The 41878-nt window shown below is 65.1% G+C and carries 40 protein-coding genes; 20 read left to right on the top strand and 20 right to left on the bottom strand.

Features of this window, described 5'->3' with window-relative positions; translation table 11 throughout:
* Positions 1 to 224 (top strand): hypothetical protein (locus AB3X98_RS27945; RefSeq protein ID WP_368610346.1); only part of this gene is annotated, 224 nt, incomplete at its 5' end.
* 80 nt (positions 225 to 304) lie between these two features.
* Here AB3X98_RS27945 and AB3X98_RS27940 read toward each other — a convergent pair.
* Positions 305 to 1564, bottom strand: coding sequence for an SGNH/GDSL hydrolase family protein (locus AB3X98_RS27940; RefSeq protein WP_368606117.1), 1260 nt, complete (start codon positions 1562 to 1564; stop codon positions 305 to 307).
* Between the two features lie 266 nt (positions 1565 to 1830).
* Here AB3X98_RS27940 and paaA point away from each other — a divergent pair, with 266 nt between their 5' ends.
* The 8 genes from paaA to AB3X98_RS27900 all read left to right on the top strand — a co-directional run bounded on the left by paaA (position 1831) and on the right by AB3X98_RS27900 (position 8154).
* Positions 1831 to 2829 (top strand): 1,2-phenylacetyl-CoA epoxidase subunit PaaA, encoded by a 999-nt coding sequence (gene paaA, locus AB3X98_RS27935; protein WP_368606118.1) that lies wholly within the window; start codon positions 1831 to 1833, stop codon positions 2827 to 2829.
* A 40-nt stretch (positions 2830 to 2869) separates the two neighbouring features.
* A complete protein-coding gene (paaB, locus tag AB3X98_RS27930; RefSeq protein WP_028203445.1) occupies positions 2870 to 3154 on the top strand; it encodes a 1,2-phenylacetyl-CoA epoxidase subunit PaaB in 285 nt (94 codons plus the stop codon).
* Positions 3155 to 3163: 9 nt separating this feature from the next.
* Positions 3164 to 3970 carry a 1,2-phenylacetyl-CoA epoxidase subunit PaaC gene (paaC, locus tag AB3X98_RS27925; RefSeq protein ID WP_368606119.1) on the top strand — a complete coding sequence of 269 codons (807 nt, stop codon included), beginning with the start codon at positions 3164 to 3166 and terminating at the stop codon, positions 3968 to 3970.
* A gap of 29 nt (positions 3971 to 3999) precedes the next feature.
* Positions 4000 to 4533, top strand: coding sequence for a 1,2-phenylacetyl-CoA epoxidase subunit PaaD (paaD, locus tag AB3X98_RS27920; protein ID WP_028203443.1), 534 nt, complete (start codon positions 4000 to 4002; stop codon positions 4531 to 4533).
* Between the two features lies 1 nt (position 4534).
* On the top strand, positions 4535 to 5623 hold the full coding sequence (gene paaE, locus AB3X98_RS27915) for a 1,2-phenylacetyl-CoA epoxidase subunit PaaE (protein ID WP_069264219.1): 1089 nt from the start codon (positions 4535 to 4537) through the stop codon (positions 5621 to 5623).
* A gap of 165 nt (positions 5624 to 5788) precedes the next feature.
* A complete protein-coding gene (locus AB3X98_RS27910; protein WP_368606120.1) occupies positions 5789 to 6613 on the top strand; it encodes a DUF1835 domain-containing protein in 825 nt (274 codons plus the stop codon).
* A 6-nt stretch (positions 6614 to 6619) separates the two neighbouring features.
* Positions 6620 to 7222 carry a TetR/AcrR family transcriptional regulator gene (locus AB3X98_RS27905; RefSeq protein ID WP_069264222.1) on the top strand — a complete coding sequence of 201 codons (603 nt, stop codon included), beginning with the start codon at positions 6620 to 6622 and terminating at the stop codon, positions 7220 to 7222.
* A gap of 266 nt (positions 7223 to 7488) precedes the next feature.
* On the top strand, positions 7489 to 8154 hold the full coding sequence (locus AB3X98_RS27900; protein ID WP_368606121.1) for a GNAT family N-acetyltransferase: 666 nt from the start codon (positions 7489 to 7491) through the stop codon (positions 8152 to 8154).
* An 83-nt stretch (positions 8155 to 8237) separates the two neighbouring features.
* Here AB3X98_RS27900 and AB3X98_RS27895 read toward each other — a convergent pair whose 3' ends face one another.
* Entirely contained in the window at positions 8238 to 8732 is a 495-nt protein-coding gene (locus tag AB3X98_RS27895; RefSeq protein WP_028203439.1) for an Lrp/AsnC family transcriptional regulator, read from the bottom strand.
* Between the two features lie 140 nt (positions 8733 to 8872).
* Between AB3X98_RS27895 and hppD the strand changes: the two genes are divergently transcribed.
* A complete protein-coding gene (gene hppD / locus AB3X98_RS27890; protein WP_368606122.1) occupies positions 8873 to 9970 on the top strand; it encodes a 4-hydroxyphenylpyruvate dioxygenase in 1098 nt (365 codons plus the stop codon).
* 146 nt (positions 9971 to 10116) lie between these two features.
* On the opposite strand, the gene AB3X98_RS27885 is transcribed toward hppD, so the two are convergent.
* Positions 10117 to 10305 (bottom strand): hypothetical protein, encoded by a 189-nt coding sequence (locus AB3X98_RS27885; RefSeq protein WP_028203437.1) that lies wholly within the window; start codon positions 10303 to 10305, stop codon positions 10117 to 10119.
* A 420-nt stretch (positions 10306 to 10725) separates the two neighbouring features.
* Between AB3X98_RS27885 and AB3X98_RS27880 the strand changes: the two genes are divergently transcribed.
* Positions 10726 to 14328 (top strand): indolepyruvate ferredoxin oxidoreductase family protein, encoded by a 3603-nt coding sequence (locus tag AB3X98_RS27880; RefSeq protein ID WP_342949238.1) that lies wholly within the window; start codon positions 10726 to 10728, stop codon positions 14326 to 14328.
* A 90-nt stretch (positions 14329 to 14418) separates the two neighbouring features.
* Here the strand turns inward: AB3X98_RS27880 and AB3X98_RS27875 are convergent, their stop codons facing one another.
* Positions 14419 to 16704, bottom strand: a complete 2286-nt coding sequence (locus AB3X98_RS27875; protein WP_368606123.1) for an NADP-dependent malic enzyme — start codon at positions 16702 to 16704, stop codon at positions 14419 to 14421.
* Between the two features lie 216 nt (positions 16705 to 16920).
* On the bottom strand, positions 16921 to 18162 hold the full coding sequence (locus AB3X98_RS27870) for an MFS transporter (protein WP_368606124.1): 1242 nt from the start codon (positions 18160 to 18162) through the stop codon (positions 16921 to 16923).
* Positions 18163 to 18540: 378 nt separating this feature from the next.
* Here AB3X98_RS27870 and AB3X98_RS27865 point away from each other — a divergent pair, with 378 nt between their 5' ends.
* On the top strand, positions 18541 to 19227 hold the full coding sequence (locus AB3X98_RS27865; RefSeq protein WP_028203433.1) for an orotate phosphoribosyltransferase: 687 nt from the start codon (positions 18541 to 18543) through the stop codon (positions 19225 to 19227).
* Positions 19228 to 19377: 150 nt separating this feature from the next.
* Here the strand turns inward: AB3X98_RS27865 and AB3X98_RS27860 are convergent, their stop codons facing one another.
* Positions 19378 to 20085, bottom strand: coding sequence for a response regulator (locus tag AB3X98_RS27860; protein ID WP_069264237.1), 708 nt, complete (start codon positions 20083 to 20085; stop codon positions 19378 to 19380).
* A 335-nt stretch (positions 20086 to 20420) separates the two neighbouring features.
* Between AB3X98_RS27860 and AB3X98_RS27855 the strand changes: the two genes are divergently transcribed.
* Entirely contained in the window at positions 20421 to 20945 is a 525-nt protein-coding gene (locus AB3X98_RS27855) for a YbhB/YbcL family Raf kinase inhibitor-like protein (RefSeq protein ID WP_342949258.1), read from the top strand.
* A gap of 159 nt (positions 20946 to 21104) precedes the next feature.
* Complete coding sequence (argC, locus tag AB3X98_RS27850; protein ID WP_069264239.1) at positions 21105 to 22052, top strand: N-acetyl-gamma-glutamyl-phosphate reductase; 948 nt, start codon at positions 21105 to 21107, stop codon at positions 22050 to 22052.
* Positions 22053 to 22294: 242 nt separating this feature from the next.
* Here argC and AB3X98_RS27845 read toward each other — a convergent pair whose 3' ends face one another.
* Positions 22295 to 22660, bottom strand: coding sequence for a response regulator (locus AB3X98_RS27845; protein ID WP_342949235.1), 366 nt, complete (start codon positions 22658 to 22660; stop codon positions 22295 to 22297).
* Positions 22661 to 22925: 265 nt separating this feature from the next.
* The gene (locus AB3X98_RS27840) at positions 22926 to 23798 is read right to left on the bottom strand and encodes an NAD(P)-dependent oxidoreductase (protein ID WP_368606125.1); all 873 of its coding nucleotides are present in this window, start codon (positions 23796 to 23798) and stop codon (positions 22926 to 22928) included.
* Between the two features lie 138 nt (positions 23799 to 23936).
* Between AB3X98_RS27840 and AB3X98_RS27835 the strand changes: the two genes are divergently transcribed.
* Positions 23937 to 24755, top strand: a complete 819-nt coding sequence (locus tag AB3X98_RS27835; protein WP_069264244.1) for a Mut7-C RNAse domain-containing protein — start codon at positions 23937 to 23939, stop codon at positions 24753 to 24755.
* A gap of 117 nt (positions 24756 to 24872) precedes the next feature.
* On the top strand, positions 24873 to 25157 hold the full coding sequence (locus tag AB3X98_RS27830) for a hypothetical protein (RefSeq protein ID WP_368606126.1): 285 nt from the start codon (positions 24873 to 24875) through the stop codon (positions 25155 to 25157).
* Between the two features lie 73 nt (positions 25158 to 25230).
* Here the strand turns inward: AB3X98_RS27830 and AB3X98_RS27825 are convergent, their stop codons facing one another.
* Complete coding sequence (locus AB3X98_RS27825; RefSeq protein ID WP_028203426.1) at positions 25231 to 25452, bottom strand: hypothetical protein; 222 nt, start codon at positions 25450 to 25452, stop codon at positions 25231 to 25233.
* A gap of 314 nt (positions 25453 to 25766) precedes the next feature.
* On the opposite strand from AB3X98_RS27825, the gene AB3X98_RS27820 reads away from it, so the two are divergent.
* On the top strand, positions 25767 to 26732 hold the full coding sequence (locus AB3X98_RS27820) for a DMT family transporter (protein WP_342949233.1): 966 nt from the start codon (positions 25767 to 25769) through the stop codon (positions 26730 to 26732).
* A 531-nt stretch (positions 26733 to 27263) separates the two neighbouring features.
* Here the strand turns inward: AB3X98_RS27820 and AB3X98_RS27815 are convergent.
* The 6 genes from AB3X98_RS27815 to AB3X98_RS27790 all read right to left on the bottom strand — a co-directional run bounded on the left by AB3X98_RS27815 (position 27264) and on the right by AB3X98_RS27790 (position 34149).
* Positions 27264 to 28031: a Sir2 family NAD-dependent protein deacetylase gene (locus AB3X98_RS27815; protein WP_342949232.1), complete on the bottom strand. Its 768-nt coding sequence runs from the start codon at positions 28029 to 28031 to the stop codon at positions 27264 to 27266.
* 268 nt (positions 28032 to 28299) lie between these two features.
* Positions 28300 to 30126 carry a glutamine--fructose-6-phosphate transaminase (isomerizing) gene (gene glmS / locus AB3X98_RS27810; protein ID WP_368606127.1) on the bottom strand — a complete coding sequence of 609 codons (1827 nt, stop codon included), beginning with the start codon at positions 30124 to 30126 and terminating at the stop codon, positions 28300 to 28302.
* 71 nt (positions 30127 to 30197) lie between these two features.
* Positions 30198 to 31559, bottom strand: coding sequence for a bifunctional UDP-N-acetylglucosamine diphosphorylase/glucosamine-1-phosphate N-acetyltransferase GlmU (glmU, locus tag AB3X98_RS27805; RefSeq protein ID WP_368606128.1), 1362 nt, complete (start codon positions 31557 to 31559; stop codon positions 30198 to 30200).
* 197 nt (positions 31560 to 31756) lie between these two features.
* A complete protein-coding gene (gene ttcA / locus AB3X98_RS27800; RefSeq protein WP_069264251.1) occupies positions 31757 to 32728 on the bottom strand; it encodes a tRNA 2-thiocytidine(32) synthetase TtcA in 972 nt (323 codons plus the stop codon).
* A gap of 3 nt (positions 32729 to 32731) precedes the next feature.
* Complete coding sequence (locus AB3X98_RS27795) at positions 32732 to 33127, bottom strand: dihydroneopterin aldolase (RefSeq protein ID WP_069264253.1); 396 nt, start codon at positions 33125 to 33127, stop codon at positions 32732 to 32734.
* Between the two features lie 203 nt (positions 33128 to 33330).
* Positions 33331 to 34149: an SDR family oxidoreductase gene (locus AB3X98_RS27790; RefSeq protein WP_069264255.1), complete on the bottom strand. Its 819-nt coding sequence runs from the start codon at positions 34147 to 34149 to the stop codon at positions 33331 to 33333.
* A gap of 52 nt (positions 34150 to 34201) precedes the next feature.
* On the opposite strand from AB3X98_RS27790, the gene AB3X98_RS27785 reads away from it, so the two are divergent.
* Positions 34202 to 35404, top strand: a complete 1203-nt coding sequence (locus AB3X98_RS27785) for a class I SAM-dependent methyltransferase (protein ID WP_368606129.1) — start codon at positions 34202 to 34204, stop codon at positions 35402 to 35404.
* A gap of 18 nt (positions 35405 to 35422) precedes the next feature.
* Positions 35423 to 35617, top strand: coding sequence for a DUF2905 domain-containing protein (locus tag AB3X98_RS27780; RefSeq protein WP_069264258.1), 195 nt, complete (start codon positions 35423 to 35425; stop codon positions 35615 to 35617).
* Positions 35618 to 35633: 16 nt separating this feature from the next.
* On the opposite strand, the gene AB3X98_RS27775 is transcribed toward AB3X98_RS27780, so the two are convergent.
* From AB3X98_RS27775 to AB3X98_RS27760, 4 genes are all read right to left on the bottom strand, one after another.
* On the bottom strand, positions 35634 to 36875 hold the full coding sequence (locus tag AB3X98_RS27775; protein ID WP_368606130.1) for a multifunctional CCA addition/repair protein: 1242 nt from the start codon (positions 36873 to 36875) through the stop codon (positions 35634 to 35636).
* Positions 36872 to 37522: a glutathione S-transferase family protein gene (locus AB3X98_RS27770; protein WP_069264262.1), complete on the bottom strand. Its 651-nt coding sequence runs from the start codon at positions 37520 to 37522 to the stop codon at positions 36872 to 36874. Before AB3X98_RS27770 ends, AB3X98_RS27775 begins: the two co-directional genes overlap by 4 nt.
* A gap of 54 nt (positions 37523 to 37576) precedes the next feature.
* Complete coding sequence (locus AB3X98_RS27765) at positions 37577 to 38533, bottom strand: complex I NDUFA9 subunit family protein (RefSeq protein ID WP_069264264.1); 957 nt, start codon at positions 38531 to 38533, stop codon at positions 37577 to 37579.
* 147 nt (positions 38534 to 38680) lie between these two features.
* Positions 38681 to 40654 carry a transglycosylase SLT domain-containing protein gene (locus AB3X98_RS27760; RefSeq protein WP_368606131.1) on the bottom strand — a complete coding sequence of 658 codons (1974 nt, stop codon included), beginning with the start codon at positions 40652 to 40654 and terminating at the stop codon, positions 38681 to 38683.
* A gap of 8 nt (positions 40655 to 40662) precedes the next feature.
* Between AB3X98_RS27760 and AB3X98_RS27755 the strand changes: the two genes are divergently transcribed.
* Positions 40663 to 41289 carry a 5-formyltetrahydrofolate cyclo-ligase gene (locus AB3X98_RS27755; protein ID WP_368606143.1) on the top strand — a complete coding sequence of 209 codons (627 nt, stop codon included), beginning with the start codon at positions 40663 to 40665 and terminating at the stop codon, positions 41287 to 41289.
* Between the two features lie 22 nt (positions 41290 to 41311).
* Here AB3X98_RS27755 and AB3X98_RS27750 read toward each other — a convergent pair whose 3' ends face one another.
* Positions 41312 to 41824 carry a winged helix DNA-binding protein gene (locus tag AB3X98_RS27750; RefSeq protein ID WP_028212076.1) on the bottom strand — a complete coding sequence of 171 codons (513 nt, stop codon included), beginning with the start codon at positions 41822 to 41824 and terminating at the stop codon, positions 41312 to 41314.
* Positions 41825 to 41878: the final 54 nt, after the last annotated feature.

The raw sequence follows: 41878 nt of genomic DNA, 5'->3' as shown, positions 1-41878 counted from the left end.
AAGCGCCCACACTTATCGGCTGTAAATTTTTAAAGATCGATCGCGAAAGCGCCGTTAAAACTGCTCAACTACCGGCTTCTTTCTGCGTTGCTGCGTCAGCAGCAGAGAAACGAGATTATGAAGAATCCTTTTCGCTTCGTCAACCCCTTTTTTTCGCTCACCGCTTGAAAAAGCTTGCTGACTCCTGCGTCCGCCGGTTTCCGCGGCGGCCCTCGCTGCCCTGACGTCGGAGACATCGAACTGCGAAGGGGGCGAATCTTATCGCCCCCGCCAGCGCTGTGCAAGGGGGTGGCGAAAATATTCCTCACTTGCGGGTAAGGACCTCCAGCGGCACCGCATTCGCCATCGCCGCGTAGCCCGCATCGCTTGGGTGGATGTGGTCGCCACTGTCATAGCCGTAACGCAGTCGCGCCGGATCTGCCGGGTCCCGCAGCGCGGCATCGAAGTCGACCACGCCGTCGAACGCCCCGCTCGTCCGAATCCACTGGTTCACCGCCGTGCGGATTGCCTCGCGCTCCGGCGGCAGTGAAGCTGGCGTGAGTGTCGCGCCGAAAATGCGCACGCCGCGCCCATGTGCCTGCGCGATCACGCGGCGGTAGCCCGCGATCAGGTCGTTCGCGTCCACGTGCGTATGAGGAAAGTCGCAGTCGAGGCCCGATCGCGCCGGCATCGCCTGGAAGTTGATGTCGTTGATGCCGATGAGCAGCACCACGGTCTTCACGCCCGGATGGCCGAGTGCGTCGCGGCCAAAGCGCCGCTCGAGCGCCTCGCCATAGCAAGGCGAATCGCTCAGCACCCGGTTGCCGCTGATCCCGAGATCGATCACGGAGAGATCCGTGCGCTGCGACTGGGCGATGCGGCGCGCCAACGCGTCCGGCCAGCGACGGTTCTGGTTGAGCGAGGAACGCATGCCATCGGTAATGGAATCGCCGATCGCCGCGACTGTCGACGCCCCCGGCGCCTCGACCGCCAGCCCCGTCACCCACGCGTACTGCGTAAAGCGCTGGGTGAACGCGCCAATCGACGGATCGGCGACGTGATTGCCCGGACGAGAGACGTAATTCACCTGGCTCGCCACGCGGTGCCACGCAACCATCTTTTGCTCGGCTCCCATATAGGAGCTGATCGCGTATGGCGCGTGCGCCTTCAGATCGATCTGGACCGGATCGCTATCGAGCGCCGCGCCGGGCGGCACCGACACCGACGCCCGCCCGCCGAAGGTCACGTGCACCGTGCCCGCCTCGCTCGCCGCCGCGCCGCCGGCCGACGGCGCAATCGCCATCGCCTCGATCACGAGCGGCGTGCGCCCATAGAGGTTGCTCACATGCACCCGCGCGACCGTGCCGCCCAGCGTCGGATACACGATCTGGCGAACGGTACGTCCGGCCACCTCGGGCGCACGGTACAGCGCAGGGAGCGCGTCGCGCTCGGGAATCGACTGCAGCGCCGTCGCCCAGCTCGTGACCCAGGGGCTCGGGGCTTGATCCGCGAACGCCGGAGACGTGGCGCCAAGCGAAATGAACAAAGCGGCCGCGGCCGCGAGGGGAGCAAAAGAAATCTTCATCCGTGAACGAGTGCGCAGGCAAAGGGGCATTGTGCCCCATGGCCCGGTGCGCAGCCTTCCATCCACCTGACAATCCAGCGCACGAAACCACGCGAAAACCCACGTACAAGCCGCCCGCACCAACAAATCCCAGGCAATCCTGCTGCTGCCCCACTAAAACTCAGCGATAGACCTGAATTTCTTTGCCCTACCTCAAAAAATTCATTTACCGACCGGTCGGTTGATTTATACTGCGCGACATACCCAACTTCGACGAGAGCGTCTCCATGTACACGCAATCCCTCGACATCCCCGGCAATGTTGCCCCGCTCGACGCGGACGCAACCTCGCCGGAGCAGGCGCAGTTCGACGCCATCATGGCCGCCGACGGCAAGATCGAGCCGCAGGACTGGATGCCCGACGCCTACCGCAAGACGCTCGTGCGCCAGATCTCGCAGCATGCGCACTCGGAAGTCGTCGGCATGCTGCCGGAAGGCAACTGGATCTCGCGCGCGCCTAGCCTCAAGCGCAAGGCGATCCTGCTCGCCAAGGTGCAGGACGAAGCGGGCCACGGCCTCTATCTCTATAGCGCGGCGGAAACGCTCGGCGTATCGCGCGACCAGCTCGTCGACGCCCTGCACGCCGGCAAGGCCAAGTACTCGAGCATCTTCAATTACCCGACGCCCACGTGGGCCGATGTCGGCGTGATCGGCTGGCTCGTGGACGGCGCGGCGATCATGAACCAGATTCCGCTGTGCCGCTGCACATACGGCCCGTACGCGCGCGCCATGATCCGCATCTGCAAGGAAGAGTCGTTCCACCAGCGTCAGGGCTTCGACGCCCTGCTCGCCATGATGAGCGGCACCGAAGCGCAGCGCGAACTCGTTCAGCAATCCGTGAACCGCTGGTGGTGGCCGGTGCTGATGATGTTCGGCCCGAGCGACGCCGATTCGGTCCACAGCAACCAGTCGGCCAAATGGGGCATCAAGCGCATCTCGAACGACGACCTGCGCCAGAAGTTCGTCGATGCGACGGTCGAGCAGGCGAAGGTGCTGGGCGTCACGCTGCCCGATCCCGATCTGAAATGGAACGAAGCGCGCGGCCACTACGACTACGGCACGATCGACTGGGAAGAATTCTGGCGCGTCGTGAACGGCGACGGCCCGTGCAACCGCGAGCGTCTCGGCACGCGCGTGAAGGCACACAACGAAGGCGCTTGGGTGCGCGAAGCGGCCCTCGCCCACGCCGAAAAGCAACGTCAGCGCGCCGAAAAGCACGCAGCTTGAGCACACCTCATACATGAATCAGGAAGGAAGGAGATCCACGATGAACAAGGAATGGCCGATCTGGGAAGTGTTCGTGCGTAGCAAGCAGGGCCTCGACCACAAGCACTGTGGCAGCCTGCACGCCTCCGACGCCTCGATGGCGCTGCGCATGGCGCGCGACGTCTACACGCGCCGCCAGGAAGGCGTGAGCATCTGGGTGGTGCCGTCGTCGGCAATTACGGCATCGGATCCGAACGAAAAGGCCGAGCTCTTCGAGCCGGCCGGCGACAAGATCTATCGCCACCCGACGTTCTACACGCTGCCCGACGAAGTCAACCACATGTAAGAGCGCAACATGACGACGCCCACGCCTGAACAACTCGCGTACGTGCTGCGCCTCGCCGATACGGCGCTGATCCTCGGTCAGCGCAACACGGAATGGTGCGGCCACGGCCCGATCCTCGAAGAAGACATCGCGCTCGCCAATATGAGCCTCGACCTGATCGGTCAGGCGCGCCTGCTCTACACGCATGCCGCCACGCTCGAAAAGGCGCTCACCGGCCGCGATCGCACCGAGGACGACTACGCCTACTTCCGCGCCGAGCGCGAGTTCGCGAACTACACGCTCGCAGAACTGCCGCACTTCGGCCCGCTCGCCGGCACGACGCATTCGGCCAACGACTACGCCGTGACAATCGTGCGCAATTTCCTCTACGCCATGCTGATGGGGCATCTGTGGACCGCGCTGCTGCGCTCCGCCGACCCGCAACTGGCCGCGATCGCCGAGCGCTCGATCAAGGAAACGCGCTACCACGTGCACCATGCGCGCGAGTGGCTGATCCGTTTCGGCGACGGCACCGACGAATCGCACCGCCGCGCCCAGGCCGCCATCGACTGGCTGATGCCGTACACGCGGGAATTCTTCAGCACCGATGCCGTGGAAACGGCCGTGGCCGAAGCCGGCATCGCGCCGCTCGCCGCACAGTTCGAAGCGGCGTGGCGCACCGACGTGGAAGCCGCGCTCGAAGAAGCCACGCTCGCCATGCCCGCGCCGGTGTTGCACGTCACGACCGGCAAGCACGGCGAGCACTCGGAGCACATGGGTTTCGTGCTGGCCGAGATGCAGAGTCTCGCGCGCCAGCACCCGGACGCGCGCTGGTAAGCACCCCCGCAGGAACAGAGGAAGTCACGATGCAAGCAACGGCAGATCACGCGCTCGAACGCGCCTGGGAAGTGCTGGAATCGGTGCCCGATCCGGAGATTCCGGTCGTGTCGATCCGCGAACTGGGCATTCTGCGCGACGTGCGCCGCGCCGACGACGGCCAGATCGAAGTGGTCATCACGCCCACCTACTCCGGCTGCCCGGCGATGTCGCAGATCGCGGAGGACGTCGCGCACGCGCTCGACGCCGCCGCGCTCGCGCCCTACCGCATCGCGACGACCCTCACGCCCGCGTGGACCACCGACTGGATCACCGACGAAGCGCGCGAGAAGCTGCGCGCCTATGGCATCGCGCCGCCCACGGGCAACTGCGGCTCCGCGCCTCAATCGGCCGAACAGCCGATCACCTTCATCGCGAAACCGAAGCCGTTGCCCGCGCCCGCCTGCCCGCACTGCGGCTCGCAGCACACCGAACGCCTCGCGCAGTTCGGCTCGACCGCGTGCAAGGCGCTCTACCGCTGCATCGACTGCCGCGAACCCTTCGACTACTTCAAACCGTACTGATATGGCCACTCCGCAATTCCATTCGCTGCGCATCCGCGAAGTGCGGCCCGAAACCGCGGACGCGGTCTCTGTCGCTTTCGAAGTCCCGCCCGAGCTGCGCGAGGCGTTTCGCTTCACCCAGGGGCAGTTCGTGACGCTCAAGACGCACATCGATGGCGAAGAAACGCGTCGTTCGTACTCGATCTGCGTGGGCGTCACCGACTACGACCGCGATGGGGAGCTGCGCATCGGCATCAAGCGCGTGCGCGGCGGGCGTTTTTCGAACTTCGCGTTCGACCAGCTCGCGCCCGGCCACGAGATCGACGTGATGACGCCCGATGGCCGCTTTTTCACGCACCTGAATGCCGAGCACGGCAAGCACTACGTGGCGTTCTCGGGCGGTTCGGGCATCACGCCCGTGCTCGCGATCATCAAGACGACGCTTGAAACGGAGCCGCGCAGCGCGTTCACGCTCGTGTACGGCAACCGCAGCGTCGACTCGATCATGTTCGCCGAAGAGCTGGAAGACCTGAAGAACCGCTTCATGAGCCGCTTCCGCCTCTATCACGTGCTCTCGGACGACCTGCAGGACGTCGAGCTCTTCAACGGCGTGCTCGATCAGGCCAAGTGCGCGGCGTTCCTCGAAACGCTCTTGCCCGCCGACGAGATCGACGAAGCCTTCATCTGCGGCCCCGGCCCGATGATGGACGCCGCCGAAGCCGCGTTCAAGGACGCGGGCGTACCGCCGCAGAAGGTGCACGTGGAGCGCTTCGGCTCGCCGCTGCCGCAGGCGGGCGTGCCGAACGTCGAGATCACCGAAAACACGCCGGCGGCCGACCTCGAAATCGTCATCGACGGCAAGAAGCGCAAGATGCGCCTGCCGTACGAGGGCGTAAGCCTGCTCGACGTCGGCCTGAAGGCGGGTCTGGCGCTGCCTTACGCGTGCAAGGGCGGCGTGTGCTGCACCTGCCGCGCCAAGGTGCTCGAAGGCGAAGTGAAGATGGACAAGAACTACACGCTCGAGGAGCAGGAGGTGAAGGACGGCTTCGTGCTCACCTGCCAGTGCCATCCGGTGAGCGAGCGTGTGGTCGTGAGTTTCGACGAACGTTAAGGCGTTAGAGCAACAGCACGCTTTCGGCCCGCAGGCGATCCGCTTACACTAGGGGCCGCCCGCGGGTGTTGCAGCGCAGCGCTGCAACACCCGCGGGCGGCTCCTTTTGTTATTTGCGTGCTTTCGGGCTTACAGGGCGTTCAGCGTGAACGCAACGAGTTGTCGATGACCACGATTCACCTCATTTACGGCGAGCCGGCCGTGACGGCGCTACGACAGGCTCTCGAAGCGGCAGGCCGTCCGGACCGCGTGATCGCCCTGCGCGACGACCTGACGGTCGGTCCGTTGCGCAACATCGACGTGGCGGGCGACCCAGGCGTCGCGCAACGCGCCGCCTTCTGGGAGCGCCTGAGCGATGCGCCGCCAACCCTCGCCCACGACGACTGTGCGGCGCTGGGTGAGCTCGAAGCCGACGATTCCCACGTGGTGTTCTGGCACACGCACGACGCCGCCCACCAGCTCGCGTTGCGGCGGGTCTGCTACCGCTTGCGCGACGTCCCGCAGCGCCTGAATGAAGTGCGTCTGACTGCCGACGAAATTTCGGGCCCGAACGCCGCAGCCCGCATCGAGGCGCGCTTGCCGGACGCCGCGCCGATCTCGGTCCTGCGCATCACGCGTCTCGCGCTGGAGTGGCAGGAAGCCAAGTTCGCCAATGGCGAGACGCGCCGCTGGCGCGACAACACCTTTACGAGCGGCACGTGGAGCGACCTCGACGCCATGATCCTCGACGTGCTCGACGCCCATGAAGACCGTCCGGCGGACGCTTCCTGGCTCGCCAGCGACGTGCTCGGCGCAGCGCTCACGCGTGGCGGCGCCGGCTTCACGGTTGGCGAGCCGGTCGTGCTGTGGCGCCTGCGCGAGTTGTGCGCGGCCGAAGAACTGCGCCTGCGCGACGATATGTGCGCCGCCTGCGCCCCGCTCGCCGCTGCCGCGCGCGCCGCGCGTCCGCCGCTGCCGCAAACCGCCGCGCACCTTTCCCTCCCCCGCTGAATTCCCATGGCACGCACCCGAGCGCCCGACCACGAAACCCAACGCGACCAGATCCTCGAGCTCGCCGCCGCCAAATTTGCGCAGACGAGCTACCCGAGCACCTCGATGTCGGATCTCGCGGCCGCCAGCGGCACCTCGAAGGCGCGGCTCTATCACTATTACGAGAGCAAGGAAGCGATCCTCTTCGACCTGCTCGATCGCTACACCAAGCGGCTCATGCTGATCATCGCGGAGGTCGAAGGCGCAAGCCAGCGGCGCGGTCACGACGAGCGCGAGAGCTTCGCGGAGCTGATTCGCGCGTTTCTCGCCGAGTACGAAACCTCGCACAGCCGCCACGTGGCGCTCCTGAACGACGTCAAATACCTCGTGGACGCCCAGCGCGAGATCATCCTGAACCGCCAGCGCGACGTGGTCGCCGCATTTACGCGCCAACTCGCGCGCGCGTATCCGGGCCACGTCACGAGCGAAAACCAGACTGCGCTGACCATGATGGTGTTCGGCATGATCAACTGGACGTTTACGTGGCTCAAACCCGGCGGCCGCATGGGATATCGCGACTTCGCCGAGCAGGTGATCGCCATGGTCGATCACGGTCTGAAGGGCGCCTGAAGATGGCTTGGGACGGTGCTCCGGGCGACAGAACTTTTCGGGGCCAGATTGCTGCAACGCGACATGATGCGTCAGGACAACAGTTGACGAGTCAAACGACCCATTCAGAATAAGCGTTAATAATCAGTCGCTTGCGCTCATATTTTTATTAATTAGGCGCAACACTCAAATTTGCACTCCGGGTTTTCCCTAGAGCGCACCCAGGGTTTCCGCTAGAATGCGTTTTGCGCTGCATCATGCGGCATGCATTCCAAGGAGAACCCATCATGAACCCGCTTTCGACCCAAGCCAACGTGCCGATCATGTCGTCCGCTCGTCCGCTGACGTCCGGTCATGCGCCCGTCATGGTGCGAGTGCTCACCTCGGCAGACCGCGAACGCCTGCTCGCGCACTTTCTCTCGCTCGACAGCGACGACCGCCTGCTGCGCTTCGGCCAGGCCGCGCCGGACCACGTGATCGAAAAGTACGTGCGCTCGATGGACTTCACGCGCGACACCGTGTTCGGCGTGTTCGACCACCAGCTGCAACTCGTGGGCGTCGGCCATCTGGCCTACCTGCCGGCGGACGGCAACGGCCGCACGGCCGAGTTCGGCGTGTCCGTGCAGGAAAGCGCGCGCGGCCAGGGCATCGGCTCGAAGCTGTTCGAGCGCGCCGCCATCCGCAGCCGCAACACGCACGTCACCACGCTCTACATGCACTGCCTGTCGCGCAACTCGACGATGATGCACATCGCGAAGAAGTCGGGCATGAAGATCGAGTACGCGTATGGCGAAGCCGACGCTTATCTCTCGCTCGAGCCGGCCGACCAGAGCAGCATCATCGCCGAAATGCTCCAGGAACAAGCCGCCGTGTTCGACTACGCGCTCAAGCGTCAGGCGCGCCAGGCCAGCAAGCTGATGGAAACGATCCTGCCGCAGGCTGTCGCGGCGTGACTCCTGCCCTTCGGGACAGACTGATGCATTGAAAAAAGCGGCCTCGGCCGCTTTTTTTGCGTCTGCTGCACGGCGCCGCGCAGTCAGCGGATCGGCAAAGCCGTCGTTTCCTTGAACGTGTCGAGCGAAAAGCTGGACTTCACGTCGATCACCGAAGGATGGTGCAGCAACTGGTCCTGCACGAAGCGCGAGAAGTGCGCCATATCCTCCACCTGCACGCGCAGCAGAAAATCCATGTCGCCCGTCATCGCGTGGCAGGCCACCACCTCCGGCCAGGTCTGCACCGCCGCACGAAACAGCTCGGCGTGCGTCACGCCTTCGCGCCCCGCCGCCGTCGGCCCGCGCTTTTCCAGCCGCACGTTCACGTAGGCGAGCAGGTCGAGCCCCAGCTTCTGCGCATCGAGCAGCGCCACGTAGCTGCGGATCACGCCGCTTTCCTCCAGCCGCCGGATGCGCCGCAAACACGGGCTCGGCGAGAGATTCACGCGCTCGGCAATCTCCTGGTTCGAGAGCCGGCCATTCTCCTGAAGGATCGCCAGGATGCGCCTGTCGATCGCGTCCAATTCGATACTTGCCATTTTCTGCCTTCTCAACACTCATTTAAGGCAGTTTATAGCGTAGATCGACAGCAATGCGACCCAACTCGCAAGTTTTCTCCCAATACGGCGGACTACACTGTGCAGCACGAAATCTGATCTACGTCAGCCAGGAGACAACCATGCAGGTCCCCAACTGGGAGAACCCCGTCGGCACCGACGGCTTCGAATTCATCGAATACACCGCGCCGGACCCCAAGGCGCTCGGCAAACTGTTCGAACGCATGGGTTTCACGGCCATCGCGCGGCATCGCCACAAGGACGTGACGCTCTATCGTCAGGGCGATATCAACTTCATCGTCAACGGCGAACCCGACTCGTTCGCCCAGCGCTTTGCGCGTTTGCACGGCCCGTCGATCTGCGCGATCGCCTTCCGCGTGCAGGACGCCGCCAAGGCCTACAAGCACGCGCTCGAACTTGGCGCGTGGGGCTTCGACAACAAGACCGGCCCGATGGAGCTGAACATTCCGGCCATCAAGGGCATTGGCGACTCGCTGATCTATTTCGTCGACCGCTGGCGCGGCAAGAACGGCGCGGCGCCGGGCAGCATTGGCGACATCAGCATCTACGACGTCGACTTCGAGCCGATCGCGGGCGCCGAGCAGAACCCGGTCGGCCACGGCCTCACCTATATCGACCACCTCACGCACAACGTCCATCGCGGCCGCATGAACGAATGGGCCGAGTTCTACGAGCGCCTCTTCAACTTCCGCGAAATCCGCTACTTCGACATCGAAGGCAAGGTCACCGGCGTGAAGTCGAAGGCGATGACCTCGCCCTGCGGCAAGATCCGCATCCCGATCAACGAGGAAGGCGGCGAGACGGCAGGCCAGATCCAGGAATATCTCGACGCCTATCACGGCGAAGGCATCCAGCACATCGCGCTCGGCACGAACGACATCTACCGCACCGTGGACCGCCTGCGCGCCAGCGAAATCGCGCTGCTCGACACGATCGACACGTACTACGAGCTCGTAAACCGCCGCATTCCGGGCCATACCGAGCCGCTCGAAGAACTCAAGAAGCGCAAGATCCTGATCGACGGCATGCCCGAAGACCTGCTGCTGCAGATCTTCACGGAGAACCAGATCGGCCCGATCTTCTTCGAGATCATCCAGCGCAAGGGCAACCAGGGCTTCGGCGAGGGCAACTTCAAGGCGCTGTTCGAATCGATCGAACTCGATCAGATCCGCCGGGGCGTGGTGCAGGACAAGGCATGACGCACTCGCATCAGTAATTTCGGCCAAAGCCAAACAAAAAGGGCGAAAGATCGCGCGATCTTCGCCCTTTTTGACTTTTGAATCCGCCGCCGCACACCCCGGCGCCGGATTCGGGTGAATGGAATACTGCGCGGATCAGCGCGGCATCAGGATTTGCGTTCGGCCTTCGCGGCCGGCATGGCGTTCGTATCAGCCTTCATGCTCAGCGTGTACTGGGCGCATCGGGTCGTCGCATTCTCGCCGCTCTTTGTGCTGGCGTTCGAATGCAGCGGCGCGCTCATGGCAAAGAACGCAGCCGAGACCGTCAGGAAGGTCTGGATATGTCGATTATTCATGCTGGACTCCTTTTTTAGACTGCCTGTTGCAGTAGTGCCCCTTTTAATAACTGTTAACAGCCAGGGAAGCTGCGCGGTTCGCACAGGTGAGGGAGTTAGACAGGATATTCAAGTCCGGTTCCCAAGTAGTGCAAGTTTTACACGTTGTTACTCCACACGTTGTTACTCCTCTGAGGAATTCGATACATCCGTTATTACACAGGGGTTTCAGGCCACTTGCGCGACAAGGCGCCGCGGGCCCGAAACATGCAGCGGAGTGCGGCGCTGCGCTCCGAGGCTCGAAGCGGCGGGTTTATCCGAGTGCTACTATCGAAAGAAAGAAGCCAATATGGCGACCCCGGCCAGAGCATTCACAAGATGCCGAGGCCCTGAAGTTCTGGCGATCCCACAACGGATTGGTTGGATGGAGGAAGACACATAATGAATGCCCCGCTAGACGCAGGTCAGCGCGCTTCGCTCGAAGCCGCACTCGCTTCCGTCACGCTCGACGATAAATACACCCTCGAACGCGGCCGCGCGTACATGAGCGGCATCCAGGCGCTGGTCCGCCTGCCGATGCTGCAGCAGGAGCGCGACAAGGCCGCCGGTCTCAATACCGCGGGGTTCATCTCAGGCTATCGTGGCTCGCCGCTCGGCGGTCTCGATCAGTCCCTCTGGAAGGCGAAGCAGCATCTCGCCGCGCATCAGATCGTTTTTCAGCCAGGCGTGAACGAAGACCTCGCCGCGACCGCCGTGTGGGGCTCGCAGCAGGTGAACCTGTACCCGTCCGCGAAATACGACGGCGTGTTTTCGATGTGGTACGGCAAGGGCCCGGGCGTCGACCGCAGCGGCGATGTGTTCAAGCACGGCAACTCCGCCGGCTCGTCGCCGCACGGCGGTGTGCTCGTGCTCGCCGGCGACGACCATGCGGCCAAATCGTCCACGCTCGCGCACCAGTCGGAGCACGTCTTCAAGGCCTGCGGACTACCGGTGCTGTTCCCCTCGAACGTCCAGGAATATCTCGACTTCGGCCTGCATGGCTGGGCGATGAGCCGCTACTCGGGCCTCTGGGTTGCAATGAAATGCGTGACCGACGTGGTGGAATCGTCGGCGTCGGTCGAGCTCGATCCGCATCGCACGAACATCATCCTCCCCGAAGACTTCGCGATGCCCGAGGGCGGCCTTAACATCCGCTGGCCCGATCCTCCGCTCGTACAGGAAGCGCGTCTGCTCGACTACAAGTGGTACGCGGGCCTCGCCTATGTGCGCGCCAACAAGCTCGACCGCATCGAGATCGATTCGCCGCACGCGCGCTTCGGCATCATCACGGGCGGCAAGGCGTATCTGGATGTGCGCCAGGCGCTCACCGACCTCGGCCTCGACGACGAAACCTGCTCGCGCATCGGTATCCGGCTCTACAAGGTCGGCTGCGTGTGGCCGCTCGAAGCGCAGGGCGCGCACGCCTTCGCGCGCGGCCTCGAAGAGATTCTCGTGGTCGAGGAAAAGCGCCAGATTCTCGAATACGCGATCAAGGAAGAGCTGTACAACTGGCCCGACGCCCAGCGTCCGCGCGTGTACGGCAAGTTCGACGAAAAGGACGGTGCGGGTGGCGAATGGTCGGTGCCGATGGGCAACTGGCTCCTGCCCGCGCACTACGAGCTGTCGCCGGCGATCATCGCCCGGGCGATCTCCACGCGGCTCGACAAGTTCGAATTGCCCTCGGACGTGCGCGCGCGTATCGCGGCGCGCATGAGCGTGATCGAGGCCAAGGAAAAGGCGCTCGCGAAGCCGCGCGTCCAGGCGGAGCGCAAGCCGTGGTTCTGCTCGGGCTGCCCGCACAACACATCGACGAACGTGCCCGAGGGCTCGCGCGCGATGGCCGGCATCGGCTGCCACTACATGACGGTGTGGATGGACCGCGGTACGAGCACCTTCAGCCAGATGGGCGGCGAAGGCGTGGCGTGGGTCGGCCAGGCGCCGTTCACGAACGACAAGCACGTGTTCGCCAATCTGGGCGATGGCACCTACTTCCACTCGGGCCTGCTCGCCATCCGCGCCGCGATCGCCTCGAAGGCGAACATCACCTACAAGATCCTCTATAACGATGCGGTCGCGATGACGGGCGGCCAGCCGGTCGACGGCACGCTCACGGTGCCGCAGATCACGCATCAGGTCGCCGCCGAAGGTGCAGCAAAGATCGTGATCGTCACCGACGAACCCGAAAAGTACGAAGGCGAACCCGCCACGAAGCTCGCGCCGGGGGTGACGATCCACCACCGTGACCAGCTCGATGCGATCCAGCGCGAACTGCGCGAGGTTCCCGGCACGACGATCCTGATCTACGACCAGACCTGCGCCACCGAAAAGCGCCGCCGCCGCAAGCGCGGCACGTATCCGGACCCGGCGAAGCGCGTGGTCATCAACGAGGCCGTGTGCGAAGGCTGCGGCGATTGCTCGGTGCAGTCGAATTGCCTGAGCGTCGAGCCGCTCGATACGGAATACGGCACGAAGCGCCAGATCAACCAGTCCACCTGCAACAAGGACTTCTCGTGCCTGAAGGGCTTCTGCCCGAGCTTCGTGACGGTGGAAGGCGGCCAGCTGCGCAAGCCGAAGACGAGCAGCGTCGCGAACGAAGCGATGCCGACCGTCCCGACGCCCGACGTGCCCGCTATCGACCGCCCCTACGGCGTGCTCGTGACGGGCGTGGGCGGCACCGGCGTGGTGACGATTGGGGCGTTGCTCGGCATGGCCGCGCACCTCGAATCCAAGGGCGTGACCGTGCTCGACGTGACCGGCCTCGCGCAAAAGGGCGGCGCGGTGATGAGCCACGTGCAGATCGCCAACCGCCCCGGCGACATCCACGCGACGCGCATCGCCATGGGCGAGGCGAACCTCGTGATCGGCTGCGACGCGATCGTAACGGCCGGCGACGACTGCGTCTCGCGCATGCAGGAAGGCATGACGCACGTGGTGCTCAACAGCGCGCCCACGCCGACCGCCGAGTTCATCAAGAATCCGCAGTGGCAGTTCCCGGGCTCCAACACCGAAGCCGACGTGCGCGCCGCGGCGGGCACGGACCACGTCGCGACCGTCGATGCGAACCGCTACGCGCTCGCGCTGCTCGGTGACGCGATCTACACGAACCCGTTCGTGCTCGGCTACGCGTGGCAAAAGGGCTGGCTGCCGCTCACGCACGAGTCGCTCGTGCGCGCGATCGAGTTGAACGCGGTGCAGGTCGAGAAGAATCTCGCGGCGTTCGAATGGGGCCGCCGCGTGGCGCACGATCGCGCCGCCGTGGATCAGCTCGTGAAGAAGCCGATGGCCGAGCAGAACGCCGAAGCGGCCGGCGCAAAGATCGTCTCGCTGCACACGCCAAAGGCGCTCGACACGCTCATCGAAAAGCGCGCGCAGTATCTCGCCGCGTATCAGAGCGCGGCATACGCGCGGCGCTATCGCGCGTTCGTCGAAAGCGTGCGCGAGGCCGAAGCGAAGCTCGAGCACGTCGACGGCCAGTCTCCGCTCACCGAGGCTGTTGCGAAGAACCTGCACAAGCTGATGGCGTACAAGGACGAGTACGAGGTCGCGCGCCTCTACGCGGACCCGGCGTTCATCGAGAAGATCAAGGCGAGCTTCGAAGGCGACTGGAAGGTGAATTTCCATCTCGCGCCGCCCTCGCTCGCGAAGCATGACGACAAAGGCCAGCTCGTGAAGAAGCAGTATGGCCCGCGCATGCTCACGGCCATGCGCGTGCTCGCGAAGTTCAGGTTCCTGCGCGGCACGGCGCTCGACCCGTTCGGCCGCACTGAGGAACGCCGTCACGAACGCGCATTGATCGGCGAGTACGAAACGCTGATGCGCGAAGTAATCGGCGGTCTGAGCGAAGCGAATCTGCCGCTCGCGCTGGAACTCGCGAACCTGCCCGACGCGATTCGCGGTTACGGCCATATCAAGGAGAACAACCTCAAGGCCGCGCGCGCGAAGTGGGCCACGTTGCTCGCGAAATGGCGCTCGCCGGAAAACGGCGCGGCGCGGCACGCGGCTTGACGCTCACCTGATTCGAGGCGGTAAAAGCAAAGGGCGCTCCGTGCAATACGGAGCGCCCTTTTCACATCAGGCGATTCACGCCAAAGCGATTTACTTCGCTGCAGCCTTCGCCACGTTCGCGTTCGCCGAAGCCACCGCCGTCATGTTGATGATGCGTCGCACGGTGGCCGCCGGCGTGAGGATGTGCACCGGCTTCGACGCGCCCAGCAGGAACGGGCCGACCGTCACGCCTTCGCCGCCGATCACCTTCAGCAGGTTGTAGGCGATGTTGGCCGCTTCCACGTTCGGCATGATCAGCAGGTTCGCTTCGCCCGTGAGCGTCGTGCCCGGGAACGACTGCTTGCGGATCAGCTCGGAGAGCGCCGCGTCGCCGTGCATTTCGCCGTCCACTTCGAGCTGCGGATCGCGCGCGGCGATCAGCTCGCGTGCGGCCTGCATGCGCTGCGCGGTCGACGAACGCACGCTGCCGAAGTTCGACGACGAAAGCAGCGCGACCTTCGGCGTGATGCCGAACTTCTCGATTTCGCGCGCGGCGAGGATCGTCATGTCGGCGAGCTGCTCGGCGCTCGGCACTTCGTTCACGTAGGTGTCGCTGATGAAGATGTTGCGGCCCGGCAGCATCAGCAGGTTCATCGCGGCGTAGTTCCCGGCTTCCTTCGCCTTGCCGAACACCTGATCGATGAACTTGAGGTGATAGTCGAAGCTGTTGAGCAGGCCGCAGACCATGCCGTCGGCGTCGCCGAGGTGCACGAGAATCGCGCCGATCAGCGTGTTGAACTTGCGCACCGAAGCCTTCGCTACTTCAGGCGTGATGCCCTGACGCGCACCGAGTTCGTGGTACGCCTGCCAGCTCTTCTGGAAGCGCGGATCGTCTTCGGGATCGACGATCTCGAAGTCGGTGCCCGGACGCAGCTTCGAGCCCATCTTCTTCAGGCGCATTTCCACGACCGACGGACGGCCCACGATGATCGGCCTGGCGATCTTCTCGTTGAGCACGAACTGCGCGGCACGCAGCACGCGCTCGTCCTCACCTTCGGCGAACACGATGCGCGCGCAGTTGGCCTTCGCCGCCGCGAACACCGGACGCATCACCATGCCCGAGCGATACACGGTCGCGCCCAGTTGCTCGCGGTAGGCTTCCATGTCCTGGATCGGGCGCGTGGCCACGCCCGAATCCATCGCGGCCTGCGCCACGGCCGGCGCGATCTTGATGATGAGGCGCGGGTCGAAAGGCTTCGGAATCAGGTATTCCGGGCCGAACTCGAGCGTGTGGCCTTCATAGGCCTTCGCCACTTCGTCGCCCTGATCGGTTTCCTCGGCGAGTTCCGCGATCGCGCGCACGCACGCGAGCTTCATCTCTTCCGTGATGGTCGTCGCGCCCACATCCAGCGCGCCACGGAAGATGAACGGGAAGCACAGCACGTTGTTGACCTGGTTCGGATAGTCCGAACGGCCCGTGGCGATGATCGCGTCCGGGCGCACCTTCTTCGCGTCTTCCGGGCGGATTTCCGGCTCCGGGTTCGCGAGTGCGAGGATCAGCGGTTTGTCGCCCATCTCCTTGACCATCTCGGGCTTGAGCACGCCTGCGCTCGAGCAGCCGAGGAACACGTCGGCGGACTTGATCGCGTCGCCGAGCGTGCGCGCTTCGGTGTTGGCGGCGTAACGCGCCTTCGACGGATCGAGATTGCCGCGGCCTTCGTAGATCACACCCTTCGAGTCGGTGACGAGGACGTTCTCTTTCTTCAGACCGAGATTCACGAGCAGGTCCAGACACGCGATCGCCGCTGCGCCCGCGCCCGAGCACACGAGCTTCACTTCATCGAGTTTCTTCTCGACCACTTTCAGGCCGTTGAGAATCGCCGCCGAAGCAATGATGGCCGTGCCGTGCTGATCGTCGTGGAAAACCGGAATCTTCATGCGCTCGCGCAGCTTCTTCTCGATGTAGAAGCACTCGGGCGCCTTGATGTCTTCGAGGTTGATGCCGCCGAGCGTGGGCTCGAGCATCGCGATGGCTTCGACGAGCTTGTCCGGGTCGGTTTCGTCGAGTTCGATGTCGAACACGTCGATGCCGGCGAACTTCTTGAAAAGGCAGCCCTTGCCTTCCATCACCGGCTTGGCCGCGAGCGGGCCGATATTGCCGAGGCCGAGCACGGCCGTGCCGTTCGTCACGACGCCGACGAGGTTCGCGCGCGAGGTGTATTTCTGCGCATCGAGCGGTTCTTCGTGAATCGCCATGCACGCGGCCGCAACGCCGGGCGAATAAGCAAGCGAAAGATCGAGCTGGTTCGAGAGCGGTTTGGTCGGTGTGACCGAGATCTTGCCTGGCCTCGGATTCTGGTGATACGCGAGCGCGCTTTGCTTCAGTTGTTCATCCATTTTCAGGCCTGCCTGGACGTGAGAGGTGAGAGACGTGAGAGAGAATCTTTTATGGTCGTAGGCCCGCCGGCCCGCACGGCACGAGCGTTCCAGCAGGGCCGAATAGTGTACACCTGGCGCCGTTCGCGTCCACGTGGGTCAAAGACTGATACCGGGAATTCGCGCGGCCGATATTGCGGGATACTTCCGCGCTTTTGTCTTACGGTTGCGCGCTGCTCATTCGAGCATGGCGCCGCGGCGTTCGGGAATCAGAAAGAGGGTGGCGAGGATGTCGAGCACGTAGATGGCGGCGAGCATGCCGAGCGCCGCCGTGAAGGAATAGCGCGCGGCCAGCGCGCCCACGGCGAGCGGCCCGAAGCCGCCTACGGCGCGGCCGATGTTGAACAGCACGTTTTGCGCGGTGGCGCGTGCGGCGGTCGGATACAACTCGGAGATGAGCGCGCCATAGCCGCCGATCATGCCGTTGACGAACACGCCCATTGCTGCGCCGCCGATCAGCAGCGCGAACGGCGTGGAAAGCTGCGCATAGACGAATACCATGACCACGGCGCCGGCCTGATAGAACAGGAACGCGGGCCGGCGCCCGAACCGGTCGGCGGCGATGCCGAAAAGCCAGATGCCGAGCGCCATGCCGGCAACCGTCGCGGCGGTCCACAGCCCCGACTTCGTGAGCGAATAGCCGAAAGACTTCGAAAGGTACGCGGGCAACCAGATCATGAGCCCGTAGTAGCCGAAGTTCTGCACCGAACAGAGCACGGCTACGCCGAGGCTCGCGCGCGCGGTGCGCGCATCGGCCACGAGCATGCGCAGGGCGCGGGGGCGCTCGGCCCTGGCGGCAGCGGCCATGCGCTGCGCATGCGCGATGAAAAGCTCGGGCTCCTCCACGCGCCGCCGCACCACGAACGAGACGACCGCCGGCAGCAGCCCGATGGCGAACATGCCGCGCCAGCCGATCAGCGGGAGCAGCAGCGGCGTGAGCAGCGCCGCGGCAAGCACGCCCAGCTGCCAGCCGAGCCCGACATACGACGACGCCCGCGCGCGCAGTTGCGCGGGCCATGCCTCGGCGACGAGCGCCATGCCAATGCCGAACTCGCCGCCCAGCCCGATGCCCGCGATCGTGCGGTAGACGAGCAAGTCGCCGTAGCCGCGCGCCAGCGCGCACATGCCGGTGAAGACGGCGAACAGCAGAATGGTCCACGTGAGCACGCGCACGCGGCCGTAGCGGTCGCTCAACAGCCCGAACACGATACCGCCCATCACAGCGCCGACGAGCGTCCAGGTGACGAGCGCGCCCGCCTGCGCGCCGGACAGATGCAAATCGACGCTGATCGCCGGCAGCATGAAGCCGAGCATCAGCAGATCGAAGCCGTCCATGGTGTAGCCGAGCACGGCGGCGACCAGCGCACGCAGGGCGTGGCTGCGCGTGGCGGCAGCAGGGTTGGTAGAAACGGCGGTCATGTGGGCAATCCTGAGAAACGTACGTGCACGGGGAGCGCAAACCGGCGTGAGTGTAAAGGCGTGGCCGGGCCGTCACAACCGCGACGCCAGGCGCACATAGCGCAGCGCCGCCGGCGTTCGCGCCCCACATCGCTGCCGGCGCTTGCCCGCGCGACTCGTCGGCAGTCGTCAAGTCGGGTAAAATACCGGCCTACGCGCGCAAGAGAAGCCGTCCGGACCGGGCGAGTCGCCTTGACCCCATGCAGTGAAAAAGGTCAGGCGATCCACGCCCCCGGGCCGCGCACCGCAGACGCCGAAGCCACGCTTCGCGCCCGCCGTGCCAGCGCCACCGGGCCACGCGCCCACCCTCCTCTCGCACTCATATCCAAGGATTCGCCCATGACAGGCTACGATCGCCAGACGATCTCGGACGCAACCGCGAAAATGCTGCTCGAAGTGAAGGCCGTGCACTTCAACGCCGAAAAGCCCTTCATCTTCACTTCCGGCTGGGCGAGCCCGGTCTACATCGACTGCCGCAAGCTGATCTCGTATCCGCGCGTGCGCCGCGGCCTGATGGAAATGGCCGAAGCCACGATCCTGCGCGACGTCGGCTACGAACAGATCGACGCCGTGGCCGGCGGCGAAACTGCGGGCATTCCGTTCGCGGCCTGGCTCTCCGACCGCCTGATGGTGCCCATGCAGTACGTGCGCAAGAAGCCGAAGGGTTTCGGCCGCAACGCGCAGATCGAGGGTCTGCTCACCGAAGGCCAGCGCGTGCTGCTCGTCGAAGACCTGACCACCGACAGCCGCAGCAAGATCAACTTCATCAACGCGCTGCGCACGGCCGGCGCGCAGGTGAACCACTGCTTCGTGCTGTTCCACTACAACATCTTCAAGGAAAGCGTCTCGGTCCTGAAGGACATCGACGTCGACCTGCACGCGCTCGCCACTTGGTGGGACGTGCTGCGCGTCGCCAAGGAGTCGGGCTACTTCGAAACGAAGACGCTCGACGAAGTCGAGAAATTCCTGCACGCACCGGCCGAGTGGTCGGCTGCGCACGGCGGCGCGACGTCGGCACCGCAGTAAGCGCTCGAATCGCGCTCGCACAAGCGTGAGCGCGTGGCAAAAGGGCCATCTGCCTCTGGGCAGATGGCCTTTTTTCTGGCTGGTGCAGCGGTGTAATGCGAACGTCGAGCGAACGTCGAGCGAATGTCGAGCGAATGTCGCGCGGCAGGATCAATGCGCCGTTTCTGCCTCGCCGCCCGCTTCGGGCACATTGGGCGCGTACGAGGAGAGATTGAGCAAGCCATTGCTCTGCGCGTACTGGAACAGTTCGGAGTCTCGATCGAGTCCGAGCTTGCGCATCGCCGTGTTCTTCTGAGTACTAATAGTCTTAATACTGCGGTTCAGCTTCTCGGATATTTCTTTAATCGTCATGCCCGAAACAAAGAGTCGCACGACCTCGAGTTCTCGCTTTGAGAGAATCACTTCATCGGTTTTCCCGCCGCTGTTGATGCGCAGTTGATCGAGCGCGGTCTTGACCTGTGGGCTCATGTATTCGAGATTGCGGCTCACATGCTGCACCGCGAGGCCGATGTGGCTCAGGTCGTCGGATTTGTGCACCACCGCGAACACGCCGAGTTCACCGAGGCGTTTGAGCAACGCGGGATTTTCGAGCATCGTGAGGACGACGATGGGAACGTTAGGGAAGTTGCGCCGCAGGTAGCCGATGAGCGGCAAACCGTCGCCGTACTGGCCGCCCGGCATGGCAAGGTCGGTCACCAGCACGTCGCAGGGACCGGCTTGCAACGCCTTGACGAGTTCGGTGGACTGACGGGCGCGCCCTACGACCTTGATGCCGGGAAAGTTGAGCAGTGCATGTTCCGCACCAAACAAGATCACCGGATGATCGTCGGCGACTACGACCCTGATTGGTTGCTGCATTAGCCCTCCGTGTAGGCAAACCTGCTTGTTGCTTTGGCGCTCGGCCAGTCCACATTTCGCTTGTTGTTCCGGCGTCCGACAGCTCCACGTGCCTAAGCGGGAGAATATACGACTATAACGAAATCCTCCCGCGCACCTGGTACGCGCGCAAGCGAAAGCTCGCTCGCTTATACCGCTATATTGGATCAGAGTCGGACCATCGAACAATTCAAATGTTTCCTTCAGAAAAACGTGGCCGGAATTTCACAAACATGCAGGAGAGCTCGCTGATGCGTACTCCATATGACTTTCAGCCAGGTTGCGCGCGCCGTGCGCGCCTATGCGCGTGGCTCGCGATGGCGAGCGTTGTGGCGACAGCCAATTTAGCCTATGCAGGTGAAAAATTCACAGTATCGAGCGCCGATTTCAGCGACGGCGGAAAAATCGGCCCGCGCCAGGTCTTCAACGATGCGGGCTGCAATGGACCCAACGAGTCCCCCAGTTTGACCTGGCGCAATGCTCCCGCAGCCACGCGGAGCTTTGCCATCACGATCTTCGATCGCGACGCGCCAGGACGCGGCTGGTGGCACTGGGCCGTCGCGAATATTCCGGCGCGCGTAACGAGCCTGCCGGAGAACGCCAGCGCCACGGGCGCGTTGCGCAAGCTTGGTGCGATCGAGGCGCGCAACGATTTCAACATCGACGGCTATGGTGGACCGTGCCCGCCGCCGGGCAGTCCCCACCGCTACGTCGTCACTGTCTATGCGCTGAACGTCGAAGCGCTGCCGCTCGCACAAGGCCGCCCGGCAGCGCTGTTCGATCGCGAGATCAGTGGCTCGACGCTCGGAAGCGCACAAATCACCGTCACGTACGGCCGCTGAGCGGGGGCGGTTGCGCGCGGCGAGCGTCTGAGCGCTTACGGGTAGGCCCCGATTTTTTCCGGACGCGTTCACACGCGCGTCCGCATGACGTCTTAAAATACCGTTCCAGCATCGCCTTGGGTGATGGCGCCCCCAATCCCCGCGTTCAGAGAGACTGAGATGAGCACGAAAGTTTTTGTCGACGGACAGGAAGGCACGACCGGCCTGAAGATTTTTGAATACCTGTCGCCGCGCGCCGACGTCGAGATCCTGCGTATCGACGATGCGAAGCGCAAGGATGTCGAAGAACGCCGCCGTCTCATCAACGCTTCGGACGTGACGTTCCTGTGCCTGCCCGACGTCGCCTCGCGCGAGTCGGCCTCGCTCGTCGAAAACGATCGCACCGTGCTGATCGACGCGAGCACGGCGTTCCGCACCCAGGCCGACTGGGCCTACGGCCTGCCCGAGCTGACCAAAGCCCAACGCGACAAGGTGCGCAAATCGAAGCGCATCGCCGTGCCCGGTTGCCACGCTTCGGCGTTCATTCTCGCCATGCGTCCGCTCGTCGAAGCCGGCCTCGTTGCGCCGGATTTCGCCGCGCACAGCTACTCGCTCACCGGCTACAGCGGCGGCGGCAAGAAGATGATTGCGGAGTACGAAGCAGGCGGCAACGCGAAGCTCGCGAGCCCGCGCCCGTACGCGCTCGGCCTCACGCACAAGCATTTGCCGGAAATGGCGGTGCACGGCGGCCTGAAGTCGGCACCGGTGTTCACGCCGATCGTCGGGCCGTTCTACAAGGGCCTCTCGGTCACCACCTATTTTTCGCCGAAGCAGCTCACGCGCGGCGCCAAGCCGCAGGACGTGCAGGCGCTCTTCGCCGAGTACTACGCAGGCGAGCCGTTCGTGCGCGTGGCGCCGTTCAACGCCGATGAGAACCTCGACGCCGGCATGTTCGACGTTCAGGCGAACAACGACACGAACCGTGTCGACCTGTTCGTGTTCGGCAACGACGAGCAATTCGTCACCGTTGCCCGCCTCGACAACCTGGGCAAGGGCGCTTCGGGCGCAGCGATCCAGTGCATGAATCTCGCAATTGGCGCGGCTGAAAATACCGGCCTGCATGCCTGAAGCAGCGGGACTCGCAGCGCAAACAAAAAACCGGCTCGCTGAGCCGGTTTTTTTTGCCCCACGCCCTCGTCTTGCGCCAAGGCAAAACCTGCAGACGAAAAAAAGCCCGCCAATGGTTGGCGGGCTGAATCCATATCAGAGGAGACATGGAGGAGACAAGAAGCAGTATATCGACTAGCGTGATGCGATGCAACATGTAAAGTAGTGCGCACCCTGAATGTTGCTTCAAAACAACACAGCCATCATTGTCCTGTCATCGACAAAATAAACATCAGCTGATCGAGCCCCACCGGCCGCACCAGATGCACGTCGAAGCCCGCCGCAAGCGCCTCGTCGCGGTGGCGCGATTCGCCCCAGCCGGCGAGCGCGATCATCAGCGGTACGCGCTCGCCGCTGATCGCGCGCAATGCTCGCACGATCGCGCCGGGCTCGTCCTGCGCGAGCGAAAGCGCCACGATCGCCACGTCGGGCGCGCCGCGCGCAGCCAGGTCGAGCGCCTCATCGAGCGTGCGTGCCACAGATACGCCGTAGCCGAGATCGGCCAGCAAGGTGCTGAGCCCGTCCAGCGACTTCTCGTCGTTATCGGCGATCAGGATGCGCGTCTCCATCCGCCGTTCTCCTACCCTGAAAATGGCCTCGCAGCCGCATCTCCCGCTGGATCCGGTGCGTGCCCTGTCGTCGTCATCGGTTCCCCGTCCCCACATCGCGGGCGGCGCCGTCAAACCGGTCGCCATCCATCGAGATGCGTCACATTGTGCTCAGCCGCACGCCGGGTCTTTGTGCGTCACCGCGCGGTCGTCTGAAGATTTTGATCGCAAACCACCCCCGGACGTTCGCCGCGCCTCATTGCGCCCTTCATTTCACGCAGACTCGTCAACCGCGGCCCGCGCGCCGCGCGGCCACCTTGCCGAGCACGGCGAAATCGGAGTCGCCGTCGCCGTGCGCCACGGCTTCGAGCAGGCTGTCGCGCAGCACGCTCGCGAGCGGCATCGGCGTTGCGGCGGCGTCGGCCGCGGCCAGCGCGAGCCGCACGTCCTTCAGGCCGAGGCGCGCCTTGAAGAGTGCGGGCTCGTAGCGCCGCTGCGCGATCATGCCGCCGTAGCCCGCATACACCGGGCCCGGGAACGGGCCGCCCGTCACGACGTCGAGGAAGTCGCGCATGGCGACGCCGTAGCCGTCGAGCAGCGCCGCGGCCTCCCCGAGCGACTCGACTGCCGCAGCCAGCATGAAGTTCGCGGCGAGTTTCATCACGTTCGCCTGCTGCGGCACAGCACCCACGCGCCACGTTTTCTGGCCGATCACGTCGAACAGCGGCTGCACGCGGTCGATCGCCTCGGTCGCGCCTGCCGCCATGATCGTGAGCTTCGCCGCCTGCGCGGCGTCCGGGCGCCCGAGCACCGGCGCCGCCACGTAGTACAGGCCACGCCCGGCATGGGCCTGTGCTAGCGCTTCGGCCAGTGCGACAGAGATGGTCGCCATGTTCACGTGCACGAGCCCTTGTGGCGCATGGTCGAGCAGCGTCGCGTCGATGACCTCGCGTAGCGCGGCGTCGTCGGCGAGCATCGAGAACACGGCGTCGCCGGCGAAGGCCTCGCCCGGCGTGCCGACGATGCGCGCGCCCGCGTCGGCAAGCGCCTGCGCCTTCGCGGCGGTGCGGTTCCACACGCGCACCGTGTGGCCCGCCTTCAGCAGATTGCCGACCATCGCACCGCCCATTTCGCCAAGACCGATAAATCCGATGTCCATCGCCTGCTCCTTCCATGAAAAACGAGGGAAAACCCGGGGCAAAGGTGCAGTACAGCACAAGACGGGCCACGCTGCAGGCGGACCCTCACGCCGCGCGGACGCACGCGCGCTGTGGCAGGCGGTGCGATACTGCTTGGCATGGTCACCGCCACCTTCCGTTTTTACGAGGAGCTGAACGACTTTCTTGCGCGGCCGCTGCGCCGGCGTGCGTTCAGTTGCGCCTGCGCGCGCAACGCCACGGCGAAACACATGATCGAAGCGCTCGGCGTGCCGCACACGGAGGTCGAACTGATCCTCGTGAACGGCGAATCGGTGGGTTTCGACCATGCGCTCGCGGACGGCGACCGCGTGGCCGTCTACCCGAAGTTCGAGGCGCTCGACATCCGGCCGCTGCTGCGCGTGCGCGACGCGCCGCTGCGCGAACTGCGCTTCGTCGCCGACGCGCATCTGGGCGGCCTCGCGCAACTGCTGCGGCTGGCCGGTTTCGATACGCTCTACGACAACCACTTCCCCGACGACGAGATCGAGGCGCTCGCCGCCGCCGAACACCGCATCGTCCTCACGCGCGACCGCGAACTGCTCAAGCGGCGCAGCATCACGCACGGCTGCTACGTGCGCGCGCTCAAGCCGCGCGCCCAGGTCCACGAGATTTTCGAGCGGCTCGACCTCGCCGCGAGCGCGCGGCCGTTCCGCCTCTGCCTCATGTGCAACTCGCCACTGCGGCCGATCGAGCGAGCCGCGGTGCGCGAGCGCGTGCCCGCCGGCGTCTACGACCGGCAGACGCGCTTCGTGACCTGCGACGTCTGCCGGCGGGTGTTCTGGGAAGGCTCGCACTGGCAGCGCATGCGCACGCTGATCGACGGCCTCACGCGCCCCGTGAACGAGGCGCACGCGGCACATGACCGGCTCGAGCGCCACAACGGCCATGAGGGACCGGATCGCGGTGGCGACGCGTAGTGGTATTCACGGGTACTCGATGCGGCTGACTGGCGCTCACGAGACCAGTCGCCGCGATGGACGCACGCGGGCGTTTGCGTACAATGCGCGCCACCGCCCAACACCGGAGCACGACATATGGCCATGAAGAAAACCGACCTTGAGAAGAACAAGGCACTGAAACTGATGCAAGCGACGCACAAGAGCGGGCCCGACCGCTTCGGCAAGGGTGCGGCGCAACCGGCGCTGGACCGCCGCGAACAGCGCAAGCTGGACCAGGCGCAAGGGCTCGTGCCCTTCGCGTGCAAGCTCAACGCCGATCTCGTCGACAAGCTGAAGGCGCGCGCCGAGGGTCATCCCGGCGGCGTGAACGGGCTGCTGACGGAATTGCTGGAGGCCGGGCTCGCACGCGAAGCGTCCTGAGTTCGCACCCGCGGCGAACGCGCAAAAAAAAGCCAGAGCAGTTGCTCTGGCTTTTTTACGACTGACGGGCGCTTTAGTTTGCCTGGCCCTTGTCTGCCGTACCGGCGGCCGATGCGCCTTCCGACACAGCGGCACGCTTGCCGTGGTGCTTGAGTTGCTTGTGCTGCTTCTTGGCCTTTGCGGGCGCGCTGGCTGCCGGTGCGGTCGCAGCGGGAGCCGAAGCGTCTTGTGCGAATGCCGAAGCCGTGACCAGTGCGAACGATGCTGCGATGAGCGAGGCGAGAATCTTTTTCATCTGTTGTTCCCCAAAACCTGACAAATAATGACCGGCACGTTGTGAATTAGAACAGCGTGAAACCGCAAAACGATCCGCTTGCCGATCTGGGCGGGCGTTTCGCGCGAAGCAGTATTACGCAGCGTAGGGCGTTTGTCATCCGCTAATGGCCGGGTGTATTTTCCGGGAGACAATTCCCTTTCAATTCGGATACGATCGGCCTTTACGCGTCCGTTTTCCGGATGTTCGTTGTTTTTTCACGTAATACGCTGAATTGGCCTGCTCCAAGTGAATTCGGGCCAGATTGACAGTTCCCCGCGAAAAGAGATCTCCGCTTGCAATCCGCCTCCCGCCGCCACCTGCGCGCCAATCTCCTGATGCTGACCGCCGCCCTGATCTGGGGCTCGGCGTTCGTCGCCCAGCGCCTGAGCCTCGACGCCATCGGCCCATTCCTGTTCACCGGCCTGCGCTTCCTGCTGGGCGCCGGCGTCGTTTCGGTCTTTCTGCTCGCACGCCGCCGCACCAGCGGGCGCGGCGCTGCGGACCGCGGCAACACGGCGGCGCCGGCGCTGTTCAACGGCACGCTGCTGCGCTCGGGCACCGTGCTCGGCCTCGTGCTGGCCGTCGCCATCTCGCTTCAGCAGATCGGACTCGGCTACACGAAGATCGCCAACGCCGGCTTCATCAGTTCGCTCTATGTCGTGATCGTGCCGATGCTCGGCGTGCTGCTGCGCCATCGCACCGGCGTCGGCACATGGCTCGGCGCCGCGCTCGCCGCGGTTGGGCTCTACTTCCTCAGCATCAACGAGCACTTTTCGGTGATGTACGGCGACTGGTACCAGCTCGGCTGCGCGCTCGTGATCTCGATCCAGGTCATGCTCGTGGGCCACTACGCGCCGCGCCACGATCCGCTCGCGCTTTCGATCGTGCAGTTCGTCGCCTGCGGCGTGGTGTGCCTTGCGATCGGGCTCGCGTGCGAACCGCTGCGCGCGGCCGACATCGTGCGCGCCGCGCCCACCATCCTTTATGGCGGCGCGCTTTCGGTGGGCATCGGTTATACGCTGCAGGTCGTCGCGCAGCGCGACGCCGCGCCCGCGCACGCCGCCGTGATCTTCAGCATGGAAGGCGTGTTCGCCGCGCTCGCGGGCTGGGCCGCACTCGGCGAAACGCTCACGCCGCGCGCACTCGCCGGCTGCGCGCTCATGCTCGCCGGCCTGCTCGCCTGCCAGCTCCTGCCGGCCTGGCAAGCGCGCATGCTCGCGAAGCAGCGCGCCGCTGCGCAACCTGCCGAAACGGCGTAAAAACGCGCCATGATTTTCTGGCGTTGATCTCGCGCTCCGCACTATTTCGACAAATGGCGTCGCTTTCGAGTGGCGCCATTTTTTTCGTGTGGATAACGCGTAATTGCGTCGCGCCGAACCAGGTTATCCACGCCCACCTCTGGACAACCTGGGGACGACCTGGCGAACGACCTGTGGACCACTTCTTGATAACCACGCACCTGGCGTTGCGGCCTGAAAAGTTATCCCAGCAGCTCGCAACGCGTACAAGCTTTGTCCGCATGGCTATCCGTTTTGCATCGGTATGAGCCGACAGGCAATTTTCGTGTTGTCCACAGTTAATGCCAGGACTTGTTAACTGCTACTACTTATAAATATAAATACTGAAAAGACTATGGGGATATACGCGACGCTCGCTTCGTTCGCGTGCTGCGCATTCGCGCAAAGTCATTCCACGCTGTGTTCAAGTGTCCCACGCATGCGCAATGAAAAAAGGCGTGCCCCGAGGAGGCACGCCCTTGCTGAATGCATCGCGTGAGGAACACCTTGGGGCTAAACGCCCGCCATCATCCGCTCGATCGTCGGCTCGAGGTCGAGCAAACCGATGGTCGCGGGCTTGGCCTCGACGACGCCAAAGCATTCCGTGCGCTGTGGCGCCGGATCGACGAGGAAATTGCGCGCGTAATGCCCGCAACGCGCAGGCGGCAGAAGCCGCTCGGGCGGGATCACCTCGAATGCCGTCCCCACGGCGATGAAGAGATCGTCTGGCGTCATGTCGCTCTGAATGCGCCAGAGCGTCTCGTACTCGGGCGCGGCCTCGTTGAAAAACACTACACCGGGCTTCACGCCCTCCACCTGCCCGCAGGACGGACAGGCCGCTTGCGGATCGAGCGCGCGGCCGGACACGGGAAACCGATAGTCGCAATCGGTGCACAGCAGCGAAATCATGTCGCCGTGCAGATGCGTCACCTGGCGCGCGCCGGCCTGCTCGAGCATGTCGTCGATGTTCTGCGTGACGAGATGCACGCGCTCCGTGCCCCAGGCGTCCTGCCACTTCGCGAGCCGTTCGTGGGCGGCGTTCGGGCGCGCGTCGCCGCATTCGGCGATGCGCTGGTTGTAGAAACGGAACACCGCGGGCCGGTTGCGGCGCCACGTGAGGTAATTGCACACCTCGTCGATGCTCGCATGGGACCAGATGCCGTCGCCGGTGCGGAACGTCGAAATGCCGCTTTCCGCAGACAGTCCCGCACCGGAAAACACGAACAGGCGGGGGAGTCTGCCGGACTGCCCCGGTTGCCGGGATTGCGCCACGTTTGCCACTTTCGCCTCCTTGATCGAACGGCGACATTATGACCGTCCAGCGGCGTTTCGGCAGAGGTTCGCCATGGCGGACAGGCGCATGGTCCCGACGAGCGCGCTGTGCGCCCCCAGAACCGGCGCAGGGCGTCTGATCACCCCTGACCACGCGCCGGGTCGCGGCAGCCGCTTGAGAGGCCTCTCAACGCCTTCTGCCGCGATCGGCCAATAAAAAAGGGATGCCGCTATGGCATCCCTTTTTTCAACAGGCGCGATCAGTGCGCGAACAACCTCACTCCACCGTCACCGACTTCGCGAGGTTACGCGGCTTGTCCACATCGGTGCCGCGCACGCACGCCGTGTGATACGCGAGCAGTTGCAGCGGCACGACGTGCAGGATCGGTGACAGCAGCCCGTAGTGCTCCGGCATGCGGATCACGTGGATGCCGTCTTCGCTCGTGATGTGCGTATCGGCGTCGGCGAACACGTACAGCTGGCCGCCGCGAGCACGCACTTCCTGCATGTTCGACTTGAGCTTCTCGAGCAGCGCGTCGTTGGGCGCCACGGTCACCACGGGCATCGCCTCGGTCACGAGCGCAAGCGGCCCGTGCTTGAGCTCGCCGGCCGGATACGCCTCGGCGTGGATGTACGAGATTTCCTTGAGCTTGAGCGCGCCTTCGAGCGCGATCGGGTAATGCAGCCCGCGCCCGAGGAACAACGCGTTTTCCTTGCGCGCGAATTCTTCGGACCACGCGATGATCTGCGGCTCCAGCGCGAGCACGCCGTTGAGCGCGGCCGGCAGATGGCGCAGCAGTTTCAGGTGCGCGCTTTCCTGTTCGGCATTCACATGGCCGCGCAGCTTGCCGAGCGTGACGGCGAGAATGAAGAGGCCGACGAGCTGCGTGGTGAACGCCTTCGTCGACGCGACGCCGATCTCGCGCCCTGCGTGCGTGAGGAACTTGAGCGCGGTGAGCCGCACCATCGCGCTCGTCGCCACGTTGCACACCGCGAGCGTGTGCGCCATGCCGAGCGACTGCGCGTGCTTGAGCGCGGCGAGCGTGTCGGCGGTTTCGCCCGACTGCGAGATCGTCACGACGAGCGCGCGCGGATTCGGCACCGACTCGCGATAGCGGTATTCGCTCGCGATCTCGACATCGGTGCGGATCTTCGCGATCGACTCGAGCCAGTACTTCGCCGTGAGGCCCGCGTAATAGCTCGTGCCGCACGCGAGAATCAGGATGCTGTCGATGCCCTTGAACACCTCGCCCGCGTTCTCGCCGAAGAGCTCGGGCGTGAAGGCGTCGGTGGCGGGAATGGTGTCGGAGATCGCACGCGGCTGCTCGAAGATTTCCTTCTGCATGTAGTGGCGATACGGGCCGAGATCGACCGCGCCGCCATACGCACCATAGGCCTGCACGTCGCGCACTTCGCGCGTCACGATATTGCCCGCGCGATCGGCGATGCGCACGCCTTCCAGCGTGATCTCGCACACATCGCCCTCTTCCAGATAGCTGATGTGCTCGGCGCTGCCCGCGATGGCGAGCCCGTCCGACGCGATGAAATTCTCACCCTTGCCATAGCCCACCACGAGCGGCGACCCGGCGCGCGCGCCGACCACCGTATGCGGCTGGCTCTTGTGCACCACGCCGATCGCATACGCGCCCGCGAGTTGCTGCACGGCCGCGCGCACGGCGACGAACAGGTCGCCCTGATACAGGCTGTGGATCAGATGCGCGATGACTTCGGTGTCGGTCTGCGAAACGAATTCGTAGCCCTTCGCGCGCAGCATTTCGCGCAGCGACTCGTAGTTCTCGATGATGCCGTTGTGCACGATCGCGAGCGTGTCGCGCGAGAAGATCGGGTGCGCATTGTTCACCGTGGGCGCACCGTGGGTGGCCCAGCGCGTGTGCGCGATACCGGTCACGCCTTCGAAGTGCGACTCGCGCACCTGCTCGTCGAGCTCGGCCACGCGCGCCACGCTGCGCACGCGCTGCGGGCCGTCGGCCGTCACGACGGCCACGCCGCACGAGTCGTAGCCGCGATATTCGAGCCGCCGCAGTCCTTCGATCAGGACGGGAACGATGTTACGAAGCGCAACCGCGCCGACGATGCCGCACATGGATTCGATCCTTTGCAATGAGAGGCGTGGGCGCCGCGCGTCTTCGCACAGCGGCGCCGGGTTTCAACCGTTCAGTTCTTTTTCTTCACCGGCCGAACGTAGCCGGTTTTCGCGATCTGCGTCTTCTCGTTGAGCACGAGCGTGGCTTCCGGCACGTCCTTCCACACCGTCGTGCCCGCCGCGATCGTTACGCCGCGGCCCACGCGCACGGGCGCGACGAGCTGCGTATCCGAGCCCACGAACACGTTGTCCTCGATGATCGTGCGGTGCTTGTTCGCGCCGTCGTAATTGCAGGTGATGGTGCCCGCGCCGATGTTCACGCCCGCGCCGACATCGGCGTCGCCCACGTAGCTCAGGTGATTCGCCTTCGAGCCCACGCCGATGTTCGCGTTCTTCACCTCGACGAAGTTGCCCACGTGAACTTCATCGGCGAGCTTCGCGCCGGGACGCAGACGCGCATACGGCCCGAGCACCGCGTTCGCGCCGACAGCCGCGTTTTCGATATGCGTGTAGGCGTCCACGCGCGTGCCCGCGCCGATCGACGCGCTGCGAATCACGCAGTTCGGGCCCACGCTCACGTTGTCCGCCAGCGTCACCTCGCCTTCGAATACGCAGTTCACGTCGATGAACACGTCGCGCCCGCAGTGAAGCGAGCCGCGCACGTCGATGCGCGCCGGGTCCGCGAGCGTCACGCCCGCCACGAGCAGCGCCTCGGCCACGTTGCGCTGATGCACGCGCTCGAGTTCGGCGAGCTGCTGCTTGCTGTTCACGCCGAGCGTTTCCCATTCGTCGTGGGGCTGCGCGGTCACGGCCGGGTGACCGGCGGCGATCGCGGCTTCCACCACGTCGGTGAGGTAGTACTCGCCCTGCGCGTTGTCGTTCTTCAGCGCGGCCAGCCAGCCCGCGAGCGGCGCGGTGGGCGTCACGACGATGCCCGTGTTGATCTCGGCGATCTTGCGCTGCGCTTCGTTCGCGTCCTTCTGCTCGACGATGCGCTCGACCTCGCCTGCCGCGTCGCGCACGATGCGGCCGTAACCGGTCGGGTCGTCGAGCGTGACGGTGAGGATGCCGTAGCCGTTCTCGCCAGCGGTGTCGACGAGACGCTTGAGCGTGGAAGCGCGCGTGAGCGGCACGTCGCCGTAGAGCACGAGCGTGGGCACGTTCGCGTCGAGCAGCGACAGCGCCTGCGCGAGCGCGTGCCCCGTGCCGAGCTGCTGCGCCTGCAGCGCGAACTGGACGTCGGGCGCGCCGACGGCTTCGCGCACGGCTTCGCCGCCATGGCCGACCACGACGACGAGGCGAGTGGGCGACAGCGTGCGGGCAGTATCGATGACGTGCGAGAGGAGCGGCTTGCCGGCGAGCGGATGGAGCACTTTCGGCAGCGCGGAGTGCATGCGTTTGCCCATGCCTGCCGCGAGGATCACGATGTTCATTGCATCAGTGACTGAATGAGGATGAAGCGGCCGATTTTAGCATGCGGGATATCCCCGACACGCCGGCCGGCCGGCCTCTCGTGCCCCGAAAAACATTGTTTTACAACTGCTTTTCTTCGGATTGACAGGCGGAAGTAAAAACGCTCCGATGCGGGGTCGGAGCGTTTCAGAACCACAGAGACGATCTGAAGTAAGGCTCAAAGATCGTCGAACGGCGTGAACTTGATCGCCGTGCCTTCCGCTGGCGCCGGGTCGGTGGAACACGGTTCTTCGTCGAACGCGATGTCGCCGGCCGGATCGGCCACGCCCGTCGCGCGCAGGTCCGCGAAGTTGAACAGGTTCGCGTCCATGAGATGCGACGGCACGACGTTGCCGAGCGCGTTGAACATGTTCTCCACGCGGCCCGGGAAGCGCTTGTCCCACTCGCGGATCAGCGCCTTCATCTCCGCGCGCTTCAGGTTCGGCTGGCTGCCGCACAGGTTGCATGGAATGATCGGGAATTCGCGCAGCACCGCGTACTTCTCGAGATCGGTTTCCTTCACGTAGGCAAGCGGCCGGATCACGACGTTCTTGCCATCGTCGGACTGCAGCTTGGGCGGCATGCCCTTGAGCTTGCCGCCGTAGAACAGGTTCAGCAGCAACGTCTGGAGAATGTCGTCGCGGTGATGGCCGAGCGCGATCTTGGTCGCGCCCAGTTCGCCCGCCACGCGGTACAGAATGCCCCGGCGCAGGCGCGAGCACAGCGAGCAGGTCGTCTTGCCCTCGGGTACGAGGCGCTTGACGATGCTGTACGTGTCCTGGTTCTCGATGTGATACGGCACGCCCACGCGGTCGAGATATTCGGGCAGCACGTGCTCCGGAAAGCCCGGTTGCTTCTGGTCGAGGTTCACGGCCACGATGTCGAAGTCGATCGGCGCGCGCTCGCGCAGGCGCAGCAGCACGTCGAGCATCGCGTAACTGTCCTTGCCGCCCGACAGGCAAACCATGACCTTGTCGCCGTTCTCGATCATCTTGTAGTCGCCGATCGCCTGGCCGACCTGACGCACGATGCGCTTGAACAGCTTGTTGTTCTCGTAGGCTTCCTTCTGCTCGCGGCGCGTGAGCACCTGGCGGCCCGTCTCTTCGGTCGCGGCGTCCTCGCCAACGGGTAGCGTTTCGGGGGCGTTCATGAATCAGTCCTCTTTGATGCGAAAGACCTCGACGCCCACCGCGTCGCAGTCCGGATAAACGTCGGGCTTCTCGGTCGAGACGCGCACCGCGCGCACGAGTTCGTGTGAGAGCAGCGCCGCGGCGAGATCGTCGCAGAGCGTCTCCTGCAGATGGATATGGCCTTTGCCCACGCGTTCGGCGACGGTCGAGCGCATGAAGTCGTAGTCGACGACTTCGCGCAGTTTGTCCTCTTGCGGCGTGGTCGAAGCAAGCGGCACGAACAGGTCGACATTGATGATGACGCGCTGTTCGCCGCGCTTCTCGAACTCATGCACGCCGATGTTGATGTGCACTTCGTAGTCGCGCAGGAAGAGCCGGCGGCAATCGGCGAGCCGGGGGTGAAGCAAAACGGTGGACATACGGGTTCCAGTCGATAAAAGCGTGCGTTCTCTCGCACGTATGCCGGCGCGGCGCGCCCGGCGGGTCGTTCAGCCGGTCTGCAAAACCGCTCGTGCGCGGCGGCTTGCATTCCTTTGTCTTCGTCAGCACCGCTGGCTCGCCGTTCTGCTGGCAGCGGGCTGTGCATTTAGTTGCAAAACTAGATGCAATCCACGTTCGGGCGTCAGCCGCCCGTCAAAAACATCACGTCGCGGGGCAGCGGCAGGAGATGCTGGCCGCCGTCCACGACGAGCGTCGTGCCGGTCACGCCGGTTGCCCGCGCCAGATACAGCGCGGCTTCCACGAGATCGGCGGGCCGCGACGCGCGCTTGAGCGGCGTAACCTGGTGCGCGGCGGCGAAGCTCGCCGGCGTCTGGTCGCCCGACTGCAGCGTCAGGCCGGGCGCGAGCCCGACCACCCTCACCTTCGGCGCGAGTGCCTGGGCAAGCGCGACGGTGGCGTTCTGCAGCGCGGCCTTCGTCAGCGTGTACGACAGATAGTCGGGATTCATGTTGTACAGCTTTTGGTCGAGCACGTTGATCACACACGGGCGCAGCGTCTCGTCGTCCGCCGCCGCTTCGGGCGTTGCCTCGTACAGCATGCGCGAGAGTACGAGCGGCGCGCCCACGTTGATCGCCATCAGCTGCAGCAGCTTCGCGTAGCCCACATCCTGCGCGGTGTCCTCGTCGAAGCGCGAGGCATTGTTGAGCACGCACGCCGGACGACCGAGCGCCGCGACACAATCCGGCACGAGCCGGGCCACCTGGGCTTCGTCGCCGAGGTCGGCGTGCAGCGCCACAGCCCGGCGGCCCAGCGCCGCGATCTGCGCGACGACTTCGTCGGCGGCCTCGCGCGACTCGCCGTAATGAACCGCGACGTCCCAGCCGCGCTGCGCAAAGCCGAGCGAGAACTCGCGGCCAATACGGCGTGCTCCGCCCGTGACCAGCACGACGGGCGCCGCTACTCCAAAATCGGGGCGCGATCCGTTGTCGGATGCACTCATGTCGGCGTCAGCCGGGCGGATGCCGGGAGTTGCGCTCATTTACAATGCCGGGATGAATCCGAAAGCTCACGAACCCGATAGTTTACCTGTTCCCGAGCCGATCGCGCTCGCGCAGTCCGAGGCGCTCGCGGCCACGTTGCGCGCCGAGATCGCCGCGGCGGGCGGGTGGCTCCCGTTCGACCGCTACATGGAGCGCGCACTCTATGCGCCGGGACTCGGCTACTACGGCGGCGGCGCACGCAAATTCGGCCTCTTTGCCGACGACGGCAGCGACTTCGTGACCGCGCCCGAGCTTTCGCCGCTCTTTGCCGCGACGCTCGCGCGCGCCGTGGGCGAAGCGCTCGCCGCCAGCGGCACGCACCGTGTGATGGAATTCGGTGCGGGCACGGGCCGCCTCGCGGCGGGTCTGATGCTCGCACTCGACGCAGCAGGCGTGGCGTTCGACTCCTACGCCATCGTCGATCTGTCGGGCGAGTTGCGCGAGCGCCAGCGCAAGACCATCGTGCAGCTCGCGCCGGCACTGCTGAGTCGCGTGACGTGGCTCGATGCGCTGCCCGCGCAGTTCGAAGGCGTGGTGATCGGCAACGAGGTGCTCGACGCCATGCCGGTGCGCCTCTTCTCGCGCAAGGACGCCGTCTGGCACGAGCGCGGCGTGAGCGCAAACGCAGAAGGCGCCTTCGTCTTTTCCGATCAGCCGGCGAACTCCGGGCGCGATGCCAACTGGCCCGAGAGCGCGCTCGCAGGCGTGGAAGGCAGCGAAGACTACGTGACCGAAACGCACGAAGCCGCACTCGCCTTCACGCGCACGGTTTGCGCGATGCTCCAGCGCGGCGCGGCTTTCTTCATCGACTATGGCTTTCCGCGCCACGAGTACTACCATGCGCAGCGCGCGCAAGGCACGCTGATGTGCCACTACCGGCACCGCGCGCATGGCGACCCGTTCCTCTATCCCGGTTTGCAGGACATCACCGCGCACGTGGAATTCACGGGCATTGCCGAAGCGGGCGTCGAAGCGGGCGCGGACCTGCTCGGCTATACCACACAGGCGCGCTTTCTGATGAACGCGGGCATTACCGACGTGCTGAGCGAGATCGATCCGCACGACGCGCAGCGCTTTCTGCCGGCCGCGAACGCGGTGCAGAAACTCGTATCGGAAAGCGAGATGGGCGAGCTGTTCAAGGTGATCGCGTTTTCGCGCGGCATCGACGAGACCATCGCGGCGTTTGCGCGCGGCGACCGCAGCCATACACTCTGACGCTCACGCCACGCGACCATGATCCGCTGGTTTCTCACCACCTTCATCGCCGTGGCGATTCTCTCGAGCGCCCAGCCCTGGCTCAGAAAGCTCGGCATCGGGCGGCTGCCGGGCGACATCACGCTGCGCATTTTCGGCCGCGAATATCCGCTGCCGTTCATGTCGACGCTCGTGCTTTCGATGGCGCTTTCGTTTCTCGTGCGCGCGCTCTGAACGCGCGCTCGACCGGTCAAGCCGCAGCGAGCGCGCCTTCCACCGCCGCCACGCGCGCCTCGTGCACGGCTTCCTTGATCTTCTCGGCGCCGCCGCGTTCGATCGAGCGCGCAATCGCCCCCGCATCGACGCCGCGCGCAGCCACGAGCGCGATCCGCAGGCGCTCCGCCTGCGGATAAGGCGCGTTCTCCCAGTTCAGCCGCCCGCGCAAATCGGCCTCGCAGGCCTGCAACGCCTCGGCGAAACGCGCGGGTTTGCGCAGCGCGTCGCAACGTTCGAGCATGCGCACGAGCGCCGCCGCGCCCATCTCCATCACGCGATGCACGTTGCCGTGCTCGCGCGCGACCAGCACCGCCAGCTCGCGGCAGTCGTTGGGCACGCGCAGACGGTCGCACAGCGGTTTGAGCAGATCGACGCTGCGCCCTTCGTGGCCGATGTGACGCGGCAGCACGTCCTCGGGCGTCGTGCCCTTGCCGAGATCGTGCGTGAGCGCCGCGAAGCGCACCGCCAGCGTGTAGCCCTGCGCGGCCGCATGGTCGATCACCATCATCACATGCACGCCGGTGTCGATCTCCGGGTGATAGTCGGCGCGCTGCGGTACGCCCCACAGCGCGTCGACCTCGGGCAGCACGCGCGCGAGCGCGCCGCAATCGCGCAGCACCTCGAACATGCGCGACGGCTTCGCTTCCATGAGACCGCGGGCGATTTCCTGCCACACGCGCTCGGGCACGAGTGAATCGACTTCGCCTGATGCGACCATCTCGCGCATGAGTTCGAGCGTTTCGGGCGCGACGGTGAAATCGGCGAATCGCGCGGCGAAGCGCGCGATACGAAGAATGCGCACGGGGTCTTCGAGAAACGCGTCGCTCACGTGGCGGAACACGCGCGCCTCGAGATCGCGCGCGCCGCCGAACGGATCGACGACCTCCCCCGTGAGCACGCCGCCCGGCTGCACTTCGCGCGCCATCGCGTTGATGGTGAGATCGCGCCGCGCGAGATCTTCCTCGAGTGTCACGTCAGGCGCGTAGAAAAACTGGAAGCCGTGATAGCCGGCCGCCGTCTTGCGCTCGGTGCGCGCAAGCGCGTACTCCGCGTGCGTTTCGGGATGCAGAAAGACCGGGAAGTCCTTGCCCACCGGACGATAGCCCTGCGCGGCCATCTGCTCGGGCGTCGCGCCCACCACGACATAGTCGCGGTCGCGCACGGGGAGCCCGAGCATCTCGTCGCGGATCGCGCCGCCTACGACATAGATCTTCATTCGTCGTCGCGCTCGTCGTCCTGGACGATGTGCGTTTCGCGGCGCGCCGCCTCGACCCACTCGGTCACCGCGGGCAGTGCGCTCACGCGCTGCGCGTACGCCGCCGCTTCGGGCGAGAGCTTCGGCTGGTAGCTGTTGAAGCGCATGACGACCGGCGCGTACATCGCGTCGGCAATGCTGAACTCGCCGAACAGGAACGGCCCGCCGCTCGCGGCGAGACACTCGCGCCAGAGCGCGTCGATGCGCGCGACGTCGGCGAGCGCACCCGGCGTCGCGCCGGCGCCCGGCTTCACCTTGCGGATGTTCATCGGCATGTGGTTGCGCACTTCGCCGAAGCCCGAATGCATCTCCGCGCTCACACTGCGCGCGCGGGCGCGCGCGTTCGCGTCGCGCGGCCACAGCGCGTGCTGCGGGAAGCGCTCGGCGAGCGTCTCGGCAATCGCGAGCGAATCCCACACGGCAAAGCCGTCGTCGCCAACGAGGCACGGCACCTTGCCCGAGGCCGAGAACGCGAGGATCGACGACCTGGTGGCCGGCTCGTCGAGCTCGATCAACACCTCCTCGAACGCAATGCCGAAGTGCTTGAGCAGCACCCACGGACGCATAGACCACGACGAATAGTTCTTGTCTCCGATTACGAGCTTCATTGTTCCAATGACCGTTGTGAGTTGAATAAGCGCCGCCTGAGAGTCCGCGTTGGGCTATCGGCCGGCACTGGCGCGAAAGATGTTCAGCCGCGAACGCAGCGAGGCGTCGGCGAGATAGAGCGGCGCGATCGTCTCGATGCTCGCGGGCTCGATATCGAGCTCGGGGGCGAGCGGACCAGTCAGCACGCTGTCCACCTTCATCGAATCGAGATTATCGCGCGTGAGCACCGGCACGCCCGGCGCCATTTCGAACGAGAGCGCCTGCAGGCGGCCGAACGCGTCGGGCAGCCGCACGATGCGCGCGTGCCGACCCACCACTTCGCCGCAATACTGCAGCAACTGTTCGAGCGTGTAGACCGTCGGGCCGCCGAGTTCGTAAGTGTGCCCGCTCGCGGCGTCGAGATCGAGCACGTTGACGATCGCCTTCGACACATCGCCCACGAACACCGGCTGGAACTTCGCGTCGGGCATAGCGAGCGGAATCATCGGGAAGAGCCGCTGCAGGAGCGCGAAACGGTTGAGGAAGGTGTCCTCGGGACCGAACACGACGGAAGGCCGGAAGATGGTCGTGGCGAGCGCCGGGGCCGCGTGCACGGCTTTCTCGCCGTCGCCCTTGGAGCGCAGGTACATGCTCGGCCCGCGCGGGTCGGCGCCGAGGGCGCTCACATGGATCAGGCGATGGACGCCCTTGCCCTCGCAGGCCGCGACGACCTTCGTGGGCAAGTCGACGTGCAGCTTCGCGAAGCCCGGGCCGTAGGGATCGCCGCGCCCGCCGTTGAGCGTGCCGACAAGATTGATGACCGCGTCCGCATTTTCGACGAACGCCGCGAGCGCGACCGGATCGGACACATCGGCCTCGATCACGTCGACGGGCAGCAGGGTGAGATGGCGGGCGTTGTAGCGGCGTCGGGTGGCGACGCGCACGTCCTTGCCCGCCTCGACGAGCGCGTTGACGAGATGGCTGCCGATGAATCCCGAACCGCCGATGACCGCAATGGCTTGATGTCGCATCTTCGACCTCCTCGGGCAGGCGGCGCCGCCGCGTACGAGGTCCGGTTCGTCCCGCGGCGCGCCAGTCAGAAGACGGAGCACGCAGCGTGCCGTCTGCCGTGCGCGTTTCCGTATGAAGGGAAGCGGCGCGGTCCAACGGCCCGGCGCTTACGGCGAGATATAGCCGAGACGCGCCTTCAGCGATTGCGGACGGCCCTCGAACAGCGCCGCATAGTAGACCGTGTTCGACAACACGTTTTTCACGTAATCGCGGGTTTCCTGGAACGGAATGGTTTCCGCGAAGATGGCGCCCTCGACGCCGCCCTGCAAAGTCTGGCGCCATGCGCGCGGGCGGCCCGGCCCGGCGTTGTAGCCCGCGGTGGCGAGCACGGCGGAGCCGTCGAACTGATTGTAGATCATCGACAAATAATTCGTTCCGAGCAGGATATTGGTGTCGAGATCGTTGAGCTGGTCGCGCGACAGGGGCCCGAGGCCGATCTTCTTCGCCACCATCTGCGCCGTGGCCGGCATGATCTGCATGAGGCCGCTCGCCCCCACGCCCGATTTCGCATTGAGAATGAAACGCGATTCCTGGCGAATCAGGCCGTAGGCCCATTCGACGTCGAGGCCGCTCGTTTGCGCGTCGCGCTCCACGACGTCGCGGAACGGCGCGAGATAGCGCAGCGAGAAGTCGTGCTCCGTTTGCGTGCGGTCGGCCGTGTTGACGGTGCGGTCGAGCAACTGGATGCGTTTCGCGTATTCGGCGACGGCGAGCAGTTGCCGATCGCTCATGCCGCGCAGCGGCCAGTTCCATTCGCGATTGCCTTCGAGCCGCAGGTTCAGCGCGTAGAAGCGCTGCGCGAGCGCGAAGCCCGGCGTTTGCGCAGCCTGGGCGATTTCGGCGTCGCTCACCGTGGTCTTCGGCGGGATGGTGATCTTCTGGCCGAGTTCTTCGGTGGCGAGCTGGCCGTAGAAGTGATAGCCCTGCGAAATCGACGCGAATTCCTGGTTCGCTGCGCCCGTTTCGCCGGCCTGTTTGAGCGCGCGTGCGTGCCAGTACACCCACGACGGCTGCGCGCGCAGCGCGGCCGGCATCTGTTCGATCGACCAGCGCACCATGGTCCAGTCGCCGCCCAGCAGCGCGGCGCGCGTACGCCATTCGTAAGCCGGGTTCGAGAGAGGCGCATTGGCCGAGAGGCGGTACCAGCCGAGCGAAGCGGGCAGGCGCTTCAACGCCCCTTGATAGCCGATCGTGCCCCAGCCTGTCGCGCGCTCCGGCGAACTGAGCTGCGGTGCGACAGTGGCGAAGGTGGCCGCTGCCATGGCCGGATCGTTGGCCGCCATCACGGTGACGGCGAGCAGCGCGAGCTGGTGCGATTGCGGGTCGGCGGTGACGCCTTGCGCGAGCGTGAGCGGCGGCGTGCTCACGGCCTGGCTGAACGCGGTCGGGTCGGGGCGCTGCGAAAGGCCGTCGAGCAGCTTCGCGCCGGTCGAGGTCTGGTTCTGCTCGTAGGCGAGGCGGATCTGCTGCCACACGTCGTCGCTCGAGAACTGGCCTTTGATGGCAAGCGCGGTGATGAGATCGACGCAGCCGTCGCCGTAATAGCGCGGCTCGGTGAGCAGCGCACGCGCGTCGTTCGCGACGTTCTCGCCGCGCGCCGCGCGCGACTCCAGCGCGTAGCACTTCACCTGCGTGTCGTCGTTGAGCACGAAGCGCGAATATTGCTGGTCGAAATTCGTCCAGTCGTGGCGCGCGCCGAGCACAGTCAGATAGTCGTTGCGCATGCGGTCGGCGATCGCCTGACCGTCGTAGCGCTGCAGGAACGACAGCACCGGCGCGTCGGGCGCGTCGATGCGCGCGTGGCCCTGCGAATCGAACAGCTGCGGCTTGAGCTGGAAGTATTCGAGGTACGACGGCGCCGGGTAGTCGGGAATCATCGCAGCGAGTTGCGCGGCGCGCGCGGGATCGTTGTTGCGCGCGGCTTCGCGAAGCTGGATGAAAGTCTGATCGTCGTTGGAAAGGACTGCGCCTATGGGCAGTGCGACGGGGCGCACGGCGTCCGCCGTGCTGCATGCTACGAGTGCCGCGGCAGTCAGTGCGAGACCGACCACGCGATATACTCGGACAAGGCGTTTGGACATCGTTATTTCTGGAGCGCGAGGTGAACCCAAGCATAGCACGCAACCCTCACACGGAATCCAAAAAGGACTGGCGTGCAAGGCTGCTTCCTCGGCGAATTGAGGCGGCTTCCGACGTGGCAATCGGTGCGGCACTCGCGGCTCGTCTCGATGCGCTCGTCGCGCAATTTTCGCCGCGTTCGATCGGGTTCTACTGGCCCTTGCGCGGCGAGTTCGATGCGCGCGCCTGGATCACCGCCTGGCTCGCCGCCGATGCGTCACGCCGCGCCGCCCTCCCCGCCATTCCCGAGCGCCATACGCCACTCGTCTTTCACGCCTGGACGCCCGATGCTCCGATGTGCGAAGGCCATCACGGGATCCTCGAGCCGCAATCGCAGGAAGTGATCGTGCCTGATCTTCTTTTCGTGCCCTGCGTGGGTTTCGATCGCGACGGCTATCGCCTCGGTTACGGCGGCGGCTACTACGACCGCACGCTGGCCGCCTGGCCGGGCGTTGCGTTGCCCGTCACGGTTGGCATTGCGTATGAAACATGCCGCATCGACGACGGCGTGCTTGCGCGCGAGGCGCACGACCTGCCGCTCGACGCCGTGGTGACGGAAGCCGCCACGCACCTTTGCCAACGTTCACGTGAACGTTGAACGCTGAACGCGCCTTGATCGCTCAGAGCGAAGCCGCCGCGCGCGCGGCCGTGTCATAGAGCCCCGACGCATTGCGCATGAGTTGCGCGGCATCGCCGATCTGCTGATTCGTGAGGCCGCTTTCCTTGAGCGTCGCGATGAGGCAGCTCTCGCGCACGTCGCGATAGCGCAGGCACAGCGCCTGGCCTTCCGGCGTGACCGAAAAGAAGACTTCCTTGCCGGTCTTTTCGCTTTTTACATACCCTCTTGAGACGAGCTTCTTCAACGCATACGTGGCCACGTGCGTGTCCTCGATGTTGAGCACGAAGCAGATATCCGCGAGCTTCTTGCGCCGCTCGCGATGGCCGACGTGATGGAGCAGCGACACCTCGATCGGCGTCATGTCCTTCACGCCCGCCGCCGACATGCAGCGCACCATCCAGCGGTTGAACGCATTGCTCGCCATGATGAGCGCGTACTCGAATTCGGAAAGCTCGGCGCTCGACTCGGAGACGAGATGTTCGGACGAAACGATCTTGGTCGGCTGGCGCGACATGGCAGATAACCCGGTAGTCGGTGTTCGAAAAGGCAAAGCGGCGTGGCGTGAGTG

It is taken from the genome of Paraburkholderia sp. BR14312, from assembly GCF_040948675.1.
GTDB classification, from domain to species: Bacteria; Pseudomonadota; Gammaproteobacteria; order Burkholderiales; family Burkholderiaceae; genus Paraburkholderia; species Paraburkholderia nodosa_A.
Note: the sequence above shows the minus strand (reverse complement) of the source record. Positions and strands in the feature narration are given on the sequence as shown.

Coding starts and splice junctions, on each gene's coding strand:
- AB3X98_RS27940 (WP_368606117.1), bottom strand. CDS start 1,564: ATGAAGATTTCTTTTGCTCCCCTCGCGGCCGCGGCCGCTTTGTTCATT.
- paaA (WP_368606118.1), top strand. CDS start 1,831: ATGTACACGCAATCCCTCGACATCCCCGGCAATGTTGCCCCGCTCGAC.
- paaB (WP_028203445.1), top strand. CDS start 2,870: ATGAACAAGGAATGGCCGATCTGGGAAGTGTTCGTGCGTAGCAAGCAG.
- paaC (WP_368606119.1), top strand. CDS start 3,164: ATGACGACGCCCACGCCTGAACAACTCGCGTACGTGCTGCGCCTCGCC.
- paaD (WP_028203443.1), top strand. CDS start 4,000: ATGCAAGCAACGGCAGATCACGCGCTCGAACGCGCCTGGGAAGTGCTG.
- paaE (WP_069264219.1), top strand. CDS start 4,535: ATGGCCACTCCGCAATTCCATTCGCTGCGCATCCGCGAAGTGCGGCCC.
- AB3X98_RS27910 (WP_368606120.1), top strand. CDS start 5,789: ATGACCACGATTCACCTCATTTACGGCGAGCCGGCCGTGACGGCGCTA.
- AB3X98_RS27905 (WP_069264222.1), top strand. CDS start 6,620: ATGGCACGCACCCGAGCGCCCGACCACGAAACCCAACGCGACCAGATC.
- AB3X98_RS27900 (WP_368606121.1), top strand. CDS start 7,489: ATGAACCCGCTTTCGACCCAAGCCAACGTGCCGATCATGTCGTCCGCT.
- AB3X98_RS27895 (WP_028203439.1), bottom strand. CDS start 8,732: ATGGCAAGTATCGAATTGGACGCGATCGACAGGCGCATCCTGGCGATC.
- hppD (WP_368606122.1), top strand. CDS start 8,873: ATGCAGGTCCCCAACTGGGAGAACCCCGTCGGCACCGACGGCTTCGAA.
- AB3X98_RS27885 (WP_028203437.1), bottom strand. CDS start 10,305: ATGAATAATCGACATATCCAGACCTTCCTGACGGTCTCGGCTGCGTTC.
- AB3X98_RS27880 (WP_342949238.1), top strand. CDS start 10,726: ATGAATGCCCCGCTAGACGCAGGTCAGCGCGCTTCGCTCGAAGCCGCA.
- AB3X98_RS27875 (WP_368606123.1), bottom strand. CDS start 16,704: ATGGATGAACAACTGAAGCAAAGCGCGCTCGCGTATCACCAGAATCCG.
- AB3X98_RS27870 (WP_368606124.1), bottom strand. CDS start 18,162: ATGACCGCCGTTTCTACCAACCCTGCTGCCGCCACGCGCAGCCACGCC.
- AB3X98_RS27865 (WP_028203433.1), top strand. CDS start 18,541: ATGACAGGCTACGATCGCCAGACGATCTCGGACGCAACCGCGAAAATG.
- AB3X98_RS27860 (WP_069264237.1), bottom strand. CDS start 20,085: ATGCAGCAACCAATCAGGGTCGTAGTCGCCGACGATCATCCGGTGATC.
- AB3X98_RS27855 (WP_342949258.1), top strand. CDS start 20,421: ATGGCGAGCGTTGTGGCGACAGCCAATTTAGCCTATGCAGGTGAAAAA.
- argC (WP_069264239.1), top strand. CDS start 21,105: ATGAGCACGAAAGTTTTTGTCGACGGACAGGAAGGCACGACCGGCCTG.
- AB3X98_RS27845 (WP_342949235.1), bottom strand. CDS start 22,660: ATGGAGACGCGCATCCTGATCGCCGATAACGACGAGAAGTCGCTGGAC.
- AB3X98_RS27840 (WP_368606125.1), bottom strand. CDS start 23,798: ATGGACATCGGATTTATCGGTCTTGGCGAAATGGGCGGTGCGATGGTC.
- AB3X98_RS27835 (WP_069264244.1), top strand. CDS start 23,937: ATGGTCACCGCCACCTTCCGTTTTTACGAGGAGCTGAACGACTTTCTT.
- AB3X98_RS27830 (WP_368606126.1), top strand. CDS start 24,873: ATGGCCATGAAGAAAACCGACCTTGAGAAGAACAAGGCACTGAAACTG.
- AB3X98_RS27825 (WP_028203426.1), bottom strand. CDS start 25,452: ATGAAAAAGATTCTCGCCTCGCTCATCGCAGCATCGTTCGCACTGGTC.
- glmS (WP_368606127.1), bottom strand. CDS start 30,126: ATGTGCGGCATCGTCGGCGCGGTTGCGCTTCGTAACATCGTTCCCGTC.
- glmU (WP_368606128.1), bottom strand. CDS start 31,559: ATGAACATCGTGATCCTCGCGGCAGGCATGGGCAAACGCATGCACTCC.
- ttcA (WP_069264251.1), bottom strand. CDS start 32,728: ATGAACGCCCCCGAAACGCTACCCGTTGGCGAGGACGCCGCGACCGAA.
- AB3X98_RS27795 (WP_069264253.1), bottom strand. CDS start 33,127: ATGTCCACCGTTTTGCTTCACCCCCGGCTCGCCGATTGCCGCCGGCTC.
- AB3X98_RS27790 (WP_069264255.1), bottom strand. CDS start 34,149: ATGAGTGCATCCGACAACGGATCGCGCCCCGATTTTGGAGTAGCGGCG.
- AB3X98_RS27785 (WP_368606129.1), top strand. CDS start 34,202: ATGAATCCGAAAGCTCACGAACCCGATAGTTTACCTGTTCCCGAGCCG.
- AB3X98_RS27780 (WP_069264258.1), top strand. CDS start 35,423: ATGATCCGCTGGTTTCTCACCACCTTCATCGCCGTGGCGATTCTCTCG.
- AB3X98_RS27775 (WP_368606130.1), bottom strand. CDS start 36,875: ATGAAGATCTATGTCGTAGGCGGCGCGATCCGCGACGAGATGCTCGGG.
- AB3X98_RS27770 (WP_069264262.1), bottom strand. CDS start 37,522: ATGAAGCTCGTAATCGGAGACAAGAACTATTCGTCGTGGTCTATGCGT.
- AB3X98_RS27765 (WP_069264264.1), bottom strand. CDS start 38,533: ATGCGACATCAAGCCATTGCGGTCATCGGCGGTTCGGGATTCATCGGC.
- AB3X98_RS27760 (WP_368606131.1), bottom strand. CDS start 40,654: ATGTCCAAACGCCTTGTCCGAGTATATCGCGTGGTCGGTCTCGCACTG.
- AB3X98_RS27750 (WP_028212076.1), bottom strand. CDS start 41,824: ATGTCGCGCCAGCCGACCAAGATCGTTTCGTCCGAACATCTCGTCTCC.